Annotated in this window: 55 protein-coding genes and 3 pseudogenes (2 of these 58 only partly in view); 39 read left to right on the top strand and 19 right to left on the bottom strand. The window is 72.1% G+C overall.

The features are described from left to right. Both D581_RS0102680 and D581_RS0102675 read right to left on the bottom strand, forming a co-directional pair. Positions 1 to 820: the 5' portion of a SpoIIE family protein phosphatase gene (locus D581_RS0102680; RefSeq protein WP_018955686.1), read on the bottom strand. It extends 1,244 nt beyond the left edge of the window; the window shows 820 of its 2,064 coding nt (coding positions 1-820); it begins with the start codon at positions 818 to 820; the stop codon falls past the left edge of the window. Between the two features lie 125 nt (positions 821 to 945). Next, positions 946 to 2,073 carry a DUF6777 domain-containing protein gene (locus D581_RS0102675; protein WP_018955685.1) on the bottom strand — a complete coding sequence of 376 codons (1,128 nt, stop codon included), beginning with the start codon at positions 2,071 to 2,073 and terminating at the stop codon, positions 946 to 948. Between the two features lie 222 nt (positions 2,074 to 2,295). Between D581_RS0102675 and D581_RS0102670 the strand changes: the two genes are divergently transcribed. The 3 genes from D581_RS0102670 to D581_RS0102660 are packed head-to-tail and all read left to right on the top strand — an operon-like array spanning position 2,296 to position 5,159. Next, positions 2,296 to 3,138 (top strand): YndJ family protein, encoded by an 843-nt coding sequence (locus D581_RS0102670; protein ID WP_018955684.1) that lies wholly within the window; start codon positions 2,296 to 2,298, stop codon positions 3,136 to 3,138. Then, on the top strand, positions 3,135 to 3,647 hold the full coding sequence (locus D581_RS0102665; RefSeq protein ID WP_018955683.1) for a DUF1990 domain-containing protein: 513 nt from the start codon (positions 3,135 to 3,137) through the stop codon (positions 3,645 to 3,647). The genes D581_RS0102670 and D581_RS0102665 overlap by 4 nt, the downstream gene beginning before the upstream one ends. 57 nt (positions 3,648 to 3,704) lie before the next feature. Then, complete coding sequence (locus tag D581_RS0102660; protein WP_018955682.1) at positions 3,705 to 5,159, top strand: lipase maturation factor family protein; 1,455 nt, start codon at positions 3,705 to 3,707, stop codon at positions 5,157 to 5,159. A 4-nt stretch (positions 5,160 to 5,163) separates the two neighbouring features. On the opposite strand, the gene D581_RS1000000141190 is transcribed toward D581_RS0102660, so the two are convergent. Next, a complete protein-coding gene (locus D581_RS1000000141190; protein WP_018955681.1) occupies positions 5,164 to 5,340 on the bottom strand; it encodes a hypothetical protein in 177 nt (58 codons plus the stop codon). Between the two features lie 357 nt (positions 5,341 to 5,697). Next, a complete protein-coding gene (locus tag D581_RS0102650; RefSeq protein WP_018955680.1) occupies positions 5,698 to 7,182 on the bottom strand; it encodes an SDR family NAD(P)-dependent oxidoreductase in 1,485 nt (494 codons plus the stop codon). Positions 7,183 to 7,449: 267 nt separating this feature from the next. Here D581_RS0102650 and D581_RS0102645 point away from each other — a divergent pair, with 267 nt between their 5' ends. The 5 genes from D581_RS0102645 (at position 7,450) to D581_RS0102625 (ending at position 12,317) form a co-directional block, all read left to right on the top strand. Then, positions 7,450 to 8,352 (top strand): RNA polymerase sigma factor SigF, encoded by a 903-nt coding sequence (locus tag D581_RS0102645; RefSeq protein WP_018955679.1) that lies wholly within the window; start codon positions 7,450 to 7,452, stop codon positions 8,350 to 8,352. A 116-nt stretch (positions 8,353 to 8,468) separates the two neighbouring features. Continuing rightward, positions 8,469 to 9,704 carry a PP2C family protein-serine/threonine phosphatase gene (locus D581_RS0102640; protein ID WP_018955678.1) on the top strand — a complete coding sequence of 412 codons (1,236 nt, stop codon included), beginning with the start codon at positions 8,469 to 8,471 and terminating at the stop codon, positions 9,702 to 9,704. After that, positions 9,694 to 11,325, top strand: a complete 1,632-nt coding sequence (locus D581_RS0102635) for a sensor histidine kinase (protein ID WP_018955677.1) — start codon at positions 9,694 to 9,696, stop codon at positions 11,323 to 11,325. Before D581_RS0102640 ends, D581_RS0102635 begins: the two co-directional genes overlap by 11 nt. After that, positions 11,322 to 11,765 (top strand): response regulator, encoded by a 444-nt coding sequence (locus D581_RS0102630; protein WP_018955676.1) that lies wholly within the window; start codon positions 11,322 to 11,324, stop codon positions 11,763 to 11,765. The genes D581_RS0102635 and D581_RS0102630 overlap by 4 nt, the downstream gene beginning before the upstream one ends. 96 nt (positions 11,766 to 11,861) lie before the next feature. Then, on the top strand, positions 11,862 to 12,317 hold the full coding sequence (locus tag D581_RS0102625; protein WP_026290123.1) for an ATP-binding protein: 456 nt from the start codon (positions 11,862 to 11,864) through the stop codon (positions 12,315 to 12,317). Between the two features lie 245 nt (positions 12,318 to 12,562). Here D581_RS0102625 and D581_RS0102615 read toward each other — a convergent pair whose 3' ends face one another. Further along, on the bottom strand, positions 12,563 to 13,744 hold the full coding sequence (locus D581_RS0102615; RefSeq protein WP_018955673.1) for a PP2C family protein-serine/threonine phosphatase: 1,182 nt from the start codon (positions 13,742 to 13,744) through the stop codon (positions 12,563 to 12,565). 86 nt (positions 13,745 to 13,830) lie between these two features. Here D581_RS0102615 and D581_RS0102610 point away from each other — a divergent pair, with 86 nt between their 5' ends. Then, entirely contained in the window at positions 13,831 to 14,346 is a 516-nt protein-coding gene (locus tag D581_RS0102610) for a MarR family winged helix-turn-helix transcriptional regulator (RefSeq protein ID WP_018955672.1), read from the top strand. A 221-nt stretch (positions 14,347 to 14,567) separates the two neighbouring features. Then, positions 14,568 to 14,930 carry an STAS domain-containing protein gene (locus tag D581_RS0102605; RefSeq protein ID WP_026290122.1) on the top strand — a complete coding sequence of 121 codons (363 nt, stop codon included), beginning with the start codon at positions 14,568 to 14,570 and terminating at the stop codon, positions 14,928 to 14,930. 28 nt (positions 14,931 to 14,958) lie between these two features. On the opposite strand, the gene D581_RS0102600 is transcribed toward D581_RS0102605, so the two are convergent. Continuing rightward, positions 14,959 to 15,663: a (2Fe-2S)-binding protein gene (locus D581_RS0102600; RefSeq protein WP_018955670.1), complete on the bottom strand. Its 705-nt coding sequence runs from the start codon at positions 15,661 to 15,663 to the stop codon at positions 14,959 to 14,961. A gap of 233 nt (positions 15,664 to 15,896) precedes the next feature. On the opposite strand from D581_RS0102600, the gene D581_RS0102595 reads away from it, so the two are divergent. Beyond that, positions 15,897 to 16,979 carry a DMT family transporter gene (locus D581_RS0102595; protein WP_032752509.1) on the top strand — a complete coding sequence of 361 codons (1,083 nt, stop codon included), beginning with the start codon at positions 15,897 to 15,899 and terminating at the stop codon, positions 16,977 to 16,979. Here the strand turns inward: D581_RS0102595 and D581_RS0102590 are convergent. Next, positions 16,949 to 18,331, bottom strand: coding sequence for a transglycosylase family protein (locus D581_RS0102590; RefSeq protein ID WP_018955668.1), 1,383 nt, complete (start codon positions 18,329 to 18,331; stop codon positions 16,949 to 16,951). The two genes, D581_RS0102595 and D581_RS0102590, sit on opposite strands and share 31 nt — an antisense overlap. Positions 18,332 to 18,706: 375 nt before the next feature. Between D581_RS0102590 and D581_RS0102585 the strand changes: the two genes are divergently transcribed. Further along, entirely contained in the window at positions 18,707 to 19,861 is a 1,155-nt protein-coding gene (locus D581_RS0102585; protein ID WP_018955667.1) for a LacI family DNA-binding transcriptional regulator, read from the top strand. Positions 19,862 to 19,922: 61 nt separating this feature from the next. Further along, positions 19,923 to 20,423, top strand: coding sequence for an NUDIX domain-containing protein (locus D581_RS0102580; RefSeq protein ID WP_018955666.1), 501 nt, complete (start codon positions 19,923 to 19,925; stop codon positions 20,421 to 20,423). 83 nt (positions 20,424 to 20,506) lie between these two features. Here the strand turns inward: D581_RS0102580 and D581_RS0102575 are convergent, their stop codons facing one another. Further along, positions 20,507 to 21,841, bottom strand: coding sequence for an ROK family transcriptional regulator (locus D581_RS0102575; protein WP_026290121.1), 1,335 nt, complete (start codon positions 21,839 to 21,841; stop codon positions 20,507 to 20,509). Between the two features lie 142 nt (positions 21,842 to 21,983). Here D581_RS0102575 and D581_RS0102570 point away from each other — a divergent pair, with 142 nt between their 5' ends. The 4 genes from D581_RS0102570 to D581_RS0102555 are packed head-to-tail and all read left to right on the top strand — an operon-like array spanning position 21,984 to position 26,611. Continuing rightward, positions 21,984 to 23,294 carry an ABC transporter substrate-binding protein gene (locus D581_RS0102570; RefSeq protein ID WP_018955664.1) on the top strand — a complete coding sequence of 437 codons (1,311 nt, stop codon included), beginning with the start codon at positions 21,984 to 21,986 and terminating at the stop codon, positions 23,292 to 23,294. Between the two features lie 11 nt (positions 23,295 to 23,305). Then, positions 23,306 to 24,319 carry a carbohydrate ABC transporter permease gene (locus D581_RS0102565; protein ID WP_018955663.1) on the top strand — a complete coding sequence of 338 codons (1,014 nt, stop codon included), beginning with the start codon at positions 23,306 to 23,308 and terminating at the stop codon, positions 24,317 to 24,319. Continuing rightward, on the top strand, positions 24,312 to 25,205 hold the full coding sequence (locus D581_RS0102560) for a carbohydrate ABC transporter permease (RefSeq protein ID WP_018955662.1): 894 nt from the start codon (positions 24,312 to 24,314) through the stop codon (positions 25,203 to 25,205). The genes D581_RS0102565 and D581_RS0102560 overlap by 8 nt, the downstream gene beginning before the upstream one ends. Positions 25,206 to 25,252: 47 nt before the next feature. Beyond that, entirely contained in the window at positions 25,253 to 26,611 is a 1,359-nt protein-coding gene (locus D581_RS0102555) for a GH1 family beta-glucosidase (protein WP_026290120.1), read from the top strand. Between the two features lie 221 nt (positions 26,612 to 26,832). Here the strand turns inward: D581_RS0102555 and D581_RS0102550 are convergent, their stop codons facing one another. Further along, positions 26,833 to 27,447 carry a DUF6461 domain-containing protein gene (locus D581_RS0102550; protein WP_018955660.1) on the bottom strand — a complete coding sequence of 205 codons (615 nt, stop codon included), beginning with the start codon at positions 27,445 to 27,447 and terminating at the stop codon, positions 26,833 to 26,835. 155 nt (positions 27,448 to 27,602) lie between these two features. On the opposite strand from D581_RS0102550, the gene D581_RS0102545 reads away from it, so the two are divergent. Further along, entirely contained in the window at positions 27,603 to 28,136 is a 534-nt protein-coding gene (locus tag D581_RS0102545) for a hypothetical protein (protein WP_026290119.1), read from the top strand. A 224-nt stretch (positions 28,137 to 28,360) separates the two neighbouring features. Here the strand turns inward: D581_RS0102545 and D581_RS0102540 are convergent, their stop codons facing one another. The 3 genes from D581_RS0102540 to D581_RS0102530 form a co-directional block, all read right to left on the bottom strand. Continuing rightward, entirely contained in the window at positions 28,361 to 29,125 is a 765-nt protein-coding gene (locus D581_RS0102540; RefSeq protein ID WP_026290118.1) for an isocitrate lyase/PEP mutase family protein, read from the bottom strand. Between the two features lie 470 nt (positions 29,126 to 29,595). Continuing rightward, a complete protein-coding gene (locus D581_RS0102535; RefSeq protein ID WP_026290117.1) occupies positions 29,596 to 30,711 on the bottom strand; it encodes a DUF1996 domain-containing protein in 1,116 nt (371 codons plus the stop codon). A gap of 372 nt (positions 30,712 to 31,083) precedes the next feature. Continuing rightward, on the bottom strand, positions 31,084 to 32,229 hold the full coding sequence (locus tag D581_RS0102530; protein ID WP_026290116.1) for an alpha-lytic protease prodomain-containing protein: 1,146 nt from the start codon (positions 32,227 to 32,229) through the stop codon (positions 31,084 to 31,086). Positions 32,230 to 32,515: 286 nt separating this feature from the next. Here D581_RS0102530 and D581_RS1000000141855 point away from each other — a divergent pair, with 286 nt between their 5' ends. From D581_RS1000000141855 to D581_RS0102520, 3 genes are all read left to right on the top strand, one after another. After that, on the top strand, positions 32,516 to 32,959 hold the full coding sequence (locus D581_RS1000000141855; RefSeq protein ID WP_486585783.1) for a hypothetical protein: 444 nt from the start codon (positions 32,516 to 32,518) through the stop codon (positions 32,957 to 32,959). Next, positions 32,947 to 33,555 carry an SCO7460 family lipoprotein gene (locus D581_RS1000000141850; RefSeq protein ID WP_486585782.1) on the top strand — a complete coding sequence of 203 codons (609 nt, stop codon included), beginning with the start codon at positions 32,947 to 32,949 and terminating at the stop codon, positions 33,553 to 33,555. Before D581_RS1000000141855 ends, D581_RS1000000141850 begins: the two co-directional genes overlap by 13 nt. Before the next feature lie 97 nt (positions 33,556 to 33,652). Next, positions 33,653 to 34,228, top strand: a complete 576-nt coding sequence (locus tag D581_RS0102520) for a GNAT family N-acetyltransferase (RefSeq protein ID WP_018955655.1) — start codon at positions 33,653 to 33,655, stop codon at positions 34,226 to 34,228. Between the two features lie 9 nt (positions 34,229 to 34,237). Here D581_RS0102520 and sigJ read toward each other — a convergent pair whose 3' ends face one another. After that, positions 34,238 to 35,137, bottom strand: a complete 900-nt coding sequence (gene sigJ, locus D581_RS0102515) for an RNA polymerase sigma factor SigJ (RefSeq protein ID WP_026290115.1) — start codon at positions 35,135 to 35,137, stop codon at positions 34,238 to 34,240. A gap of 96 nt (positions 35,138 to 35,233) precedes the next feature. Between sigJ and D581_RS0102510 the strand changes: the two genes are divergently transcribed. After that, complete coding sequence (locus D581_RS0102510; RefSeq protein ID WP_018955653.1) at positions 35,234 to 35,596, top strand: hypothetical protein; 363 nt, start codon at positions 35,234 to 35,236, stop codon at positions 35,594 to 35,596. Between the two features lie 38 nt (positions 35,597 to 35,634). After that, positions 35,635 to 35,840, top strand: a pseudogene (locus D581_RS1000000141845) (ABC transporter ATP-binding protein); the annotation flags it as partial. A 164-nt stretch (positions 35,841 to 36,004) separates the two neighbouring features. Here the strand turns inward: D581_RS1000000141845 and D581_RS1000000138475 are convergent. The 3 genes and pseudogenes from D581_RS1000000138475 to D581_RS1000000141185 form a co-directional block, all read right to left on the bottom strand. Further along, positions 36,005 to 37,166 (bottom strand): annotated as a pseudogene (locus tag D581_RS1000000138475) (carboxylesterase family protein). A 231-nt stretch (positions 37,167 to 37,397) separates the two neighbouring features. Further along, entirely contained in the window at positions 37,398 to 38,873 is a 1,476-nt protein-coding gene (locus D581_RS0102500) for a UDP-N-acetylmuramoyl-L-alanyl-D-glutamate--2,6-diaminopimelate ligase (RefSeq protein WP_018955651.1), read from the bottom strand. A gap of 276 nt (positions 38,874 to 39,149) precedes the next feature. Continuing rightward, positions 39,150 to 39,293 (bottom strand): hypothetical protein, encoded by a 144-nt coding sequence (locus tag D581_RS1000000141185; protein ID WP_158688573.1) that lies wholly within the window; start codon positions 39,291 to 39,293, stop codon positions 39,150 to 39,152. 260 nt (positions 39,294 to 39,553) lie between these two features. On the opposite strand from D581_RS1000000141185, the gene D581_RS0102495 reads away from it, so the two are divergent. The 5 genes from D581_RS0102495 (at position 39,554) to D581_RS0102475 (ending at position 44,352) form a co-directional block, all read left to right on the top strand. Continuing rightward, entirely contained in the window at positions 39,554 to 40,087 is a 534-nt protein-coding gene (locus tag D581_RS0102495) for a DUF5709 domain-containing protein (protein ID WP_018955650.1), read from the top strand. A gap of 213 nt (positions 40,088 to 40,300) precedes the next feature. After that, positions 40,301 to 40,780 (top strand): Dyp-type peroxidase domain-containing protein, encoded by a 480-nt coding sequence (locus D581_RS0102490; protein WP_018955649.1) that lies wholly within the window; start codon positions 40,301 to 40,303, stop codon positions 40,778 to 40,780. After that, on the top strand, positions 40,780 to 41,577 hold the full coding sequence (locus D581_RS0102485; protein WP_018955648.1) for a family 1 encapsulin nanocompartment shell protein: 798 nt from the start codon (positions 40,780 to 40,782) through the stop codon (positions 41,575 to 41,577). Before D581_RS0102490 ends, D581_RS0102485 begins: the two co-directional genes overlap by 1 nt. Before the next feature lie 91 nt (positions 41,578 to 41,668). Beyond that, complete coding sequence (locus tag D581_RS0102480) at positions 41,669 to 43,051, top strand: diaminopimelate decarboxylase (protein WP_018955647.1); 1,383 nt, start codon at positions 41,669 to 41,671, stop codon at positions 43,049 to 43,051. Between the two features lie 530 nt (positions 43,052 to 43,581). Further along, on the top strand, positions 43,582 to 44,352 hold the full coding sequence (locus D581_RS0102475; RefSeq protein WP_018955646.1) for a PIG-L deacetylase family protein: 771 nt from the start codon (positions 43,582 to 43,584) through the stop codon (positions 44,350 to 44,352). Between the two features lie 76 nt (positions 44,353 to 44,428). On the opposite strand, the gene D581_RS0102470 is transcribed toward D581_RS0102475, so the two are convergent. Continuing rightward, complete coding sequence (locus tag D581_RS0102470) at positions 44,429 to 44,782, bottom strand: GNAT family N-acetyltransferase (RefSeq protein ID WP_018955645.1); 354 nt, start codon at positions 44,780 to 44,782, stop codon at positions 44,429 to 44,431. Between the two features lie 62 nt (positions 44,783 to 44,844). Continuing rightward, positions 44,845 to 45,270: an aspartate 1-decarboxylase gene (gene panD / locus D581_RS0102465; RefSeq protein WP_018955644.1), complete on the bottom strand. Its 426-nt coding sequence runs from the start codon at positions 45,268 to 45,270 to the stop codon at positions 44,845 to 44,847. Positions 45,271 to 45,386: 116 nt separating this feature from the next. On the opposite strand from panD, the gene D581_RS1000000141840 reads away from it, so the two are divergent. Then, positions 45,387 to 45,662 carry a hypothetical protein gene (locus D581_RS1000000141840; RefSeq protein ID WP_018955643.1) on the top strand — a complete coding sequence of 92 codons (276 nt, stop codon included), beginning with the start codon at positions 45,387 to 45,389 and terminating at the stop codon, positions 45,660 to 45,662. Beyond that, a pseudogene (locus D581_RS1000000141835) lies at positions 45,554 to 45,953 on the top strand (transposase); the annotation flags it as partial. The gene D581_RS1000000141840 and the pseudogene D581_RS1000000141835, both read left to right, overlap by 109 nt. Here D581_RS1000000141835 and D581_RS01000000136740 read toward each other — a convergent pair. After that, a complete protein-coding gene (locus D581_RS01000000136740; RefSeq protein ID WP_018955642.1) occupies positions 45,929 to 46,876 on the bottom strand; it encodes a LysR substrate-binding domain-containing protein in 948 nt (315 codons plus the stop codon). The pseudogene D581_RS1000000141835 and the gene D581_RS01000000136740 sit on opposite strands and share 25 nt — an antisense overlap. 171 nt (positions 46,877 to 47,047) lie before the next feature. On the opposite strand from D581_RS01000000136740, the gene D581_RS0102450 reads away from it, so the two are divergent. The 9 genes in view from D581_RS0102450 to kynU are tightly spaced (each overlapping or abutting the next) and all read left to right on the top strand, a layout consistent with a single transcriptional unit that may run on beyond the window. After that, on the top strand, positions 47,048 to 48,475 hold the full coding sequence (locus D581_RS0102450) for a 2-hydroxymuconic semialdehyde dehydrogenase (protein ID WP_106434334.1): 1,428 nt from the start codon (positions 47,048 to 47,050) through the stop codon (positions 48,473 to 48,475). Further along, positions 48,472 to 49,317: a fumarylacetoacetate hydrolase family protein gene (locus D581_RS0102445; RefSeq protein ID WP_018955640.1), complete on the top strand. Its 846-nt coding sequence runs from the start codon at positions 48,472 to 48,474 to the stop codon at positions 49,315 to 49,317. The genes D581_RS0102450 and D581_RS0102445 overlap by 4 nt, the downstream gene beginning before the upstream one ends. Further along, on the top strand, positions 49,314 to 50,087 hold the full coding sequence (locus D581_RS0102440; protein WP_018955639.1) for a fumarylacetoacetate hydrolase family protein: 774 nt from the start codon (positions 49,314 to 49,316) through the stop codon (positions 50,085 to 50,087). Before D581_RS0102445 ends, D581_RS0102440 begins: the two co-directional genes overlap by 4 nt. Then, on the top strand, positions 50,084 to 50,521 hold the full coding sequence (locus D581_RS0102435) for a RidA family protein (protein ID WP_018955638.1): 438 nt from the start codon (positions 50,084 to 50,086) through the stop codon (positions 50,519 to 50,521). Before D581_RS0102440 ends, D581_RS0102435 begins: the two co-directional genes overlap by 4 nt. Further along, the gene (locus D581_RS0102430) at positions 50,518 to 51,090 is read left to right on the top strand and encodes a 3-hydroxyanthranilate 3,4-dioxygenase (protein ID WP_018955637.1); all 573 of its coding nucleotides are present in this window, start codon (positions 50,518 to 50,520) and stop codon (positions 51,088 to 51,090) included. Before D581_RS0102435 ends, D581_RS0102430 begins: the two co-directional genes overlap by 4 nt. Next, complete coding sequence (locus D581_RS0102425) at positions 51,087 to 52,109, top strand: amidohydrolase family protein (RefSeq protein ID WP_018955636.1); 1,023 nt, start codon at positions 51,087 to 51,089, stop codon at positions 52,107 to 52,109. The genes D581_RS0102430 and D581_RS0102425 overlap by 4 nt, the downstream gene beginning before the upstream one ends. After that, positions 52,106 to 53,020 (top strand): acetaldehyde dehydrogenase (acetylating), encoded by a 915-nt coding sequence (locus D581_RS0102420; RefSeq protein ID WP_018955635.1) that lies wholly within the window; start codon positions 52,106 to 52,108, stop codon positions 53,018 to 53,020. The genes D581_RS0102425 and D581_RS0102420 overlap by 4 nt, the downstream gene beginning before the upstream one ends. Further along, positions 53,017 to 54,081 carry a 4-hydroxy-2-oxovalerate aldolase gene (gene dmpG, locus D581_RS0102415; protein ID WP_018955634.1) on the top strand — a complete coding sequence of 355 codons (1,065 nt, stop codon included), beginning with the start codon at positions 53,017 to 53,019 and terminating at the stop codon, positions 54,079 to 54,081. Before D581_RS0102420 ends, dmpG begins: the two co-directional genes overlap by 4 nt. Next, positions 54,075 to 54,779: the 5' portion of a kynureninase gene (gene kynU / locus D581_RS0102410; RefSeq protein ID WP_018955633.1), read on the top strand. Its footprint extends 531 nt past the window's final position; 705 of the gene's 1,236 nt are visible here — the first part of the coding sequence; its start codon is at positions 54,075 to 54,077; its stop codon lies off the right edge, out of view. Before dmpG ends, kynU begins: the two co-directional genes overlap by 7 nt.

The following is a 54,779-nucleotide window of genomic DNA, read 5'->3' as shown; positions in this document are numbered from 1 at the left end:
TCGGGCGGGCCTGCGCGATCAGCGGCATGTAGGCGGCGGAGGTGATCCCGAGGTGGCTGATGTTCCGCCACAGGATCGGGTAGGAGGCGGCGAAGTCGTCGGCGGACTCGATGAAGCGGGGGGCCAGGGTCCGCACCACTTCGCTCATCGGGTACTGCTCGTCCACCCGGGTGTACCGGGTGCCGGGGACGTACGCGCCCTCGGGGCCGTCGGCCACGAGGTGGATGCGGCCGGACTCCAGCAGGCCCATGACGAGGCTGGTGGCCCCGAGGTGGGCGAGCCCCTGGGAGTTCTTGAGGACGGCGATGACGTCCTTGACCGTACGGGCGTGGGCCAGCGCGGCGGTGGTGCCCTCGACCAGGCTGGTGCGCCGGCGGCGATCCTCGTCCAGCTCGCGCCGGGCGGTGGAGTCGGCCAGTTCCTGGGTGGCGTCGCGGACGATCCCGATGATGCGGTGCGGGCGGCCGGTGCCGTCCCGGCGGACGAAACCCTGGGTGTGGGTCCAGCGCAGCGTGCCGTCGCGGCGCTGGATGCGGAAGTAGGCGCCGTACTCGGTGCGCCCGCTCTTCAGGGCGTGCGAGACCAGCCCGTCCAGACGCTGGGCCTCGTCCGTCGGCACGCGCGGCGCCAGCGAGGCCGGCCGGCCGTCGTACTCGTCCGCGGTCAGGTCGAACACGTCGAGGGCGGCCCGGTCCATGTGCATGAGGCCGGTGTCGAGATCCCAGTCGAAGCTGCCCATACGGTTCAGGGCGAGGCTGAGGTCCGGGTGGGCGGGCCAGTCGTCGGGGAGTGACAGGGCACCCGCTACCCGATCATCCATGTGGGCCACTCTGCCACCATTTATCCGATTCTTCTCGTCCGATTAGTCGACGGTTCCGTACGGGGCCGGGGCGGCGCCTTACGGGCTCCGCCGACAGGCCACTCAGCCCCTGGCGCCCGGTCCCGTCAGCCGGCGAACACGTCGTCGAGGCCCGCTTCCATGGGCACGTCCGGCTCGGCGGGCGCTTCCGGCTCAAGGGGACCGTCAGGCCCCGCGGGCTCGTCCGGCTCGGCGGGGAAGACCTGGGTCGGCTCCGGCGCGACGTCCGGGTCGCCCTCCTCCTCGTACTCCCACGGCTCCCCGGGCGGTGTGTCACCGAAGTCGTCGGACGGCACCGGGGGTCCGGGGTCCGTGGGCTCCGCCGGCTCGGAGGGGGCCGGCTCGGACGGGGCGGTGTCCGGGGGCGCGGATTCGGAGGGGCGGCCCGGCGACGGGAAGAGCAGGTCGGCGTCGGGCTCGTAGGGGGGCGGGTCGGCCGGGGTGCGGTCGCGGCCGCCACTGTCACCCATGGCCCGCTCGATCCAGGTGTTGTCGTCGGCGTTCACGATGATCAGGCTCGTGGCCGCCTTGACGCCGGGCTCGACGGCCACGATGCGCGCGGGATCGTAGCCGGGCCAGCGCTCCCCCCGGTGGGCGACCTTCCCGTCGGCGACCACGGGCGGGGCCAGCGGGTTGCCGCAGGCGCAACGGACGCGGGGCATCCCCCGGCTGTCGACCAGGACGGCGGTGCCCGCCTGGAGCACGGCCTGGAAGGCGGTGGCCGAGCCTGCGCTGTAGCCGTGGTTGGTGACCTGGGCGTCGGCACGCAGGACGACCGGGGTGAGGGACTTCAGGTAGCCCGGGATCTGCACGGCCTCGATGCCGGACGCGTCGGCGAAGGCGCGCGCCTTGTCCTCGTCGTCGGCCAGGAGGGAGGTCTGCTGCTCCACGTCGCAGGCGGCGACCGACCGGGTGCCGCCGTAGAGCCCCGGTACGGCTCCGGAGACCGGATGGACCGTCCGGGTGGCGGAGGGCGGTTCGTCGTCCGGCGCGCCGGTGGGGGACGGGGAGGCCGTCGCCCGCGCCGTGGAGGCGGTGAACGGGCCGGGGCCGGGGGAGGCGAGCGGCTGGAGGAGGACGTCCTTGGCGTCCGCGGTGCCCGTGGTGCCCTTCGCCGTACGGTCGTCGTCGCCTCCGCAGCCGGCGACGGCGAAGAGCACTCCGGCGGACAGCGCGGCGAGCGCGGTACGCCGGTTACGTCTGGGTGAGCGCACAGAGCTCTCCTGCCTGTCCCTGGGGCACGGATGGGTGTCACCATCTGTGCCGCACCGAGCGCGGTCCCGCAAGCGGACAGCCGGCCACACCCCCTTCTTGAACATGTTCAATAAACCCTCTACTCTCACTCCCGGAACTTGAACACGTTCAAAGCAGGGCGTTCACAGCAGGGCGTTCGAAGCAAGACCTTCAAAGCAAGGCCTTCAAAGCAGGAGGAAGCCATGTCCGCACTGGTCAACGCCATCGTGATGCTGGGCATGCTCGTCGTCGTGCCGACGGGGCTGCGGCTGACCGAACAGCGGGAGCTGGACCGGATCCGGCGGCTCTGGCCACTGTTCGCCGTGCCGGGCGCCGTCGCCCTCTGGCTGCCGCGCTCCACCGCGGCCACGGCGCTCGCCTGCTGCTACGCACTGGGAGCCGCCCTGCTCGCCCTGCACGCCCCGCGCCGGGCGGTCCGTGGCCGGGACCTCGACCCGGCGGGGATCGCGCTGCTCACCGCGCTGGTCACCCCGGCCGTCGCCGCGGTCGCCCTGGTCGCCGAACGGTCGGGGCACGAGCTGTTCGGGTTCGACCTCGGCATCCTGGCGCTGACCGTGCCGCACTTCCACTTCGCCGGATTCGCCGCCGCCCTGATCGCCGGGCTGGTCTGCCGGGTCTCCGACGGCCCTGCGGGCCGCTTCGCCGCGCTGAGCGTGCCGCTGGGCACCCTGCTCGTCCTCGTCGGGTACTTCATCGGCGACTGGGCCGAGCTCGCCGGGGCCCTCGTCCTCACGGCCGGCATGTGGACGGTCGGCCTGCTGACCTGGCGCATGGGGCGCGCCGGCGGCCGGGACCGGACGACCCGGCTCCTGCTGCTCGCCTCCGCCGCCGTCCTGGTGGCGACGATGCTGCTCGCGCTCAGCTGGGCGCTCGGCCAGGCGACCGGACTGCCCCACCCCACCCTGACCTGGATGGCTGCCACCCATGGCCTGGGCAACGCGCTGGGCTTCGCGCTCTGCTCGCTGCTGGCCTGGCGGCGCATCCGCACCGAAGGACCCGACCGCACCGGAGGCAGGACCGCATGAGCACCCTCACCTACCCGGAGGTCGGCGCGACCCGCCTCGGCCCGCTCCCCCGGGGCTACCACCACCTCCACCACCGCACCCGGATCGGCCGGGGCGCGGCGGACTTCGCGGCCGCCGGGGCGGCGGTGACCGAGTGGCGGATGCACCGCGCCTCGGGCGCGCGGGTGGAGGCCCCGGCGCGGCGCGCGGAGCCGGGCGGCAGCGTCCGGGTCTCCCTGGGCCTCGGGCCGCTGCGCTTCACGGCGCCCTGCGAGGTGATCTGGACGGCGTACGAGGAGGACGGCCGCACCGGCTTCGGCTACGGCACCCTCGCCGGGCATCCGGAGCGCGGCGAGGAGTGCTTCGTGGTGGACCTCGCGGACGACGGCACCGTGTGGTTCACGGTGCTGGCGTTCTCGCGCCCCGCGTCCTGGTACGCCCGGCTCGCCGGACCGCTGGTGCCCCTGGTTCAGCACTGGTACGCGCGCAGGCTCGGCCGTACTCTGCGCCGGATCGTCGCCGCGAGCTGACCCGCCCGGCCCCGACCGGCAGGACCCCGGGCCGCGCCCTGGCCGATACTGGCAGGGATGGATTGGTTCACCGCGGACGGCTCCTGGCTGAGCCGGCTGATCTTCCAGCGGGCTCTGGCCGGGGTCTATCTGGTCGCCTTCCTCTCCGCCGCGCTCCAGTTCCGGGCGCTGATCGGCGAGCGCGGCATGCTGCCCGTCCCCGAGCTGCTGCGGCGCACGCCCTGGCGGGCCGCTCCGGGGCTCTTCCGGCTGCACTACTCGGACCGCTTCTTCGCCGTCGTCGCCTGGAGCGGCTGCGCCGTCTCGGTGGCCCTGATCGCCGGTCTCGACGGGCTGCTGCCGCTGTGGGGCGGCATGCTGCTCTGGGCGCTGCCGTGGGCGCTGTATCTGTCGATCGTCCAGGTGGGGCAGGTCTGGTACGGATTCGGCTGGGAGTCGCTGCTAATGGAGACAGGGTTCCTGGCGGTCTTCCTCGGCACCGGGGACACGGCCGCGCCGGTGCTCGTGCTGTGGCTGCTGCGGTGGGTGCTCTTCCGGGTGGAGTTCGGCGCGGGGCTGATCAAGATGCGCGGGGACGCGTGCTGGCGGGAGCTGACCTGCCTGGACCACCACCACGAGACGCAGCCGATGCCGGGGCCGCTGAGCTGGTTCTTCCACCATCTGCCGAAGCCGGTGCACCGGGTGGAGGTCGCCGCCAACCACGTGACCCAGCTGCTGGTGCCCTTCCTGCTGTTCACCCCGCAGCCGGTGGCGAGCGCGGCGGCCGGCCTGATGATCCTCACCCAGCTCTGGCTCGTCCTGTCGGGGAACTTCGCCTGGCTGAACTGGCTCACCATCGCGCTGGCGCTCTCCGCGATCGACTGGACCCCTCTCGCCGGGCCGCCGCCCGCCCAGGTCTCGCCGCCCCTCTGGTACGAGGTGGTGGTCATCGCGGTGACCGCCCTGGTCCTCGTGCTCAGCTACCGCCCGGTGCGCAACCTGCTCTCGCGGCGGCAGGCGATGAACCGGTCCTACGATCCCCTGCACCTGGTCAACACCTACGGGGCGTTCGGCTCCATCAGCCGGATGCGGCTGGAGGTCGTGGTGGAGGGCAGCGCCGATCCGGTGGGGCGCGAAGGGGCCGAGTGGCGGGAGTACGGCTTCCGCGGCAAGCCGGGCGATCCACGGAGGCTGCCGCGTCTGTTCGCCCCGTACCATCTGCGGCTCGACTGGATGATGTGGTTCGCGGCACTCTCCCCCGCGTACGCCCGCCCCTGGTTCGGGCCCTTCGCCGAGCGGCTGCTCGACGGCGACCGGGACACGCTCCGGCTGCTCGGGCACAACCCGTTCCCCGACGGACCGCCCCGGCAGGTGCGCGCCCGGGTGTTCCGCTACCGGTTCACCGGGCTGCGGGAGCTGCGGGCCACCGGTTGCTGGTGGCACCGCACCTATGTCCGGGAATTCCTGCGGCCCGTCTCCCGACCGCTGCCGCCGGAGCGGGAGGGCGGGGAGACGGGCCGCGGGACTCGCTGAGCGGTCAGTCGATGCCGGGCAGGATGTGCGGCTCGGCGAGGTCGTCCTCGTATCCGGCCAGCCGGATCGGGGCGGACCTGGCCCAGACCTCGATGTTCCGCAGCTTCTCGGGGCGGCCCGGCCGCCCCGCGTTCCGTTCGGTGGGGCGCATGTCGCGCTCGGTCAGTTCCGGTGTCGTCACCGCGCACTCCTTCGTGTCGCGTCGCCCGGGGCGCCGCCGTCGCCCCGGCGGCGATGCCGGGGCGCGACCGCCCCGCGCGGGGCAGGGATGGGATATGTCGGTCGCGGTGGCGCCGGTTCGGGGCGGAACAGCGGCCGGGTTACCGACCATGTCCCAGGACGGTCGAGGAACCTTCGTGGGCCCTTCGATGACGTCCGTTCGCCTCAGCCTAACCAAATGAGCACCACCGCGCTCGATAGAACGTGTGCGGTAGGTCACTTTCGGCCACCGGGTACAGCGAGAACCCGGCCCGGGAAACATCCTGGGCCGGGTTCTCGGCCGTCGCACGGGGCCGACGGGCCGGTTGCGCCGTTCGGGTTACCAGTTGGCGGGGGCGTAGTCCTTGAGGAAGCAGCCGTAGAGGGCCTCGCCGCCCTCACCGCGCACGATCGGGTCATAGACCCGGGCCGCGCCGTCGACCAGGTCGAGGGGGGCGTGGAAGCCCTCCTCGGCGAGGCGCATCTTGTCCGGGTGCGGGCGCTCGTCGGTGATCCAGCCGGTGTCCACGGCGGTCATCAGGATGCCGTCCTTCTCGAACATCTCCTGGGCGCTGGTGCGCGTCAGCATGTTGAGCGCGGCCTTGGCCATGTTGGTGTGCGGGTGGCCGGCGCCCTTGTAGCCGCGGCTGAAGACGCCCTCCATCGCCGAGACGTTGACCACATACGCGTGGGTCGCGGCGGTCGCCGCCATCGCCGGGCGCAACCTGCTGATCAGGATGAACGGCGCGGTGGAGTTGCAGAGCTGGACTTCGAGGAGCTCGATCGGCTCGACGTCCTCGACCGTCTGGACCCAGCTGTTGGTGTCGTGCAGGTCGGGGACGAGGCCGCCCGCGTCGATCGCGGTGCCCGCGGCGATCCGGGCCGGCGAGGCGGAGCCGGTGACCAGGGCGAGGTCCGTGACCTCCTGGGCGCTGAGCCCCTCCTTGCGGGCGGCGGGCAGAGCAGCGACCCGGTCGACCGTGCCGCTGCCGAAGGTGCCGATGACCTCGGCGGCGGGCAGTTCGCCCGCGGGCAGCGGGGCCGACTCGGCGTTGACCAGCTCGCTGTAGGCGCCCGGGGAGCGGCGCACGGTCTGGGCCGCGTTGTTGATCAGGATGTCCAGCGGGCCCTCGGCGGCGACCGAGTCGGCCAGCGCGACGACCTGGGCCGGGTCGCGGAGGTCGATGCCGACGATCTTCAGCCGGTGGATCCACTCGTCGCTGTCCTCCATCGCCTTGAAGCGGCGGATCGCGTCGTTGGGGAAGCGGGTGGTGATGGTGGTGTGCGCGCCGTCGCGCAGCAGCCGCAGCGCGATGTACATGCCGATCTTCGCCCGGCCGCCGGTGAGCAGCGCCCGGCGTCCGGTCAGGTCGGTGCGGGCATCGCGGCGGGAGCGGTTCTCCTTGGCGCACGACTGGCAGAGCTGGTGGTAGAAGGCGTCGACCTCGACGTACCGCGTCTTGCAGATGTAGCAGGACCGGGGCCGCTGGAGGACGCCCGCGATCTCGGCCCGGGCGGAGGAGGAGGGCAGCACGCCCTGCGTCTCGTCGTCGATGCGCTCGGCCGAGCCGGTCGCCGTGGCCTCGGTGACGGCCCGGTCGTGGGCGGTCTTCGCGGCCCGGCGCTCCTGGCGGCGGCGCTGCTTCACGGTGCGGTAGATCCCGGCGGTGGCGCGGCGGACCGCGATGGCGTCCGGGTGGTCCACCTCGATCCGGTCGAGCTCGTCGAGCACGCTCAGGCAGACGGCCAGCCGCTCCGGGTCGATGCCGGGACCGAACTCCTCGATTCCGGGAGCGAGCTCCGGGCTGTCCTCTGTCACCGTCATTGCCGTTCCTCTGTCATCTTCTCGCCGCGGATCGTGGATCACCGCAGGCCGAAACACCCCGCCCAAGTTTGCCATGCGCGGGCCACTGCTCTGTTCGAGTGGAGTACGGGCGGCGTACGAGCGGCCCCTGCGGAGAGGCGTGGGGGAGGACTCCGGCGGAGGGCCGCGGGAGAGCCCTGCGAGAAAAAGCGGAATCAGGGACGCATGACTTCGCGAGGACCGGGCAGACGACCGTCCGAAACATTGGGCAGCAGGGAGGGCGACACCATGACGGCGATGTCAGCGCGAGCCACCGGAACGACGACGCTGAGCGACAGCGACAGCCGGACCGGCGCGCGGACGGCGGACGTCACCAGCGGAGAGCTGCCGTGGGTCGAGGACGCCGGCAAGATCGCCCCGCAGGACGCGCGGGCCCTGTCGAAGATCTTCTTCGACCGGCTCCAGGTCCTGGAGGAGGGCACCCATGAGCACCAGTACGCGCGCAACACCCTGATCGAGATGAACCTCTCCCTGGTGCGCTTCGCCGCCTCCCGGTTCCGCAACCGCGGCGGCGACGACACCGAGGACATCATCCAGGTCGGCACGATCGGCCTGATCAAGGCGATCGACCGGTTCGACCTGTCGCGCGAGGTCGAGTTCGCGACCTTCGCCGTGCCCTACATCGTCGGGGAGATCAAGCGTTTCTTCCGCGACACCACCTGGTCCGTACATGTGCCGCGGCGGCTCCAGGAGCTGCGGGTGGCCCTCGCCCAGGCGAAGGAGCAGCTCTCCGCGGAGCTCGACCGCGACCCCACCGTCAGGGAGCTGGCCGCCCACCTCGACCTCTCCGAGGAGGAGATCATCGAGGGGCTCGTGGCCGCCAACGGCTACTCCGCCGGTTCCCTCGACACCCCCTCCGCGGACAGCGACTCGGGCCAGGAGCAGCGGGCGTACGCCGATGTCCTCGGCGAGGCGGATCCGGGCATGGAGACCGTCGAGAACCTGCACACCCTGGCTCCGCTGCTCGACCGGCTCGACGACCGGGAGCGCCGGATCGTGCAGATGCGCTTCGGTGCGGAGATGACGCAGTCGCAGATCGGCGCGGAGCTCGGCGTGTCCCAGATGCATGTGTCGCGGCTGCTCAGCAGGATCGTCCAGCAGCTGCGCAAGGGGATGAGCGTCGAGGCGTGAGGCTGCCGGGTCCCTCGCTCGCTTATGCTTCCTGACGAGCAGGCCGGACGAACCGCGCCGTCGGACGAGGGGGTGGAGGGTTGACCGAGTCGCCCGTGGGCACAGCGCCGATTCCTGTGGGCATCTCCGGAATTCCCTCCCAGCAGGTCGGGGCCTCGGAGCACATCGAGGCTCCGCTGTGGAGTCTGAACGCGTCGATCCTGCTCGTGGAGGACGACGCGGGTGACGCGCTGCTCGTCGAGGAGATGCTCACCGACAGCGAGCTGGATTCCGCCCTCACCTGGTGCAAGACCCTGGCCGAGGCGCGCGCCTTCCTGAGCGCGGCCACCACCCCGGTGTGCGTGCTCCTGGACCTGCACCTCCCGGACGTCCACGGCCTGGACGCCGTGCGCCAGATCCTGGAGTCCGACAGCGACGCCGCGATCGTCGTCCTCACCGGCCTGGAGGAGTCCGGCACCGGGCTCCGCGCGGTCGCCGGTGGCGCCCAGGACTACCTGGTCAAGGGCCGCCTGGGCCCGGAGGTGCTCTCGCGCGCGGTCCGCTACGCCCTGCAGCGCAAGGAAGTGGAACGGGCCGCCGCCGCGCTGCGCGCCAACCGGTTGATCGCCCAGGAGAACGCCCGGCTGGAGCGCGGGCTGCTGCCCGTCCCCCTGCTGCGGGACGACCGCTTCCGGGCGCGCGCCCGCTACGAGCCGGGGCGGGTCCACGGGCTGTTGAGCGGTGACTTCTACGACGTCGTGCAGACCGCGGACGGCACGGTGCACGCGGTGATCGGCGATGTCTCCGGGCACGGGGCCGCCGAGGCCGCGCTCGGTGTGTGTCTGCGGGTGGCCTGGCGCACCGCCGTGCTGTGCGGTACGTCCCACCCCGAGCAGATAGCCCTGCTGGAGGAGATCCTGGTCGCCGAGCGCTCGGACTCGCACGTGTTCGCCACCGTCACCTCGCTGGCGTTCCCACCCGGGCAGCGGCACGCGCAGGTCCTGCGGGCCGGTCACCCCGGCCTGCTGCTGCGTGAGGGCACGGACGTGACCTGGGTCGAGCCCGAGGGCGGCATGGCGCTCGGGCTGCTGCCCGGGGCCGGCCGGTGGCCGACGGTCGACATCCCGCTGACGCCCGGTGCGGGTCTCGTACTCTTCACGGACGGGCTCTTCGAGGGGCGCGACGGCCCCGACAGCCGCCTCGGCGAGGAAGGGCTGCTCGCGATGGCGCGGGCCAACGGGCACCTGCCGGCCCGCTCGTTCATCGACGCCCTCGTCGCGGGGGCCACGGAGGGGGCCGCCCCGTACGGCGGCCTCGCGGACGATGTGGCCGTACTGCATCTGGGCTGGGGAGCGGAATCCGATGAGCGGTGACCTGACGAAGAAGCCCGCGCCGGGCGGCCTGGCCGCGCGGCTGTCGGTGCAGAACTGGGTCCATCTCATACTCGGCGGATTCATCGTGGTCGTCTGCGCCTGTCTGGTGATCGGCGGGCTGGTGATGGCCCGGATCTCCGACCGCACGACCGAGCTGGTGGACCGCATCCAGCCCGCCAGATCCGCGTCCTTCCAGCTCCAGAACTCCCTGCTCGACCAGGAGACCGGGATCAGGGGGTTCGTGCTGACCGGCGACGACTCCTTCCTCGAACCCTACGAGGCCGGGAAGGCCGCCGAGCAGGAGCGCCTCGCACAGGTGCGGCGGCTGGTGGGCCCCGGCAGCCGGTACGCCGACGACCTCGACGCCATCGGCTCCGCCGCCGAGAAGTGGCGGCGCAGCAAGGCCGAACCGCTGATCGCGACGGTCCGGGAACAGGGGCCTAGCGAGGCCGCCACCTCCGCTCAGTTGCAGCGCAGCAAGGCGGACTTCGACCAGCTGCGGCAGGCGTACGGCGCCCAGCAGGGGCATCTCGCCGAGGCCCGCGACCAGGCGCGCGCCGACCTCGGGGCGGCGCGCACCACCCGCGATCGGGTGGGGGTCGCGCTGGTCACCGTCTTCGTGGCTACCGTCGCGGCGCTGAGCCTGCTGCTCCACCGGGTGGTGGGCGTCCCGCTGAACCGGCTGCGCGCCGCGTCCGACCGTGTCAGGGCGGGGGCCTTCGGAACGCGGATCGAGATCAAGGGGCCGTCCGACGTCCAGGCCGTGGCCTGGGCCGTGGAGGACATGCGCCGGCGGCTGGCTGACGAGCTGGCCGAGGCGCAGAGCCGCGAGGCCCTGCTCGCGGAGCAGACGGAGGAGTTGCGGCGTTCCAATTCGGAGCTGGAGCAGTTCGCGTACGTCGCCTCGCACGACCTCCAGGAGCCGCTGCGCAAGGTCGCGTCCTTCTGCCAGCTCCTGGAGAAGCGGTACGGCGAGGAGCTCGACGAGCGCGGCAAGCAGTACATCGCCTTCGCGGTGGACGGCGCCAAGCGGATGCAGGTCCTCATCAACGATCTGCTGACGTTCTCGCGGGTGGGCCGGGTGCAGGAGAGCTGGAAACCGGTCGATCTGGGCCGGGCCCTGGACCGCGCCCTGGGCAATCTGACCCTCGCGGTCGAGGAGTCGGGGGCGGTGGTCGAGCGGCCGGATTCCCTGCCCGAACTGCTCGGGGACGCGACCGCGCTCACCATGGTCTGGCAGAACCTCGTCGGCAACGCGGTGAAGTTCCGCCGGGAGGGCGTCCCCTGCCGGATCTCGGTCGCCTGCGTACGCGAGGACGAGGACTGGCACCTGACGGTGTCGGACAACGGGATCGGGATCGCGCCCGAGTTCGCGGACAAGGTGTTCGTCATCTTCCAGCGGCTGCACGCCCGTGACGAGTACGAGGGCACGGGCATCGGCCTCGCGCTCTGCCGGAAGATCATCGAGTTCCACGGTGGCCGGATCTGGCTGGAGACCGAACCGGGCGAGGGCACCCGTATCCACTTCACCCTGCCCGTGGCGCCCGAGGCGCCCACACACACCACGGCGGAGCTGCTCGCTCCCGCCCAGCTCACCAGCCAGCCGGGAGATCCTGCGTGAACACCCCTGTCCAGCCCATCGAGGTCCTGCTCGTCGAGGACGACCCCGGCGACGAGCTGATGACCCGTGAGGCCTTTGAGGACAACAAGATCCGCAACACCCTGCACGTCGTGCGCGACGGACAGGAGGCGCTGGACTTCCTCTACCGGCGCGGCGAGTACACCGAGGCCCCCCGCCCGGACCTGGTGCTGCTGGATCTGAACCTGCCCAAGTACGACGGCCGACAGGTTCTGGAACAGATCAAGGGCGACCCCGAACTCGCCCTCATCCCCGTGGTCGTGCTCACCACGTCCTCGGCCGAGGAGGACATCCTGCGCAGCTACAAACTGCACGCCAACGCGTACGTGACGAAGCCGGTGGACCTCGACCAGTTCATCGCCGCGGTGCGCCAGATCGACGAGTTCTTCGTGACCGTGGTGCGGCTGCCCGGACGTGCGTAGGATCGGTCCGGATCTCCTGGAGTGGGATCGTTCGCCAGGGGTAGACGATTGGCGGAAAAGGTCTCCGACCTCACTGCGGCGCCCTGGCTGGAGCACATGAACGAACAGGTCACCTCCCCACCGGAAGACCCGGGTCAGGGGCCGGCTTCCGCCGAGGTACTGCTCAGCGCCGAGGTCTTCGACGGCGAGCCGGGCTGCATCGCGCTGGCGCGTGCGCTCGCCGACCGCTTCCTGACGCGACTCTCCGTGGAGTGCCTCGCCCCGATCGGCGAGCACACGCGCAGCGACCTGATGCTGGCCGTGAGCGAGCTGGTCACCAACGCCGACCGCTACAGCCACGGTCCCTATCTCCTGGAGTTGGAGGGCAACGCGCGGCTCATCAGCGTCACGGTGTACGACAGCAGCACCGCGATGCCCGTGCTGTACGCCCCGGACCCGTCCCGCCTCGGCGGTCACGGCATGGAGATCGTGGTGGCCCTGTGCGACCGGCTCACGGCCGAGCGGGTGCCGGTGGGGAAGCGGATCCGGGCGGAGTTCCAGCTCAGCACCTGAGCAGCGCCTGAGCCCGGCCGGCGGCCCTCAGGCGTCGAGCACGGCGGTGGCCTCGACCTCCACCAGGTGTTCGTTGGAGGTCCAGGGCCGCGACGCCCACCAAGGTGCCGGGCACGTGACGAAGCTGACCGTGTACGTCGGACGGGGGAGCCTGATGGTGACCCAGCAGTTCAGCGGCTCGCCGTAAGGACAACGGATCTACGGCGCGCGGACTCGCCGGCGCGGGAGACCTTCTCCGAGGCGGCTCAGGCCACGCCCCGGCCCTCCGGCCGGCCGAACCAGTCCAGGCACAGCACCAGTGCGTCGTCGAGCGTCTCCGTGCCCCGGTACTCCGCCAGTTCGCCGAGCATCGCGCGCGGAACGGTGGCGGCCGGAAGCAGCCGGGTCGACTGGATGGCGCGGGCCAGCGCGCGTTCCCCGTACGCCTCGCCGAGCGGCGACACGGCCTCGTAGACGCCGTCACTGAGCAGCAGCAGCCGGTCGCCGGGCTCCACGTGGAACTCCTGGACCGTGTACTGCGACTCCTCGAACATCCCGAGCGGCAGCTGTGCTTCCAGTTCGATCCGGCGGACCTCCCGGCCGCGCTGCATCCACAGCTGCGGCGATCCCGCGTCGACGACGCCGACCCTCCCCGTCGCCAGCTCGAAGCGGAGCAGCAGGGTGGAGACATAGGACGCGCCGCGGTGCTGGTCGTAGAGCGCCTGGTCGGCGAGGGCCGCCTGGTCCGCGATGCCGATGCCGGCCCGGCGGGCGTTGCGCAGGGCGTTGACGGCGAGATTGGTGAGGAGGGAGGCCTGTATGCCCTCGCCCATGCCGTTGGTCACCGCGAGGGTGAGCTCGTCGGCGTCGGCGGCCCAGTCGAAGTTGTCGCCGTGGATGGCGTACGCGGGCTCCAGCTGGGCCCCGATCGCGAACTCGGCTGCGGTGCAGGCGCGGGCGGGCAGCAGCTGCCACTGCATCTCGGCGGCAAGGGTGAGGCGGGTGGTGCGCCGGGCGCGCTGGTACAGGTCGGTGTCCCGTTCGGCGACGAGGATCTCGTGGCCCAGCAGGTCCGCCATGTGGGTCAGCTCGCCGACCAGCTCCGGGGTGGAAAGGGCCTGGGGCAGCCGGACGGTGAGGATGCCGAGCCGTTCGCCCCGTACGGTCACGGGCAGGTGGTGGTCGACGGCGTCGTCGTGCCGGACCTGCTGTTCGCGGGGCTCCTGGCTGCCGAACGCCCGGCCCTCGGGGCTGTTGTGGAGGGACAGCGGCTCGCTGTCGTCATCGGGCCGGTCCAGGGATTTGAGGACTCGCAGACTGTAGTCGGCGAGGTGGAGCTCGACCGCGAGGGCCCCGTAGGCGCTGCTGAGCTTGGTGCGCAGGGTGGCCAGCAGGGCGTGCGGCGCGGCGGCTCGTACGGCGGCCTCGATGTCCGTTCTTCTGTTCACGGTCTCTCGCGCAATCTTCGTCCTGCGACGTGGTAGGGAGCGGGGCCGGGCTGACAAGCAGGCCTGACGGGTGACACAGTGGCTGAATGCCCCACCGAGGATTCCGCCCGAGCAGTCGCGAACAGGCGTCCGCCGACGCCGTCGCGGCCTCGGAGCTGCTGGAGGTGCTGTGGGGCAGGGGCCAGGAATCCGCCGCTTCGGGAACCGTATCGCCCTCCCAGCTTCGGGCCCTGCTCGTGATCGAGAAGCAGGAGGGCACCAATATGCGGGCGCTGGGTGAAGCCCTGGGCTCGCGTGCCCCGTCCGTCAGCAGGCTCTGCGACCGGATGGAGGCGATGGGGCTGGTCCAGCGGGCACCCAGCCCGACCAGCCGCCGCGAAGTGGAACTGCGGCTGAGTATGCGTGGTCGCACCCTTCTGGAAGAGTACCGGGCCCTGCGCGCCGGCGAACTGAACGCCGTGCTGGAGCGTATGGATCCCGCCGCCCTCGCCGCCCTCGCCGAGGGCCTCGCGGCCTTCCACGCGGCCGCTTCGGAGCGCCTTTCCCCGCGAAGGGATACGGCCGTCTCCCCACTCCGCGATGATGTCGCGGACAGCGCCTAGCTCCATCCAGCTCCTGCTTCCGCGTCCATCGGTTCTCCGCCCTTCGGCAGGCCGGCCGAGCTACCGTCGGGGATCAGATTGTTACCCGATGGAGAATGTTGTCAAATGGCAACTGTTACTTCTATCGTTACCCCGTACCCCGCCCCGACCAGGGACGGAACCATGTCGGCCCGTCCGGCGACACGGCTCTCCGCCCTTCCGATCCGCCCGAGGTGCCTTCCGTGCTTTCATCGCCCAACGAAGACAGAGCCGTCAGAATCACCACTCGGCAGGAGCGGGACGCTCTGGTCCTCACCGTGTCGGGTGACCTCGATATCGACAGCGTCGCACCGTTGGGCCTCGCCCTGACCTCGGCAGTCGGCGACGGCTCCGGCCCGGTCGTCGTGGACCTCTCCGGCGTCGGTTTCGCGGACTCGACGACGGTGAACGTGCTTCTCCAGGGACACACCGCGCTGGGCGACCGGCTGCGGCTGGCCGCCCCGTCCCCGTTCATGCGCCGCCTGATCGACATGATCGGCCTCGACAGCGCCCTGCCCGTCCTGCCATCGGTGGACGCCGCCATCGACGCCGCACTGCCCTCCTGACGGTCCCGGTCCAGGAGCTGAGGGACGGCTACCGCCCCGCGGCCCGCTGCCCGGGCGCCCGGTCGAACACGCAGTCCCCGCACAGCCCGCCGCCCGGGCAGCGCCAGTACAGGCAGCAGCTGCGCCGCCGGAACGCCGGACCGTGCGGGGCCCCGGTGTGGCGCAGCGCCTCGTCGTCGAAGAGCTCCACCGCCAGCGCGCGGGCCCGTGCGGCCACGTCCGGCCGGTCGTGGGCCCGCGCGAAGGCGACGAGTTCGCGCACGGCTCCGGCGAGCGCGGACCCCGCGTTGCCCCGCAGCAGCTGCGGCGAGATGGCGCCGTCGCGGCGGAACGCCTCGGCCAGCGGGTCCAGATGCCCGTACTGGACCTCCTCGCGGATCCGGGCCGCCGTACCGGGCAGCTCGGCCGTCCCCGCGAGCCACAGGTCGTCCGGCGAGGTGGCCGACGGGTCCCAGTGGAGGGTGTCGGGCGACAGGGCGGGGATCCGCCCGAAGAGCGCGGCCGGGCCCAGCGCGAGAGACCAGAGCCGGGCGGCGAGACCGAGATGGGCGATGGAGGCGGCGACCCTGCGCTCGGGGGCCGCGAGGCGTGCCGCGACCCTGTCGACACGCGCGGCGAGAGGGCCGCCGTCCCCCGCGTAAGACTCCGCCAGCGGACGGTGGCCGCCGCCCGGCACCGGAGTGGTCCGCAGCGCGAAGAATCCCCCGACCGACGCCAGTAGCACCAGGTCCATGCCCTGTTCCCCCTCGGTTCCCGGCCCGCTCCCGTGACCTGCCGTACGGCCAACGGCGGTGCCGCCCTCGCCGCTCACCGTATCCGCCGGGCGGGAACTTCTGACGTCCGGGGACGAGAGGACTACCGTCGGGAGGAGGAGGTCGGTCCGTCGGGCGTACTACTGGGGCAGTAGGCCGAAATGCAGTCTCAAGGACGACGACGCGGGGCCCCGGACGGGACATCGTGGTGTACATGAGCTCCCTTGCGTTGTCCGTGCTGCTGTCACTGGTCTCCGCGGTCGCCTACGCGGCCGGGGCGATCGTCCAGGAGCGCGTCGCCGCGACCGGTGACAACGCGTGGCAGGCCCTGCTGCGCAACGGCGTGTGGTGGGCCGCCGTCCTCCTCAACGGGACCGGTGCGGTCCTGCATGTGGTGGCGCTCGCGTACGGTCCGCTCAGCCTGGTCCAGCCGCTCGGCGCACTGACGATCGTCTTCGCCCTGCCGATGGCGGCCCTGTTCGTCGGGCGGAGGGCGGGGGCGACGGCCTGGCGCGGCGCCCTGATGGCGACGGCCGGGCTGGGCGGACTGCTGGCGCTCACAGGGAACGCCGAGCCGCACACCCTGAACGGTCCCGAGCAGGCGCTGCTGGCCTCGGTGACGTTCGGGGCCGTCGGCGCGCTCGTCGTGCTCGCCCGTACGCTGCGCCGGCCGGTCCTGCGCAGCATCGTCCTGGCCACCGGCGCGGGTGCGGCGTTCGGCATGGCCTCGGTGTTCACCAAGACCGTGGCCGTGGAGTGGACGTCCGGTTCGCTGCGCTCGGGTGCGCTGCCGCTGCTGGTGATCGCCGGGCTCGCGGCGGCGGGCCTGTTCCTTTCCCAGGCCGCCTACCGCGGCGCGGGCCTCACCGCTCCGCTCGCGACGGTGACGGTGGTCAACCCGGTGATGGCCGCCGCGATCGGTATCACGCTGTTCGGCGAGCACTTCCGCCTCGGCGCCCCGGGGACCGTCCTGGCCCTCTCCTGCGGGGCGCTGGCCGCCGGCGGCCTGATCATGCTGACGCGGGAGCGGCTGCGCACGGAGCACGCCCAGGAGCCGTGTACGGACGCCAGGGCGGAGGCTGCTCCCTCGCCGGCCCCGATCGTGCCGGAGCCGGCGTCGGGGCGGCTCCCCGTGACGCGGCTGCCGTCGCCCCTCCCGCCGGGGCAGGCGGTGCCGCAGCTGGAGTTCGGCACCCCAGGCCCCCTCACGAAGCAGGGGCGACGCGGCGGAGCCACCCTGCGCCGCTCCCGCTCCGACCGGACTGTTCAGACCCTGACGCCGCCTGCCCGGAGGTAGGCGAGCGGGTCGACGTCCGAGCCGTAGCCGGGGCCCGTGCGGATCTCGAAGTGCAGGTGCGGGCCTGTGCTGTTGCCCGTGGAACCGGAGCGGGCGATGCGCTGCCCACCGGAGACCGACTGCCCCGCGCGCACGTGGAGCGCGGAGAGATGGGCGTACTGGCTGTACTTGCCGTCGCTGTGCCGGATGACGACCTCGTAGCCGTACGCTCCGGCCCAGCCGGCCGAGACGACGCGGCCCGGAGCCACCGACTTCACCGAGGTCCCGGTGGGCACGGGGAAGTCCACGCCGGTGTGATAGCCGCTGGACCAGCCGCCGGCCTGCCGGTAGGGAGTGCCGGTGCCGGCGGAGACCGGGGCGCTGAAACCGGTGTGCTTCACGGCCCGCTCCGGAGCGGACTGCTCCTTCTTGGGCGCTTCCTTCTTGGGCGCTTCCTTCTTGGGTGCTTCCTTCTTGGGCGCCTGCTGCTTCGGGGCCGCCTTCTCAGGAGCCCGCTGCTTCGGGGCTTCCTTCTTGGGCGCGGCCTGCGCGGGTGCTTCGTTCTTGGCTTCGGCCTTGCGCTGATCCGCCTTCTTCGCCTCCGGCGTCGCCGCCGGGGGCTTCGGGGCGGTCGTCCGCGCGGGCTGTCCGGAGCTCTTCCCCTCCCCCGACTTCCCCGCCCGGCTCTGGTCGAGGCTCAGCCGCTGCCCGGGGAAGATCAGGTCCGGGTCGCCCCCGACGACGGTGCGGTTGGCCGCGTAGAGGCCCTGCCAGCCGCCGCGCACCCGCTGGGCGGACGCGATCCCGGAGAGGGAGTCGCCGCTGGAGACGGTGTACGAGTCGCGCTTGCCCGGCACATGGGTGGGCGTCGCCTCGGCGGGACGGGTCCGCGGCTGGCGGGGCGGCGCGCTCTGCGGCGCCGCGGCCCGGACCGTCCGGCTGCCCGCGCTCTGGGTGTCGGTCCCCGACTCCGGGGCGGCCCCGGGCGCGTTCCCGCCCCGGGTGAGCCCCGCCGGCACGGAACACGTGGGCCAGGCGCCGGGGCCCTGGCCGTCCAGCACCTTCTCCGCGACGGCGATCTGCTGGTCCCGGGTGGCGAGGTCGGCGCGCGGCGCGTACTGCGTGCCGCCGAAGGCCGACCAGGTGGAGCCGCTGAACTGCAGGCCGCCGTAGTAGCCGTTACCCGTGTTGACGTCCCAATCGCCGCTGGACTCGCAGGCGGCGACCTTCTCCCAGACCTCGACCGGCGCGGCCCCCGCCGACGCCGCGGTGATGAGAGGAAGCGCGATGCCCGCGCCGCTCGCCGTCACCGTGAGCGAGGCACGGTTGATCCGGCTCGGCTGGTATCTGCGGTGCCGTCCGTTCGCGGCCATACGTGGCTCCCCCACTGGCTTCGGGTCATGTCGCAAGGGGCAACGTAGGTCCGCACAGTGACTGATCACAAGCAAAACGTGATAGTCGGCCGCCCTCCGCCGGTCCGTGGCCGGATTCCGATCCCCGACCGTCCGGCCGACCTCAACCCCCATTCCCCTCGAACGCGTCCCGCCCGACGCGCTTCGCCCGAACGCGTTCCTCCCCTCCGCCGCTCCGCCGCTCCCCCGTTCGCCCCGTTCGTCCCGGCCGCCCCGTCCGTCGCTCCCGTCCGTTCCCCGCTGCCCCTCCTGCTGCTCCCCGGCCGGACTCCTCGCCTCGCCCCGCCTGGACCAGATCGATGGAGAGCGCTCTCCGTCAGTGCTATAAAAGCGCTCATGACGGATGATCCGCGCTCGGCCGGAGCGCCCACCCTGGAGGACGTGGCGCGGGCGGCCGGCGTCTCGCGCGCCACCGTCTCCCGGGTCGTCAACGGGGTGCGCAATGTGGACCCGGCGATCCAGGAGGCCGTGCGTCAGGCGGTCTCCGTGACGGGCTACACCCCCAACCGGGCGGCCAGGTCCCTGGTGACCCGACGGGCGGACGCCATCGCCCTGGTGGTGTCGGGCGCGGGCGTCGAGCCGGAGGCTGCCCGGCGGGACGCCGGCACCGGGGCGCCCGGGGGCGGGGGCGGGCCCGGTTTCCGGTCCGGAACCCGGGCCTCCGGGAAGGACGAGGACAGCCACGGGAGTTCGGGCTCGTTCACCGCGCAGGTGTTCGCCGACCCGTTCTTCGGCCGGGTGGTGACCGGGGTGGTCGACTACCTGCGTCCGCGCGGGATGCACCCGGTGCTGATGTTCGCGGAGACCTCACGGGCCCGCGAGGAGGTGGTGGCGTACCTGCGACAGGGCAGTGCGGACGGGGCCCTGGTCGTCTCGACGCACGCCGAGGACCCGCTGCCGGGGCTGATCGCGGACGCCGGCCTGGCGGCCGTCCTGTACGCGCGCCCGGCGCGGCCGGTCCCGGTGAGCTATGTCGACCTGGCGCACCAGGACGGCGCGCGGCTGGCGGCCGAGCATCTCCTGGGCCGGGGCTGCCGCCGGATCGCGACGATCAGCGGCCCGCTGGACGTGCCGGCGGGCCACGCCCGCCTGACGGGTTTCCGGGACACCCTGGCACGCCACGGGCACCCGTACATCCCCGTCGTCGAGGGCCGGTTCACCCAGGAGAGCGGCGAGACGGCCATGGTGCGGCTGCTCACGGACCATCCGGACCTGGATGGAGTCTTCGCCGCCAACGATCTGATGGCCCTGGGGGCCTGCCACGTCCTGCGGGAGCACGGCCGCTCGGTTCCGGGGAACGTGGCGGTGGTGGGCTTCGACGACAGCAGCGCGGCCCTGGCCTGCCGCCCGCCGCTGACCACGGTCCGTCAGCCGGTGGAGGGGATGGCCGCCGAGATGACGCGCCTCCTGCTGGACCGACTGGCCCGGCCGGACGCTCCGGTGACCTCCGTGATCTTCGAACCGGAGCTGGTGGTACGGGGCTCGGCCTGATCCGGGCGGAGCCCCGGGGCCCGGCGGGCGGAGGTGCGCGGACATGGGCGAGGATGCCCGTATGACCTCACCCCCGACCGGGCCCCGTCTCCGGGTCGCCGCCTATGTGATCCGGCGTCACCCCTGCCCGGCCCTGCTGGTGTTCGATCATGCGGACTGTCCCGAGGCCGGCACCCAGGTGCCCGCGGGCGGCGTCGCGCCGGGAGAGGATCCGGAGCGGGCCGTCCTGCGTGAGGTCGCCGAGGAGACCGGGCTGACCGGGGCCCGCGTCGTCCGGCGGATCACGGTGGACGAGCGACCCCACCCGGAGACCGGGCAGCCCCGGCGGACCACCTTCCTCCTGCTCGACGCCCCTTCGGACGGGCCGCCGGCGTGGGAGCACCGGGTCCGCGGCGACGGGTCCGACGCGGGGATGCGGTTCGCCTGCCGGTTCGCTCCGCTTCCCCTGAAGCACCCGCTGGCCGACGCCCAGGACGCCTGGCTGGGCCTGGTGGACCCGCGCTGGATGGCCTCGGGCCGTGCGGCCGGAAGCCCCGGCCCCGCGCGGGACCCGGCCCGCTGAGGCGCGGCAGCGACGCCGCCCGCGGGCCGGGCGACACGTTGGCCGACCCGCGCGGGGGGACGCGCCGCGCGGACATCCCGCGCTCAGCCCATCGGGGTGCGGTGGCGTTCCCGGACCGCCTGGACGGGCGTACGGGGCGGCGCCCCGGAGTCGCCCGGCCCGGGGCGGCTGCCGCCCCGGGTGAGGAAGTCGGCGAGCGGGAGCGTCGCGGCGCCCACGGTGACCGCGTCCGGGCCGAGGCGGCCCATCTCGATGGTGGTGCGGGCCGCCGCGTGGCGCAGGGCGTACTCGTTCGCGTACCGGCGGATGTCGGGCAGCAGACGGGGGCCGACGAGCAGGCCCGCCCAGCCGCCGATGAGGATCCGCTCGGGCAGGAAGAGGTTGATCAGGTCGGCGAGGGCCGCGCCGAGGCATTCGGCCGTCTCGTCGAGCAGCGAGAGCGCCACCGGGTCCGGGGCGGGGCCGCCGCCTCCCGGGTAGGCGGCGGCGAGCAGGGCGGCCAGCGCCGTCTCGTCGTCGGCGTCCTCGGGCAGCGGGCCGCCCGCCTCGCGCCAGCGCTCGCGCAGGGCTTCCGCGCCCGCGTACGCCTCCAGGCAGCCGATGGAGCCGCAGCGGCACCGGCGGCCGCGCAGCTGGACGGTGGTGTGGCCCCATTCGAGGGCGAGGCTCGTGCGGTCCTCGTCGAGGATGTCGCCGTGGTCGACGCAGGCGCCCACGCCCGAGCCGATGAGGGCGATGGCGGCGGCGCCCGCGCCCCGGCCGCCGCCGAACCACATCTCGGCCTGGCCGAGCGTCTTGGCGCCGTTGTCGATGAACAGCGGCACCTCGGGCGGCACGTCGACCGCTTCGCGCAGCAACTGCTCGAAGGGGACCGCGCGCCAGCCGATGGTCTGGCCGTGGACCACCGCGCTCCGGGAGCCGTCGGGCCCCTCGGGTCCGTCGCGCTCGATGATGCCGGGGACCCCGATGCCGATGCCGAGCAGCCGGCGCGGGTCGGCGCCCGCGTCGCGCAGCACGTCCGCCACGCCGGTGCGGACGTGGGCGACGATGCGGTCGACGTCGTAGCCGTGCTGGGCCAACAGCCTTTCGGTTCGGGCCAGTTCGGTCAGGGAGAGGTCGAACAGCTCGACGCGGACGCGGGTCTCGCCGATGTCGATGCCGACGAGCAGTCCGCCGTCCGGGGCGACGCGCAGCAGCGTACGGGGGCGACCGCCGTCCGAGTCGACGACGCCGGCCTCCTCCAGGAGTCCCTCGGCGGAGAGTTCCGCAACGACGTTACTGATGGAACCTGAACTCAGCCCCGTGACCGGTCCGAGCTCCTGGCGGCTCAGCGGGCCGTCGAAATACAACCGTTGCAATACCCTCGCTCGATTGCCCCTTCGCAGGTCACGCACGGTCCGTCTGTTGCGCTCGGCCATGTTGCTCCTTCCCGTCCAGGAACATACCCCGGTCCCAGGCCTTGACGCGACCTTCTCTCACCTCTTAAATCACGGCATAAATTAAGTCATGGAGGCCGTTCGGTTCCCGAACGCAGCCATCCCCGGAAAGGGGCCACCTCACATGCGTCATGTCAGAGCCGCAAGCGCCGCCACCCTCGCCCTCGCCATCGCCGTAGCCGCCACCGGCTGTGGCGGCGGGACCACCTCGGGCGGCAGCAACGAGTCGCCGAAGACCCTCACCTACTGGGCGTCCAACCAGGGCCCCAGCATCGAGGCCGACAAGGAGATCCTCACTCCCGAGCTGAAGAAGTTCGAGAAGGAGACCGGGATCAAGGTGAAGCTGGAGGTCGTGCCGTGGGCCGACCTGCTGAACCGGATCCTCGCCGCCACCAGCTCCGGCCAGGGCCCGGACGTGCTGAACATCGGCAACACCTGGTCGGCCTCGCTCCAGGCGACCGGCGCGCTCCTGCCGTGGGACGAGAAGAACTTCGAGGCGATCGGCGGCCGGGACCGCTTCGTCGACTCGGCGGTCGCCTCGGCAGGCAAGGAGGGCGAGCCGCCCGCCGCGGTGCCGCTGTACTCGCTGGCGTACGCCCTCTACTACAACAAGAAGATGTTCGCCGAGGCGGGCGTCGAGAAGCCCCCGGCCACCTGGGACGAGCTGGTCGCGGCGGGCAAGAAGATATCCAAGGACGGCAAGTGGGGGCTGGGCGCCGAGGGCGGCAACCTCTCCAACAACATCCACCAGACCTTCGTCCTGGGCAAGCAGCACGGCGCCGACTTCTTCGACGAGGACGGCAAGGCGACCTTCACCTCCGACGGTGCGGTCGCGGCGGTCAAGCAGTACATCGACCTCATGGCCAAGGACAAGATCATCGCTCCGGGCAACGCGGAGTACGCCCAGAACCAGTCGCTCACCGACTTCGCCCAGGGCAAGACGGCGATGGTGCTGTGGCAGGCCGCCGCCTCCACCTTCGCCGCCCAGGGCATGAAGCCCGAGGACTGGGGCGCGGCCCCGGTGCCGGTCCCCTCGGGCGCGCCGGGCGCGGGCAAGCAGACCAACTCCATGGTCGCGGGCATCAACATGGCCGTCTTCAAGAACACCAAGAACATCGACGGCGCGAAGAAGTTCGTGAAGTTCATGACGAGCGACGCCGAGCAGAAGCTGCTCAACAAGACCTACGGCTCGATCCCGCCGGTCAAGGCCGCCCAGGCCGACGAGGCCTTCGGCGCTCCCGACCTCAAGGTCCTGCGCGACACCCTCGCCACCAGCGCCGCCCCGCTCCCCCAGGTCCCGAACGAGTCGCAGTTCGAGACGGCCGTGGGCACCGCGGTCAAGGAGCTGTGGGCGGACGCCGCCGCCGGGCGCCCGGTGACCACCGATTCCGTCAAGGCGCGCCTGGAAAAGGCCCAGCAGACGATGCAGCAGTGAGGCCCTGATCCATGACCGCCACCGTCACCACGGACCCCGAGGTCGACAAGTCGACCGGCAAGGGTACGAGCCGGGGCACCGGGGGTGCGCGCAGGAGACTGCCGCGCATCCCCGACCGGATCCGCCAAGGCGGACTGCCCTATCTCCTGCTCCTGCCCGCCGTCCTGCTCGAACTCCTCATCCACATCATCCCGATGGTCATCGGGATCGTGATGAGCTTCCGGCAGCTCACACAGTTCTTCATCAGCAACTGGGGCGCGGCGCCCTGGATCGGCCTCGACAACTACAGCATCGCCGTCGACTTCGACGCGCCGATCGGTGAGGCCCTGCTCCACTCGTTCTTCGTGACCTGCGTCTTCACGTTCTTCTCGGTCGGGTTCGCCTGGCTGTTCGGCACCGCGGCGGCGATCCTCCTCCAGGAGAGCTTCCGGGGCCGGGGCATTCTGCGGGCGATCTTCCTCGTCCCGTACGCCCTGCCGGTCTACGCGGCCGTCATCACCTGGGCGTTCATGTTCCAGCGGGACAACGGGCTGGTCAACCACGTCCTGCACGACCAGCTCGGCATCACCGACGAGCCGTCGTTCTGGCTGATCGGTGACAACAGCATCTACGCCCTGATCATCGTCTCGGTGTGGAAGGGCTGGCCGTTCGCCTTCCTCATGCTGATGGCCGGGCTCCAGAACATCCCGCGCGAGCTGTACGAGGCCGCCTCGATCGACGGCGCCGGCATCTGGCAGCAGATCCGCCGGATCACGCTGCCCTCGCTGCGCCCGGTCAACCAGGTCCTGGTCCTCGTGCTCTTCCTGTGGACGTTCAACGACTTCAACACCCCGTACGTCCTGTTCGGGAAATCGGCCCCGGAGAGCGCGGACCTGATCTCGATCCACATCTACCAGTCGTCGTTCGTCACCTGGAACTTCGGCACCGGATCCGCGATGTCGGTCCTGCTGCTGCTCTTCCTGCTGGTCGTGACGGCCGTCTACCTGTTCCTCACCTCGCGTGGAAGGAAGGGCGCCGATGTCTAGCCTCACGCGGCCGACCCGCACCACCCGGTCGCGGGCCCGCTCGCCGATGGCCGCGCCGCAGTCCTTCCTCTGGACCCGCCGCATCGTCCTGACCCTGCTCGCCGGCTTCGTCCTGCTGCCCGTCTACGTGATGGTCAGCAGCTCGCTGAAGCCGCTCCAGGACGTGTCGGGGAAGTTCCAGTGGATCCCGTCCACGCTGACGATCCAGCCGTACTTCGACATCTGGGAGACCGTTCCGCTCGCCAAGTACTTCGTCAACTCGCTGATCGTGGCGGGCTCGGCGACGGTGCTGTCGGTGACGATCGCGGTGTTCTCCGCCTACGCGGTGAGCCGCTACCGGTTCCGGGGCAAGCGGGTCTTCACCGTCACGGTGCTGTCCACGCAGATGTTCCCGGGGATTCTCTTCCTGCTCCCGCTGTTCCTCATCTTCGTCAACATCGGCAACAGCACCGGCGTCGCGCTGTACGGCTCGCGCGGCGGGCTCATCCTCACCTACCTGACGTTCTCGCTGCCGTTCTCCATCTGGATGCTGATCGGGTACTTCGACTCCATCCCCCGGGACCTCGACGAAGCGGCCCTGGTCGACGGCTGCGGGCCCGTCCGCGCCCTCTTCCAGGTCGTCGTGCCGGCCGCCGTCCCGGGCATCGTGGCGGTGTCGGTGTACTCCTTCATGACGGCCTGGGGCGAGGTCCTCTTCGCCTCCGTCATGACGAACGACGCCACCCGGACCCTCTCCGTCGGCCTCCAGGGCTACGCCACGCAGAACGACGTGTACTGGAACCAGGTCATGGCCGCGTCCCTCGTCGTCAGCGTCCCGATCGTCGCCGGGTTCCTGCTCCTCCAGCGCTATCTGGTCGCCGGTCTCACCGCGGGAGCCGTGAAGTGACCCCCACCGGCGAGAGCCGTCCGTCGCCCCCGACCGAAAGGCAGCACGTGTCCGACCTCAACGCCCTCCCGGCGGACTTCACCTGGGGCGTCGCCACCGCCGCGTACCAGATCGAGGGAGCCGTGACCGAGGACGGCCGCTCCCCCTCGATCTGGGACACGTTCTCGCACACCCCCGGCACGATCGACAACGGCGACACGGGCGACGTGGCCTGCGACCACTACCACCGGGTCCCCGAGGACATCGGCCTGATCAAGCGGCTCGGCGCGGACGCCTACCGCTTCTCGATCGCCTGGCCGCGCGTCGTGCCCGGCGGCGACGGGCCGGTCAACAAGGCGGGCCTGGACTTCTACGACCGGCTCGTGGACGGCCTTCTGGAGGCCGGCGTCACCCCGTTCGCCACCCTCTACCACTGGGACCTTCCGCAGGCGCTCCAGGACCGGGGCGGCTGGACCGTACGGGAGACCTCGGAGCACTTCGCGGCGTACGCCTCCCACGTGGTGGAGCGCCTCGGCGACCGGGTCAAGGACTGGGCGACGCTCAACGAACCGCTGTGCTCGGCCTGGATCGGCCACCTGGAGGGCCGGATGGCGCCGGGTCTCACCGACCTGACCGCCGCCGTGCGGGCCTCCTACCACCTGCACCTGGGCCACGGTCTCGCCGTGCGGGCGATCCGGGCGGCCTCCTCGGACGCCCGGGTCGGCATCGTCAACAACCTCAGCCCGATCGAGCCCGCGAGCACGAGCGGGCCCGACCTCGCCGCGGCCCGCCGCGCCGACGGCCACATCAACCGCTGGTGGCTGGACCCGGTCCTCGGGCGCGGCTACCCGCAGGACATGGTGGAGCTGTACGGGGTCGAACTCCCGGTCCGGCCGGGCGACCTGGACACGATCGCCGCACCCCTCGACTGGCTGGGGCTCAACTACTACTTCCGGCAGATCGTCACCGCCGACCCCGACGGGCCGGCACCGCACGCCAAGCAGGTCTCCGTCCCCGGCGCCCGGCTCACCCACATGGACTGGGAGGTCCACGCGGAGGGCCTGGAGCGGCTGCTGCTGCGCCTGACCGAGGAGTACGGCGTCCAGCGGATCTACGTCACCGAGAACGGTTCGGCGTACGAGGACGCCGTCGCGGCGGACGGCTCGATCCACGACCCGGAGCGCGTCCGGTACTTGGAGGAGCATCTCGCCGCCTGCGCCCGCGCGGTCGGCAAGGGAGCCCCGCTGGCCGGGTACTTCGCCTGGTCGCTGATGGACAACTTCGAGTGGGCGTACGGCTACGACAAGCGGTTCGGGCTGGTCCACGTGGACTACGCGACCCAGCGCCGTACGGTCAAGACCAGCGGACGCCGGTACGCGGAACTGGTCCGGAAGCACGCGGAGCGGCGCGGCCGGGCGACCGTCTGACCCTCCTCCACCGGCTCCTGCCGGCCCCCTCCGGCCGTGGCGAATCCCTCGCCTCGGCCGGAGGGGTTTCGCGTCTCAGGACGGCATCAGGAGGGAGGGCATCAAGAGGGAGAGCATCAGGACAAGGGGGCGGACGCGTTCACCCTTCTTCTTCCAGGGTCTGACTCCGGTGGCCAGGGCGCGCCTTCGGCCCAGGTTCGGACCCCTGCACCCCGGGCGGCCTACACGAAGGCGGCGGTGGGAAGCGGAGCCTGGAAATCCTCCCAGGAGAGATGGATTCCGTGCTCGCTTTCGAGGAAGCGGAGAAAGGCAGCGTCGAGAAGCTCCTCGCCGGAGTATGCGAACCCCGGCACCCCTTGCGCGTCGGCGCCTGCCGAATGGCGCGCGCCGTGCTCGTAGTAGGCCAGGACCCGGCCGTCGACGGCATAGCCGATCTCGTGTTCGCCGTTCACACCGCGGAAGACGGTGTACGCGCGAGTGCCTTGCGACAGCGCCGGCAGGTGGGCAGGGGCACGGCTGGTGATGCTCTCCACCGCATAGGCCCAGCCGGGAACCGCGCCGGCGCGAACGAGCACCCCGGGATGCGAGAGGAACCCAGCCTCCGTCAGACGCGACACCAGGCCCTCGTCCTCCCAGTCGAGAAAGTCCAAGTCGCTCAGATGACCGTCCTCCGGCCGCATCTGGAGCTCGGCCACCACGTCATGGGACAACTCGTGGAGGTGATGCGGCTCCGCGCCCATCCGCACCAGCAGATCTCGCGGCCCGATGCCTTCGCACAGGGTGAAGGTGTAACCCAGGTCGTATGCGGTCGATATCCACCGCAACCCGTTCGCCACGTCCGCCCGTCCCTCCTCGCACCCGCCAACTCCGTCCGCGGAGTACTGCCGCGCACGGGCAAAGTTTGACCGTACGTGCTTCTCCCCCGTACGGGGGAGGTGGACGGCCCCGTAGGTTGAGGTGCGGCGAGGCCCCCGTGATGAGAATCGATCACATGCCGAGAGGGAAAGCACTACCCAATGTGCCGCGCTGGGCCGTCCTCGCCGCCTACGCTGTACCACTGGTCACTCTGCCGTCGGCGTTGTGGCGGATCGCCCTGGTGGCCGGGCTCCCGGTGGCCTCGGATGCCGTCCGTACCGGCTGGGGCGTGCTGTACGTCCTGACGCTGACGGCGGTCTCCGAGGCACTCGCCCTGCTGACGCTCGGTCTGGTGCAACCGTGGGGTGAGGTCGTGCCGCGCTGGATCCCTCTGATCGGCGGCCGTCCCGTGCGCCCGCTCGCGACGGTGATATCGGCACTGCTGGGTGCGGGCGTGCTCTTCCTCCTGAGCATCGTGGTCGGCATCACCCAGTCCCACAGCCTGGCTTCCGGCAGCCTCACGAACTCTGCGGCCCAGGAAGTTCTCCTCGTCGCCTGCTATGTACCGTCGCTGGCTTGGGCCCCGTTGCTGACGGTGTCGACGGTCGCGTACTACCGGCGCCGGACGGCCGCGTCTCCCCTGCCGGAGCGCGTGATCGAGCACCACTGAGGCGAAGCTTGCCAGGCAAACTTCCCGGGCCTGAGCGCGCACGCAGAAAGTGTCTTCCGTTGGACCGACAGAACCTTTCGACAAGGTTCATCTCCCCAGCTCGAAGGCACTTTTGCGCTAACGGCCAACATGGGGGCCCGCCCTGACTGAAACGTGGGGCCAGGGAGCATCCGCAAAGTATCGTCGTTCCGCCCGCGGGCCAGACGAGACTTTACGGACACGGCCTACCTAAGGGCCCACGGCCCCAGCATGTTCTTCATCGCGTCCGTCATCGCGAACTGCAGCAGCGGGCCGTAGGTGATCCGGCCGACACCGAGGCGGCGGAAGCGGTCGAGATCGTGCTTGACCGGATGCGCCGTGGAGTTCACCGGCACGGAGACGGCGGCCGTCACCGCCGCGAGCAGTTCGTCGTTGTCCTGGATGCGCACCGGGTAGACGCTGTCGGCGCCCGCCTGCTCCAGGGCCCGCAGTCGCTCGATCGCCTCGTCGAGAACGGCGGAGGCGTCCTCCGCGTGCAGGAACAGGTCGGTGCGCCCGTTGATCCAGACCTGGACTCCCGCCTCGTCGGCCGCCGCGCGCAGGCCGGCGATGTAGGCCGCGTGCTCCCGCGTGCTCCGTACGCGTCCTCCCTCCGAGTGAACGGTGTCCTCGATGTTGAGGCCGACGCCGCCGACCTCGATGAGACCGGCGACGAGATCCGCGGGCTGCTGCCCGTAGCCGGCCTCCAGGTCCACGGAGACGGGGACGTCGACCGCGGCGATGATCGGCCCGACGGCGGAGAGCACCTCCTCGAAGGTCTGCCCCTCCTGGTCCGCGGCCCCCCGGGAATCGGCGAGCGGATGGCTGCCGACCGTCAGCGCGGGGAACCCGGCGTCGGCCGCTGTCCGCGCCGACCAGACGTCCCAGACGGTCGGCAGGACGAGGGGCCTGTGCTCGGCGTGCAGTTGCTTGAGGCGTTGAGCGCGCTCAACGGTGGTATGAAGATCCATGCCGAGCACGCTACCTTCCGCGACGTGCCGACAGGGCGCGAACGCGAGCCCGTGGCGGTCACGGATGTCCGCGACCGCCACGGGCCCCCTCCAGGTCAGCCCCTTCACGGTGTACGGGGCGCCGTTCACGGTCAGCTGCCAGGCGCCCTGGGAGCCGGTCACCTTCACCACGCTGCCGGCGGCCTGCGCGGCGGGGACCTGAAGCGCGGCCGCCACGGCGGCCAGGAGCGCGGCGACGGCGAGGCGTGCGGTGGTACGGCCCCGGGCGCGGGCCGGTCGTCGGAACCGGGACATGATCATGGGGGATCATGGGGGGGAGGGGCCCCTCACGGGAGTGCGAGTGGGGGACGCAGGAAGAGTGAGGCCGGGGAGGCCGGACACGTCGGACGGAGCGTGGGTGGACACGCCGACTGGAGAGCGCTCTCCCTCATGAGCGCGGTACGCCCAGGAGGGAGGCGCGACGGGCAGGGTCAAGGCAGTTCGTAGTTCTCGTCCAGGACCGCGCCCCGACCCGGGTTGTTCTCGTCGTAGCCACGGGCGTTGCACTGGAGAGCACCGACGATGCAGTGGTCGACCAGGGCGTCGAGCGTGGCGTCGTCCCAGGCGTTGAAGAAGTCGTAGTGGAAGGAGTGGCCGGTGCCGCTGGCGAGTCTCACCTGCGACATGTCACCGTTGACCGGCCACGCCATCTTGAACTCGATCATCGGCAGGGCGACCGGGTGGCTCGTCGGGCAGACGTCCTGGTTGGCCCCCATCACGACCGGATAGGCCATGTGGGCCTGGTGGTCGGGGGTGTCCAGGTGCTTGCCGTCCCAGCAACTGGGCGCCTGCATGCGCAGGTTGAGCTGGGTGTCCCGGCTGGTCGGGCAGGCGGCCGGGAAGTCGTAGTTGTGGTAGCTCTCCCCGCACTCGTACCCCTCGACCATCCCGGGGTGGTCGCGGAACTCCTGGGCGGTCTGTGTCGGGCTGCCGACGACGAACCGCAGCCCCTTGGGGAAGGGCCGTACGGTGCGGTAGTCGGTGACTCCGGCCTTGTAGTAGATGGTCTGGGGCCCGACCGGGCGGATCTCCTCGTTCCCGTTGTAGAGGGTCGGCATCCAGTAGGCGGACAGGTCGCCGGGCGCGAGGCAGGCGGTCCCGCCCGCGCTCAGGGACGCGGTGGTGCTGTTCGCGTTCGTGGTGTCGTTGCCCATGAACGTGTGGTCGTGCGAGGCGCCGGCCCGGCCCGGGTAGACGATCGGGTCGTCCGGGGCGGTGTGGGTGACCGAGCAGTTGGCCTGGAACTCATGGAAGTAGCGGTGCGGCGGGATCTCGTCGGACGGCTCCACTCCTGTGACCGGCGGGTCGGCCGGTATGTAGCCGTCGCCGTCGGGGTCGTCCCCGAAGGCGACGGGCTTCGCCGGCGCCATCTTGTGGCCCTGCATGACGTGCGAGGCCGCCGCCGGCTTGCCGGTCGGGGGCGGAGCCGCCTCGGCGGCGGTCGCCCCGGCGTTCGTGATCGCGGCGAGCCCGAGCGCGACCAGCGCCAGGGCGGTCGCCACGATCAGGGCGGACACCAGGGTCGTTCTGCTGAGTCTTGTCACCATGGGGATACCTCCATGCCGCTCTTCATCCCTGCACATCGGGTGCACGGTGGGGGGAAAGGGTGAGCTGGACGGTGCAGCCGGGAAGAGCAGACTCTGGGAGAGCGCTCTCCAAGGCGGTGTCAGTGTTGCGCCGGTGTCGAGAGGGTGTCAATAGCTGGTGAACGATGCGCTGAGCAAGGACTGTTGGGCTTCGGGAAAACGCTCTCCCGGCAGACCAGCACACGGAAGCGGCCCCGCACACCGGCGGGGCCGCTCACAGTGCCTTCGCTGAGCCGACGGGATCCGGCGACCCCGGACCGCTCGCGGCCCGGCACCCTCACCCGTCGGCAGGAGCCGCTCCACCGGGGAGGACGGCGGGACGGCTCCCCCGGATCACGCGGTGTGCAGGGTCAGCCCGTACCGGTTGAGGATCTCGTTGACCGGCTGGTGCCAGGTCTCCCCGCCGCCGGAGCAGTTGCCCCAGCCGCCGGAGGTGACGCCCTGGGCCTGGTCGCCGCTGATGAACGAGCCGCCGGAGTCGCCTCCTTCGGCGCAGACGCTCGTCTTGGTCATCTGGTGCACGGCGCCCTGGCTGTAGTTGACGGTCTCGTTCTTGGCGAGGACCCTGCCGCAGTGCCAGCGCGTGGTGGAGCCGGAGCGGCAGATGGACGCGCCGATCGGCGCCTCGTTCGAGCCCCGGACCAGCTGGTCGGAGACGGTGCCCCAGCCGAGGACGACCGGCACGGTCCACCAGCCGTTGGCCACGTTCACCCAGGCGTAGTCGTTGCCGGGGAAGGACGAGCCCTGGAAGTTGCCGATGGCCGAGCCGTCCCAGCCGCGCACGGACTGGCCGGCGCCGCCACAGTGCCCGGCGGTGACGAAGCCGCCGTGGACGGAGAAGCCGATCGAGCAGCGGACGTTGCCCGTGTAGTACGGATCCCCTCCGACCGTTCCCGCGGCGAAGGTCCGCGGTGCTTCGGCGGTCGTCTCCACGGTCACCGGTCCGGCCTCGCGGGCCTTGGCGACGAAGGACCGGACATCGTTGTCACGCTGCTCGGACGCGACGACGTTCACGACGACGCTGCTGGTCGCCGGGTCGACGTGCCAGCTGCTCACGCCGGACGGGGCGGGCAGGGCGTCGATGCGGGCCTTCGCCGCGTCGAGCCGCTTCGCCGAGTGCTCGACGAGCCGGGCGTCGGCGCCGACGGCCCGTACGGCCTCGGCCTTCTCGGCGTTCGTGACGGCGACGACCAGCTTGCCGGTCCTCGCGTCGAACCAGGAGCCGCCGAAGGCGGAGCCCGCGGCGCGCTGCGCCGTCGGCTCCAGGGCGGTGGCCTCCTTCTCGTCGGCGAGCCTCGCGACGGCCTCGCCCTCGGCGAGGCCGAAGTCGCGCTGCATCGCGGTGAGCAGGGCCGCGGAAGCGGGGGCCTCCGCGGAGTCGGTGGGGGCGGCGGAGGCGGACGACGGGCCGGCGGCGGCCCAGGCACCGAGGAGCAGGAGTGCGGACAGACCGGTCCGCAGCACGGTTGCGTGTCTCAAGGGAGTGACCCTTCCTGTTGTTCCAGCGACGTGGGGTGGAACGGGAGGCGTCCGGGAGCGCATGGCGGTCGTGCGCTTGAGAGCGCTCTCAGATGCACCGTCCCGGACTGTAGCGGAGTTCGATAGTCAGGTCCATGCCAATGAAGGCGATGAGTCGGAAGAGGTGTGCGCGGACGCTGGGCACCGGGCACCGGGCACCGGGTTGAGTAGGCGTACTCATCCGGCCCGCAGGCACTCGTCCTACTGTCACAGGAACAGGGGACGGGGCCAGATGGAGGAGCTGATCATGACCGGATCACGCCGCAGACGCTGGAGAGCCGCGCTGACCGGCACGCTCGCGGGTTCGCTGGCCGTGCTGGTGGGCGCGTGCGGAGTGGTCGACACCGATGACGACCGGCGGGCGGCGGAGGAACTGGCTGAGAAGCACTTCCCGGGACAGCTCAAGGCGATCGGAGCACGCACGCTCTTCCCGGGGTCCGGCGGCTCGGAGGTCACGTTCGCGGTGACCGACGACCGCGACGCCGTGGTCCGGCTCCGCATCGACACGGACAGGGCGGACGACGGCACGTGCGACCGCAAGGACTGCGCGGGCGCCCTGGCCGAAGCCGTGAAGCGCGGGCGGCAGCAGGCCGAGGACTTCCGCACGCTCAGGGGCGCCTTCGACGCCTGCGGTTACGAGGTCGTCGCCCTGGGCCCGACCGGCCCCCGCCCTACGTCGTGGCCGAGCTGACGAACGCCACCGTCGCGAAGGTGCTCGGCGAGATCGGGGAGTGCGTCCAACGCTGGGTCACGGCGAGCGGGGCCGACAGCGCGTTGGCGAGGGCTCAGGGGTCGTACGTGAACGTGGTCTCCCCGTCCGTCGCCGACCGGCGTCCCCGGGGCGAGGAGTCGTGGCCCACCGTGATGCGGCTGACCCGGCAGGATCTCCTGGCCTCGCTCACCAAGCAGGCCTATTTCTCCGCGAGTTACGAGATCGTGGCCGGCCGGGTGGACACGACGGGCAGCGCCCGGGTCGTCCGCCCGTTCCGGGAACGCCAGAAGTTCGGCGACACCGTGCAGAACGCGGTGAAGGAGCAACTGCGCGCCACCTACCCCCGGGTGGTCATGAGCACCTACCAGTGGATCTGGCGGCTGGAGCCGGGCCGCGTCGACCGGCAGACCGGCTACGTGCTGTTCTGCCCCGAGCCGGACGCGCGCGGGCAGTGCGTCAACAGCGACGACGCGGCCCTGGTGACCACGGACGAGCACGGCGCTCCGGTGGGGAAGGTCCGGCTCGTGCACGACGTACGCGAGGGCACCGGAATGCTGAGACTGCCGCCGTACTGAGGACGGGGCGCGCCGGGAACCCCGGCCGTTCGCCCCCGGCGCGGGCGAGGGCGGTTCCCCGCGGGCGTCGCGGGGTGTGTCGTGGCATCGTGGCGCCATGACCATCGCAGTTCGCCCGGCCTCGGCGTTCGAAGATGTTCGCACCCTGGTCGGCCCGAAGTCTCCCGAGGCCAACGTCTGTTGGTGCCTGAGCTACCGGATTCCGTCCAAGCTCAACACCGAGCTCCGCGGTCCGGCGCGGGGTGAGTACGCCGCCGGGCTGTGCCGTGCCGAGCCTCCGCCGGGGGTGCTCGCCTACGACGGCGACGAGCCGGTGGGCTGGGCTGCCGTGGCGCCGCGCTCGGATACCTCCTTCGCCCGCAGCCGGAAGATCCCGCACGTCGACGACCTGCCGGTCTGGTCCCTGTGGTGCATCCGGGTTCGCCCCGGTCACCGCGGCAAGGGGATCTCGCACGAGCTGATCGCCGGTGCGGTCGGGTTCGCCCGTGCCCACGGCGCGCCGGCGGTCGAGGCGTATCCGCTCGACAGCGGTGACGCCAAGGTAGATCTGACGATGGCGTACCCCGGGATCCGGAAGAACTTCGAGCGCGCCGGGTTCACCCACGCCGCCGACACCACCTCGGTGCTGGCCGGCCATCCTCGCGTCCTGATGCGGCTCGACCTGCGCGGGTAGCGGCGATCGTCACCCCCGCGGCACCCACGGCCGAAGCTTCTCCGGGTTGCGGACCACCCAGATCCGGGCGACGCGGCCGTCGGTCACGTCGAACGAGGCCACGGTCAGGACGACGCCGCCCCGCAGGGCCACCAGGCCAGGCGCACCGTTCACCGACCGCTCCAGGAGTTCCAGCCCCGGGGCCCGGTCGGCGATGGCGACCATGTACGAGGCGATACGCGCGTCCCCTTCGATCGGGCGCAGGGCGGCACCGACCAGACCGCCGCCGTCGGCGGTCATCACGGCGGACGGGTCGAGGAGGTCGACGAGGGCCGCGATGTCCTTGTTCTCCCAGGCCTCCTTGACCCGCCGCACCACATCGGTCCGCGCGTCCGCCGCCACCGGAGTCCGGGCGTCGGACACCCTCCGCCGGGCGGAGGACGCGAGCTGCTTGCAGGCGGCGGGGGTCCGGCCGAGTACGTCGGCGATCTCCGCGAAGGGGTAGCGGAAGACGTCGTGCAGGACGAAGGAGACGCGCTCGGCGGGGGTCATCGTCTCCAGGACCACGAGGAAGGCCATGGTCACCGACTCGTCCAGGACCATCCGGTCCGCGAGGTCGGAGCCCCGGCCGCCGCCGCGCTCGACGGGGCCGGGCAGGGGATCGGGCAGCCACGCGCCGACGTAGCGTTCGCGCCGGACCCGCGCCGAGCCGAGCACGTCCAGGCAGATGCGACCGGTCACCGTGGTCAGCCAGGCGTCGGGGGACACGATCTCGTCCCGCCGGCTCGGCGGCAGCGCGTACCAGCGCGCGAAGGCCTCCTGCACGGCGTCCTCGGACTCGGCGAGCGATCCGAGCAACCGGTAGGCCACATTGATCAGTCGGCCGCGCTCACCGGCCGGCCTCTCCACCTCAGCCCTCGCCGCCCCCATGCTCCGGTCCCCTCGCCTTACCTTTCGCCGGCCCGTGTCGTCGGGTTGGTGAGACCTTATCGATCGACTGCCCACGGGCGGAAAAAGGGGCGTGGCATGGCCACTTGGATTCCGGCACGGCGCGCGTTCTCGTTCCTGCGGATCGCGATCGCCCTGCAGACTCTGACGATCTTCCTTCAAGCGGTCTCCTCCGGGCTGCTGATGACCTCGTCCTACGGGGAGACGCTGCACAGCGTCGGTGCGCGGGTGATGTACGGGGCGTCGATGCTGTACGTACTCGCGGCGGTTCTGGCCTGGAGGCCGGGTGGCGGCCCGCCTCGGCCGATCCTGTACGCGTCCGGCTTCCTGGTCCTGGCCTCGGTCCAGGTCGCGGTCGGTATCGCGCACCTCCCGTCGGTCCATCTCCCCCTGGGAGTGCTGATGTTCGGGCTGAGCCTGCTCGCCCTGGCCCGGCGCTGAGGTCCACCGCGACGGGGCACGAGTAGGGGTGGCAAGGACCGGAGTCGTCGACGGTGACGGTCACGCACCACCGGCAGGAGCTGTCGCCGGCGATCGGTCGCGCCCTGCTCCTGCGTGAGGGAGGCGCGTCCTCGCGGCGGGGGCGGTCGAGGACGTCCTCACGCAGGAGCGCATGACCGCCTGCTTCGGCCGCACCATCGAGGTGTCCCGGCACGCGGGCCGCTGGCCGGCCCACTCGGGCGGCTTGGGGTGGACGGGGTCCGTCCCGACCCCGTGCACGGGCGAGTCCGGCCCGGATCCGCGTCGGCCGGACCCGCCACTGCCCGGACGGCAGTCGCACGCGGGCCCGGGCGTCAGGCTGCCCAGCCGGTCGAGGGCGGAGGGGCCGTTCGCCGGCGGCAGGGAGCCTCAGGGCTCCAGCAACGGCAGTCCGGCCGTACGCCACAGGTCGCGGAACCCGTGCTCCACCCCGGGTCCTTCCGCCGTCGTACGCCAGACCCGAACCGTCGCCCCGCTCCCGGCGGGCCCGTCGAGGGGCGCCCAGCCCGGGTCTCCATGGGCGGCGAACCCGGCCCAGGCGCGGGTCATGCGCCGGGAGAGCTCCTCGTCGGCCGGGCCGCCGACGAGGAAGTGGACGCTCTCCTCGTGGAGGTTCCCGAAGGCGAACGGAATGTCCGCGCAGTGCCAGGCGCGCACCCGCCGCCCCGCGCGGTCCCGGCGGCGGTCGTAGCGGGCGAGGAAGGCCCGGCCGCCCGCCAGGGCGTGGGCCTCGGCCAGGCGGGTGCTGTACTCGGCGAACAGGAGGGCGGAGCAGAGGGTCAGGTAGACATCGAGAACCGGCGCGTCCGGCAGGAGCTTTCGGTGACCCTCGACGAGCGACGCCGGAAGCCCGAAGTCTGCTGCGAAGACGGCCAGTCGCTCCTTAGATGTGACCTTCGCGCTGCTGCCGACCGCGTCCAGGAGCCAGTACTCCTCCGTGGTGTGGCAGACCAGCAGCTCCACCGCGCCGCCCGCTCCGGCCGCCAGTGCCTCCAGCGGGTCGGCGGTCAGGAGGACGCCGTCGGCGACCGGGCCGAAGATCGCCGGGTCGTAGTGGCGCCGCCCCGAGCCGGGGTCCTGTGCGTACCGTTCGCAGACCCGGTCCGTCGCGGCCACGAGGGCCTCGGGCGGGGCGGAGAGCAGCCCGGCGCGCGTGGCGGGCACCCCGGCCGCCGCGGCGACCTCGGCGGTGGTGCGGGCCGCCTGCTCCACCGTGGCGCAGGCGTTGACGGCGCTGTGCAGGACGGCGCGGCGGAAGAGGCCGCGCGCCCGGTCGGCCACCGTGAGACAGGCCACGGAGGTGGCGCCCGACGACTGCCCGGCCAGGGTGACCCGGTCGGGCGAGCCGCCGAACCCCGAAGGCGGCGCACTCCCTCACGCCGTCCCAGGGTTCCGCCGGCTGCGGCTCCCGGAACCGGCGGGCACCGAAGGGCGGTGCCGCGTAAGGGAGTCCGCGCACGGCGACGATGGTGTGGTCCCGGGCGGCGCGTCGCCCCCGTACCCTCCCGGACTTCGTCGTGAAGACGTCCACGGCTCCCGCTCCCCCGTCGCTGCCTCGTCCGGCGCTCGGCGCGGCCGGGCCAGCATGCCGGACCCCCGGCACCACCACCACCGGATTGCTCCTGGCCCGGTCGCCCGGTCTCCCAGCCGCCTGTGTACGCCTCTGCCCGTGTACGCCACGGCCCGCGTACGCCGCTGCCCGCGTAGGCATCGGCCCGACCGCGGCGGCTCCGCCCGCGTGTGCGCCTGTCCGCCTGTCCGCCTATCCGGCGATCAGTTCGCGCACGGTGGCCATGTCGCTGAACGGCAGCAGTTCGCCCCGGACGCTCTGGTGCGGTTCGCTGCCCTTGCCCGCGATGAGCACGACGTCGGCCGGCCCTGCCTCCGCGAGCGCCGCGGCGATGGCCAGGCGGCGGTCGGTGATGCGCTCGTACGGCGTTCCGGTCGACGCGATGCCGGGGGCGATCTCGTCGAGGATGGCCTCGGGGTCCTCGTAGCGGGGATTGTCGGAGGTGAGGAAGCACAGGTCGGAGTGGTCGCCCGCGATGGCGCCCATCTCGGCGCGCTTGGTGGTGTCGCGGTCGCCGCCGCAGCCGAAGACGGTGATGACCCGGCCCCGGGCGAAGCCCCGGATCGTGGTGAGGACCTTGCTGAGGGAGTCCGGCGAGTGAGCGTAGTCCACGATCACCGAGGTGCCACTGGAGGTGTGGAGGCGTTCGAAGCGGCCGGGGATCTGCGGCATCCGCTCCAGCGCGTCGACCAGCCCGGCCAGACCGTGGCCGAGAAGGTGGCAGGCCGCCACGGTGGCCAGCGCGTTGGAGACCGAGAAGCGGCCGGGCGAGGGAATCGCCGCCGGGTACTTGCGGCCGTCGTGGTGCAGCGTGAACCGGGTGCCCGAGGCGTCCACGGCGAGATCGCTCGCGCGGTAGTCCGCGTCGCCGTCCAGCGCGTACGTGGTCACGGCGTCGGGCATCAGCTCCCGGATCCCGGCGCCCACCGGGTCGTCGGCATTGACCACGGCGCGCCGGCACAGCCCCTGGAAGAGGCGGAGCTTGGCGTCCCGGTAGTTCTCCATGGTGCCGTGGTCGTCGAGGTGGTCCTGGGTCAGGTTCGTGAAGACGCCGACGTCGATGAACGTACGGTCCAGCCGGTGCGTCAGCAGCCCCATCGAGGTGGCCTCCAGGACGACGCTGCCGGTGGCGCGGTCACGCATGTGCCCCAGCAGATACTGCAGATCGGGCGATTCCGGGGTGGTGAGCACGGAGGGGGGCATCGGGATGGGCTCGTCCCCGATGCGGCTGCCCGCGGTGCCGATCACCCCGACCCGGGTCCCCTCGGCGATCCGCAGCACCGATTCGGTCATGTACGAGACGGAGGTCTTGCCGTTGGTGCCGGTGATGGCGATCAGGTCCATCGCCCGGCCCGGTTCGCCGAAGTAGCGGGAGGCGAGGACCGCCGCGGCCCTGCGCACATCGGGGACGCGTACGGCGCACACGTCGCCCAGTGCCGCGGGCAGCGGCGGCGCCTGTTCGTCGACGAGTACGGCGACAGCTCCGCGGGCGACGGCCGGGGCGACTGCCTCCGGGCCGCCGGCGGTGTGGCCGGGCACCGCGGCGTAGACGGAGCCGGGGGTGACCCGGTCCGCGTCGAACGTCGCTCCGGCGGTGACGTCCGTGCGGGCAGGGGTTCCCCGCAGCACGTGGTGGTCCTGCCCGGCCATGAGGTCGCTCAGCTTCACGATGATCCCTTCGAGTGCGGCGCCGTCCGGCTGGTGCGGCCGTCGCCGGGAAGCGGCACGGGCGGGTGCGCCGTGGGCCGCGTGGTGCTGTGGAGCCGCTCGTGACTCTCGCGTCCGGCGAGCGCCGGAGGCGACGGTGAGCTCCGGCGCTCAGCGGGCCGGAGTGGTGGTGTGCTGGTGCGGTGGTGTGCTGGTGTGGGTGAGAAGGCGGGCCGGGGCGGTTACGCCGGGGCCGGGGGCGCCGGACGCTGCTGTCGGGAACCGCCGCGTGGACCGCTAGCCGTGGCCGTGCAGTGCGGTACGGCCCGTTCCGGGCGCCGCGTCCGCGGGCACCGGGGGCACAGCCGCGCGGGTGGCGGCCGGGGGCAGCGCGGAGGCGGCCCGGTGCGGGCGGGTCCTCGGTTCGGCGCTGCGTCCCATGGGCCGAGTGTACGTGCGGTGGGAAGTGCCCCGGCCCGCCGCCGAACGCTCCGTCGGCCGGGAACGGCGTGGGTCGGGCCCCGAGTGCGGCCCGACCCCCGGATGCGCGGCGAACGGGCACGACCTGCGTACGGGCCGGTCCGCGAGGCCCGCCCCCGGCCCCGGAATCCGATCTTCCCTTTGCGGCCGGAGCGGGACCGGAGTGGAATTGCGTACAGGGGACAGTGGTATTCGGTACTCCCCCGAGGAAAGGACGCGCCATGAGCGACACCGACTGGGGGGACGACGTCTACCAGCCCCAGGAACCCGAGGCCTCCGACCCCGACGAACAGCTCGACGCCGGGGACACGCTCATGGATCCGTCCGGCACCGGCGACCCGCTGGACGAGGGCTACGCTCCGCCGGACCGCCCCTGGGTCGTCGACGGCCTCGGCACCACGGCCAACGAGCGGCACACCGGCGAGTCCCTCGAAGCGCGGCTGACCAGGGAAGTGCCCGAGCCGGACGGTTCCGCCGGCGACGGCGTGGGCGATCTGGTGGACGGCGACGGCGAGCCGTGGGACGACGAGGTCGGCGTCGCCCGCGCGGGACGGCTGACCCAGCAGGCGGACGGAAGCGTCCCGGCCGCCCTCACCGCCAGCGACGTGGGCATCGACGGGGCGGCGGCGTCGGCCGAGGAGGCCGCGATGCACGTGATCCCCGAGCCGGGGGACGACGACGCGCTCCTGGAGGCCGGTCCGGCGCCCGGAACCGGCCCCTCCGCCGGTGGCGGGGCCGCCTCGCCCTCGCCGTGAGCGGGCCGTCGGCGAGAGCCCGCCCCGAACGCGGCTGCCCCAGGCCCGTGCTCCCCTGCCCCGAGCACACCACGCACTGGAGCACGGAGCGGAACACGGACTGGACACCTCGCGGATCGCGGTCACCGGCGATTCGGTCGGCGGCTGCGACCGCCGACCGTCCACCACCGGCGATCCACCGCCGCCCGTACACCGTCGTAGTGGAGTGCGCGCATGCCCGACGCCGTCCCCGGTCCCGTCTCCGTCCAGCCCGTCGTGGCGCCGTTGACCAGCGCGGCGCTGCTCCTGGTCGGCACGATCGAGCCGGGCGGCGAGAGCGCGGTGCTGGACGTGCTGCCGGATCTCGCGGCCGCCGCCCGGTCGCTCGGCTTCCGCTACCCGGACGCCGGTCTCGCCTGTGTCGCGGGCTTCGGCTCCAGCGCCTGGGACCGGCTGTTCGCCGGGCCGCGCCCGGCTCACCCGGCTCACCTCCACCCGTTCCCCGAGCTGCGAGGCCCTCTCCACGGCGGTCACCGGCTCCCTCTTCTTCGCCCCCGCGCCGACTTCCTCGACGCTCCGCCGCCCCCGCCCGTCCTGACCCGCGCCGGGGCCCGGCCGGAACCGGTGCCCGCACCCGTCCGGCAGGAGCCTGTCACGGCCGGGGCGGACCACGGTTCGCTGCGCATCGGCAGCCTGCAAGAAAGCGCCCAGTGATGAACAATCCGCATCGCGAACTAGCGCCGGTCACCCCGTCCGCCTGGGACGAGATCGAGGAGGAGGCCCGGCGCACCTTCCGCCGCCATGTCGCCGGCCGCCGCGTCGTCGACGTGTCCGATCCGGCAGGTCCGACACTGGCCGCCGTCGGCGACGGCCATCTGAACGACATCGATCCGCCCGCCCCGGACGTGGCGGCCCGGGCCCGGACATCGATGCCGGTCATCGAGTGGCGGGTGCCGTTCACGGTGACCCGCCAGGCCGTGGACGACGTGGAGCGCGGCTCCGCCGACAGCGATTGGCAGCCCGTCAAGGACGCGGCACGCACCTGCGCGTTCGCCGAGGACATGGCGATCATCGACGGGTACGGGGCGGCCGGGATCACCGGCCTGCGGGACGGCTCCTCCCATGATCCCCTCCCGCTGCCCGCCGACGCGCGGGACTATCCGGTGGCGGTCAGCCAGGCCGTGACGCGGCTGCGGCTGGCCGGTGTGGACGGACCGTACCGGCTGCTGCTCGGTGCGGACGCGTTCACCGAGGCCGCCGAGACCTCCGACCACGGGTATCCGGTCAAGACGCACCTGAGCCGCCTGGTGGACGGCGAGATCCTGTGGGCGCCCGCGGTCAAGGGCGGGGTGCTCCTGTCCACCCGGGGCGGAGACTTCGAGCTCTGCCTCGGCCAGGACCTGTCGATCGGCTACGCGGACCACGACGCCACGAGCATCCACCTCTACTTCCAGCAGGCCTTCACCTTCCGGATGCTGACACCGGAGGCCGTGGTCGGTCTGATCGCCTGATTCCCGGGGGCGCTCACCGGCGCGTGTCCGGGCGACCGAGCGCCCCCGTTCCGCCGAAGACCTGGGGGCAGCCATCAGGGACTCTGGCCGTATGACGCAGACGACTCCCGCGCACCACGAGGGCGGCACGGCACCGCCGGCCGCCCGCTTCGACACCGTAGTCCGGGCGGCCGTCGGGCAGGGGCTGCTCGGCGAGGGCGGCCCGGTCGCCGGATTCATCGACACGGAGGGCGTGCGCGCCTCCGTCGGCGACCTGCACGACGCCTTCGCCGCCACGCCCGAGGTGCTGCACACCTTCGCGGCCAAGGCCTGCTCCCTCGTGCCGGTGCTGCGGCTGCTCGCCGACTGCGGCATGGGGTGCGAGGTGGCGAGCCCCGGTGAACTGCGGCTGGCCGTGGAGGCCGGGTTCGCCGCGTCCCGTGTCGTCCTGGACTCCCCCGCCAAGACCCGCGAGGAGATCCGGCTGGCGCTCGCCCTCGGCGTCGCCGTCAACGCCGACAGCCTCGACGAACTGCGCCGCGTCGACGCGCTGCGCGACCCGGGCACCGCCTCGGTCCTCGGACTGCGGGTCAACCCTCAGGTGGGCGGTGGCTCCATCGGGCCGATGAGCACGGCGACCGACACCTCGAAGTTCGGGGTCGCGCTGCGCGACCCGGGGGCCCGCGAGGCCATCGTGGGGGCCTTCCGGGAGCGACCGTGGCTGACCCGGCTGCACGCCCACGTGGGCTCCCAGGGCTGCCCGTTGGAGCTGATCGCGGACGGGGTGGCACGGACGTACGAGCTGGCCGAGGAGATCAACGCGACGCTGGGCGTCCGACAGGTCACCAGCCTGGACATCGGCGGCGGCCTGCCGGTCAATTTCGCCGACGAGACCGTACGCCCCCGCTACGCGGACTACGTGGCGGCGCTGACGGCGGCAGCCCCCGGCCTCTTCTCCGGCCGCTACTCCCTGGTCACGGAGTTCGGCCGCTCGCTGCTGGCGAAGAACGGGTTCATCGGGGCCCGGGTGGAGTACACGAAGGACGCCGGGGGCCGCCGCATCGCGCTCACCCACGCGGGAGCGCAGACCGCCACCCGTACCGTCCTCATGCCCGACGCCTGGCCGTTGCGCATCGGGGCGTTCGGCCCGGACGGCACGCCCAAGAGCGGCCCGCCGCTGGCGCAGGACATCGCGGGGCCGTGCTGCTTCGCGGGGGACGTGGTGGCGTACGGCCGGGAGCTGCCGGTCCTGGCCGAGGACGATGTCGTCGTGCTGTACGACACGGGGGCGTACTACTTCTCCACCCCGTGGGCGTACAACAGCCTGCCCCGTCCCGCGGTGTACGGCTTCCGGGCGGGGGCGGGGCTGACGGACGGTTCGGGCCACGACGGACAGGTGACGTTCGTGACGGTGCGGGACGCGCAGTCGCTGGACGACATCGCGGCGGAGAGCGGTCTCGCGCACGCGGACGCGCTGATCGAACGGGGCGGTTGAACGGGCGGGGCGAGGGAACGGGCGGGGCCGGTACAGCCGAGGCCGGCCGGCCGGGACGGAACGGCCGACCGGCCAGCGGTCACGTCCCGCCGGTCACGTCCCGGCGGGCTGCGGCTCGGGCTCCGGATCCGGCACGGGATCCGGGCCAGGCGCGGGCGGCTGAGGGATCGGGTCCGGCGCGGGTCCGGGCGGCACCGGCCCGGGCCCCGGAGGCACGGGCGGCGGGCCGGGTACCGGAGTGGGCGGGCCCGGTACAGGCGGAGGGGTCGGCGAAGGCGGTACGGGGTCGGGGTACGGGTGGGTCATCGCGATCCTCCACAACGGCACGAAATGGACAGATGGAGCTTTTCTCCACCGTCTCCCGGAGCGGCTGCCCGCGCCTGGCGAGTCCACACCTGCGACCGGCGACAGCGGCGCGAGCCGGTGTGTGCCGGACCGTCCGGAGTGGGCAGGACTCCGGCAAGCTGCCCGGACCTGGCTGGATCCGTCCGGATCCGCGACCGGTGCCGTCGATGCGAAAGGTGTCCCTCATGCCTCTGCCGAGCGTTCTCGCCGTCCACGCCCATCCGGACGACGAGTCCCTGTTCTGTGGCGGCGTCCTCGCTCAGCACGCGGCCGACGGCGCCCGGACCGCGGTGGTCACAGCCACCTGGGCCGAGGGCACGCACCGGGCCGCCGAGCTCGCCGAGGCCCTCGACGCCCTGGGCGCGGGCGCCCCACGACTGCTCGGCTACGCGGACGCCCGCGTGCCGGAGTCGGCCCCTGGCCGGCCCCGGTTCCTCGACGTGCCGCTGGACGAGGCCGTGGAGGCCGTCGTCGGCCACATCCGTGACGTCCGGCCGGAGATCGTGATCACGGCGGACGCCTACGGAGGCATGACCGGCCATCCGGACCACGTACACGCCCACCGGGTCACCGCGCTGGCGGTCCGGGCCGCCGGCCTCCCCCGCTTCTGTCCGGGGTCCGGTGATCCCTGGCAGCCGAGCGCCCTCTACCTCGCCACGCACCCCCGCTCGGCCGCTGTTCCGGTGGGCGGGCGGCTGGCCCGGCCGGGAACCCCGGCCGACGCCCTGTACTGCTCGGAGGACGCGTGGATCACCACGACCGTCGACGTCGGCCCCTGGCTTCCGCGGAAACTGGCCGCGATCCTCGCGCACCGCAGCGAAGTGGACCGCGGAGCGGCACCCGGCCGGATCGCCTCTCTCCCCGCGGCTGTTCAGCGCGAGGTGCTGGGGACCGAGTGGTACATCCGCCGGGACCTCGCACCCAGGAACGGATCGGCCACGACGCTTACCGCGTGACGGGAAGCGTGCGGGGGGACGGCGGCCGGAGGACCGCTCCGAACGCCGCCCGCCACACCCGCACGGGTCTCAGGTCTCAGAACAGTTCGGGATGGTTCCTGAGCTGCCGCTCCGCCTCCTGGACGAGCTCGGCCGGGGCTTCGGGCGCCTCGTCGGGGTGACGCTGTGCCCACTTCGCCGCGTACGGGCAGAGCGGAACGACGGGAACGCCCTCGCGGGCGGCCATGACGTAGAACTCCCGGACCAGCGCCCCCGCGACGCCCTTGCCCTCGTGCTCGGGCCGGACGACGGTGTGTACCGCCACCAGCGCGCCGGGAGCCGGGTCCATGACGAAGTACGCGATGGTCCCGGCCGGCTTGCCGTCCTCGTACGCCACGAGACTGCCGTGCTCCCGGTCGTCCCTGATCTCCACAGCTGCCTTCTCGGCCATGACTCCTGCTTTCTCGTTCGTGACCCTGTACGTCGCTCGCCCCGGAAACCCGGACGGCGACCTCAGCCGCCCGCGACGACGGCCTGCGGGCTCCGCTCCGTACGGGTCCCGGGAACCGGCGCCGAAGCGTCGGCTCCGAGCGCCACGATCCGGTTCTCCGCGTCCACGTGCACGACCCGTGGCACGAGGGCACGGGCCTCGGCATCGTCGACCTGTGCGTAGCTGATCAGGATGACCAGGTCACCGGGGTGCACGAGGTGTGCGGCCGCGCCGTTGATCCCGATGACGCCGGAGCCGCGCTCGCCCTCGATGACGTAGGTCTCCAGGCGGGCGCCGTTGTCGATGTCAACGATATGGACCAGCTCACCGGGGAGCAGGTCGGCGGCCTCCATCAGGGCGGCGTCGATCGTCACGGAACCGACGTAGTGCAGATCGGCCTGGGTGACGGTGGCACGGTGGATCTTGGACTTGAACAGAGTGCGCAGCATTCGGGACTCCTCCGAGACGGCTCCCTGCCTGCTTTGTGCAGGTCAAGGGCGGTCTCGACTGTACACCGGGACACGCCGAACGATGTCTGTGAAGAACATCGCTCCGATCAGTCGAAATGGCTTCCCACCTGGGCTTCCCCTTCGCTCAGACGTCTGTTGGGACAATCGCCCCGGAACGCGACGTCGAGGAGTACCGCGCCCTCGTCCACGCGAGCCGCCACGTCCGCCCCCGCCTCACCTTCGACAAGGGCTGGGGCGGCCCCGTCTCCGTGCACGCCGACGGATCGGTCCTCGCCCTGCCTCTCCTGCCGGGACAGGACGAGGAACCGAGCACCGTCGCTGTTCGAGTGACCTCTCCGATGCCCGACGGGAGCTGGTCGAGCCAGTTCTGACCGCATGCCGAGGCCGCGGGCCGGACATCGGCAGGCCGCCGAATCATGACTTGCGAAGCCTGCTGGACGCGGTCCTCCACGTGAACCGGACAGGGATCCCGTGGCGCTATCTGCCGCACGACTACCCGCACTGGAACACCGTCTACGCCTACTTCGCCCGCCGGCAGGAAGAAGGGCGTACTCGACCGGCTCAACAGCCTCCTCCGGCGACGGGTCCGCAGGAAGGAAGGCCGGGACGACGATCCAACCGCCTGCGTCAACGCTCTTCAACGAACCACCGGCGTCCCGTCGAGTGTCTCGCGCAGCAGGACCGCTTCCTGGTCGAGGTGATGGAGCAGCGCTTGGAGAGCGGGGGTGCGTGTCCGGCGGGCTGCTTCGGTGGTGCCCACCGTACGCCCCACCGAAGGGAGTTCGACCGGGAGCGCGGCGAGGTGCTCGTCCTCGCGCAGGACCAGTTCGGGCAGGAGCGCCACCATGTCCGTCTGGAGCAGCAGCGCCCGCATGGTGAGGATGGACGTGCACTCGACGCGGTCCGCGGGCGGTGTGAGGCCCCGGTCGACGAAGACGGCGCCGAGTTCCTGGCGCAGGGCGGTCTGCTCGACGGGCAGGATCCAGGGGTATCCGAGAGTGTCCGCGAGTGTGACGTCCACGGTGTCGAGGAGCGGGTGGCCCGAGCGGACGGCGAGCCGGATCGGCTCCCGGTAGAGCTTCCGTTGGCGCAGCCCATCCCCTTCCGTGGGGGTCGATCCCACCCGTCCCACGATGACGTCCAGTTCGCCTGCCAGCAGTGCCGGGTGGAGGACGTCCGGGGTCCCCTCCCGGACGACGACGGTGAGCCGGGGCCGTTCCCGTTTGAGCGCTGCGACCGCCCGGGGCAGGAGCACATTGGCTCCGGCCAGCAGGGTGCCCACGGTCACGGTGCCGTCCAGTCCCTGGCGGAGTCCTGTGAGGTGGTCCCCGGCCCGGCGAATCTCGGCGACCACGGCGCGGGCGTGCGCCGTCAGGGCTTCGCCGTAGACGGTGGGCCGCATCCCGCGCGGTACACGGACGAAGAGCGGCAGGTCCGCGATGGCCTCCAGTTCGTGGAGCGTGCGGGTCGCGGCCGGCTGGGTGAGGTGCAGCGATTCCGCGGCCCGTACGACGCTCCCGTGCTCGTACACCGCGATGAGCAGGATCAGGTGCCGGAACTTCAACCGGCCGTCCAGGAGGTCCATCGCAGCCGGCTCCTTCCGGGTATGGAGGGCTGCTCCACCTTGCCATACCAGGATTGTTATGTCTGACGCGCCGATTGGCATTGGATCGGCATAGCTGGGTGGGTGCACTATACCGGCACACCCGGGGGCGACTTTCGGACATGCCCCGGCTGGATGACGGAGGTCCACAGCGTGAGTTCACCCGTACGGCACTACGTAGGAGGCGGGTTCGACGCGTCCGGCGTTACGCTCCCCCTCGTCGATCCGGTCACCGGGCGTGTTGCCGGCGAGGTACCGCAGGCGTCCCGGGAGGTGATCGACCGGGCGGTTCGTGCGGCCCGAGAGGCACTGCGCGGGCCGTGGGCTGTATGGAGCCCGACCGAGCGGTCGAGGTTGCTGCACCGGATCGCCGATGGGATCGAGCGGCGCTTCGAGGAGTTCGTCGCGGCCGAGTGCGCCGACACCGGCAAGCCGCGCACGTTGGCGTCGACGGTCGACATCCCCCGGGCCGTGGCCAACTTTCGCTCCTACGCGGGGCTCCTGACCGGGCGCGGCGAACGGTCCTGGCACACCGCCACCCCGGACGGCCGGGGCGCGCTGAACTACACCGTCCACAAGCCGCTCGGCGTCGTCGCGGTGATCTCGCCGTGGAACCTGCCGCTGCTCCTGCTCAGCTGGAAGGTCGCGCCCGCCCTCGCGACCGGCAACACGGTGGTGGCCAAACCGTCCGAACTCACCCCCGGCACGGCCTGTCTGCTGGCCGAGGTGCTGGCCGAGGCGGAGGTTCCGCCCGGAGTCTTCAACCTCGTGCACGGCCCGGGCGCGGACGCGGCCGGCCAGTGGCTCACCGAGCACCCCGGGGTGGACGCCGTCGCCTTCACGGGCGAGTCGCGCACCGGATCGATGATCATGCGGGCGGCTGCGGAGCGGTTGGCGCCGGTCTCCTTCGAACTGGGCGGCAAGAACGCCGGACTCGTCTTCGCCGACGCGGATCTTGAGCAGGCGGTCGCCGGCACTCTCCGTTCCGCCTTCACCCACAGCGGGCAGGTCTGTCTGTGCACCGAGCGGTTGTACGTGCAACGGCCCGTCTTCGACGCGTTCGCCGCCGCGCTCGCCACAGGGGCGAAGGAACTTTCCGGCTACGGCCCGATGGTCTCCGCCGCCCACCGGGACAAGGTGCTGGGCCTCCTGGAGAGGGCCGCCGCCGACGGGGAGGTCCTGGCGGGCGGCGGGGTACCGCGCTTCGGGGACGAGCGGGACGGCGGCTTCTGGGTGGAACCCACCGTGCTGGCCGGACTACCGGAGGACCACCCGGCGGTACGGGACGAGATCTTCGGCCCGGTCGTACACCTCGCGCCGTTCGACACCGAGGACGAGGCGTTGACCCTCGCCAACGCCGGCCCGTACGGACTGGCCGCCACGGTGTGGACCGGTGACGTGAGCCGCGCCCACCGCGTCGCCCCCGCCCTGGAGGTCGGCACCGCCTGGGTCAACACCTGGAACCTGCGTGACCTCCGTGCACCCTTCGGCGGTGTGAAGGCGTCCGGGATCGGCCGTGAGGGCGGCGACCACTCCCTCGACTTCTTCTCCGAACCGATGAATGTGTGCGTGAAACTGTGAGTACGACGGACTCCACCGCGACCAGGACGGGCGCCCCACGCGACCCGGTGACGGGGGCCGTCGAGCGGCTCGACGAGGCGCATCGCACAGGCGTTCCGTGTGCACCGGTCCGCGACCTGCTGCCGCCCGGTGACCTGGAGGCCGCCTACGCCGTCCAGTCCCTCCTGACCGAACGACGCCTCGCCGGCGGCCGGCGCATCACGGGTTGGAAGATCGGTCTCACCTCGACCGCGGTACAGCGGCAACTCGGCGTTGACACACCGGACTTCGGCACCCTCCTCGACGACACCGCCGTACCGGACGGCGCCGAGATCCCCTGGGGCTCGGTGCTCCAGCCCAGGGCAGAGGCCGAGGTCGCTCTGGTCCTCGAAGGTGACCTCGTACACGATCGGCACACGGTGGCCGACGTGATCCGCGCGACCGCATTCGTGCTGCCCGCCATCGAGGTGGTCGGCAGCCGGATCCGTGACTGGGACATCTCCGCCGTGGACACCATCGCCGACAACGCCTCCAGCGGCGCGTACGTACTGGGCACGCGACCCGTGCTCCTGCGGGAACTCGATCTGCGTTCCGCCGGCATGGTGTTGGAGCGCCGCGGCGAGCCCGTCTCCACCGGTGCGGGTGCCGCCTGCCTCGGCAACCCACTGCACGCGGCCGTCTGGCTGGCGGACACACTCGTCCGGCTCGGCAGTCCGCTGCGGGCCGGGGACACGGTGCTCACCGGCGCGCTCGGTCCCATGGCCGCCGTCGAGCCGGGTGATGTGTTCGAGGCCCGGATCGACGGGCTCGGGTCGGTGCGCGCGGCCTTCGGGCGCGTCGACACGGAAGGGGCGGTCCGATGAACATCACGGCTCTGGCCGAGTCCCTCGACCGTGCGGCACTGGACGCGCGTCCGCTGCCGGGCGGTGCCACCGGACTGGCGGACACCGCCGAGGCGTACGCCGTCCAGGACGCCCTGATCGTGCGGCGGCTGGACCGCGGCGAGCGGCTCACCGGCTTCAAGCTCGGCTTCACCAGCCTCGCCAAGATGCGGCAGATGGGCGTTGCGGATCTGATCCACGGACGGCTGACGGATCGGATGGAGATCCCCGACGGGGGGCGGTACGACATCTCGGGGCTGATCCATCCGCGGGTCGAGCCGGAAGTGGCGTTCCTCCTGGGGAGCACCCTGCGTCCGGGCGCCGATCCGTTGGCGGCCGTCGCGGCCGTGGCGCCCGCGCTGGAGGTCATCGACTCCCGGTACGACGGGTTCCGGTTCTCCCTGCCCGAGGTAATCGCCGACAACACCTCGGCCGCGGCCTACGCCGTGGGGCTCTGGGGAGAACCGGGTGCCGCGAGCGGACTGGGCAACCTGGGTGTCCTGCTGGAACTCGACGGCCGCCCGGTCGAGACCGGTTCCACCGCGGCGATCCTCGGACATCCGCTGCGCGCCCTCGCGGCGGCGGCCCGGCTCGCCGGTTCGCTGGAAGCGGGCACCGTGATCCTCGCCGGTGCGGCGACCGCCGCCGTACCGCTGCCCCCCGGTGCACACGTACGAGCGTCGGTCACGGGACTCGGTGCCGTCCAGTTCACCGCCACCACCGCTCCGACCATCACCGAGGAGGACGCGTGATCGTCCCCGGCGCCGCGCCGCCCCGCGGCCGTTTCCCGCACCTGAGGCGCGCGGGCGACTTCGTCTTCGTCTCCGGCACCAGCTCCCGGCGCCCCGACGGCACCTTCGTCGGGGCGAACGTCGACCCGATGGGCGTGAGTGACCTCGATGTCCGGGCGCAGACCCGGGCCGTGCTCGACAACATCGCGGCGTTGCTCGCCGCGGCCGGCGGCGGCCTCGACGACCTGGTGTCGGTCACCACGTACCTCGTCAGCATGAACGACTTCGGAGGCTACAACGACGTCTACGCCGAGTACTTCGACGAGCACGGGCCGACCCGCACCACCGTCGCCGTCCACCAGTTGCCCCATCCCCACCTCCTGATCGAGATCAGCGGCGTGGCCCACCTCCCCCGGGGCGGCCACCTCCACCAGAGCGAGGAACAGCACCGATGACCATGAGACCGTTCAACCTCCAGTCCTGGATCGAGGAGAACCGGCACCTGCTCAAGCCGCCGGTGGGCAATGTCCAGATCTGGCAGGACGCCGATCTGATGGTGACGGTCGTGGGCGGACCCAACCGGCGCACCGACTTCCACGACGACCCCATCGAGGAGTTCTTCTACCAGCTCAAGGGCGACATGGTGCTCCGCGTCATGGAGGGGGACGGACAGCCTCCGCGCGACATCCACATCCGCGAGGGGGACGTGTTCCTCGCACCGGCGCACCTGCGGCACTCCCCGCAGCGGCCGGAGGAGGACAGCATCGGCCTCGTCGTCGAGTTCGCCCGACCGCAAGGGCACCTCGACGCGTTCGAGTGGTACTGCATGGAGTGCCACCACTTGGTGCACCGCAGCGAGGTCCAGCTCGCCTCGATCGTCGACGACCTGCCTCCGGTGTTCGGCGCCTTCTACGCCGACACGGCCGCGCGCACCTGCCCCCACTGCGCCGCCGTGCACCCGGGCCGGGACTGGCCCGAACGGCTGCGTCCACGCACCCGCCGCGACGAGGAGGCAGGAGCGTGACCGTCGTCGACGTGCACGCCCACGTCTTCCCGGAGATCGGGCGCGCCGAATCCCGACTGCTCACCGGCTCCGACGACGGCCCCTGGCTGCGCACCACGGACGGACCGGGCACCGGAATGATGATGGCCGGTTCGGCCGAGTACCGGCCGGTGAACCGCACCCTGTGGGACCCGGCGGAACGCGTCGCCGACCTGGACCGGCTCGGCGTGGACGTCCAGGTGCTGTCCAGTACCCCCATATTGTTCGGCTACGACCTCGAACCCGAGCGCGCCGTCGAGTGGTGCCGGACGGTCAACGCGCATCTGCTGCGGTACGCCGCGCACGCCCCGGACCGGCTGGCCCCCCTCTGCCAGGTGCCCCTCCAGGACACCGAAGCCGCCTGTGCGATGGTCAGCGACGCCATGGGACAGGGCTTCCGCGGCGTCCACATCGGCAACCACCTCGGCGATCGAGACCTCGACCACGGCGCGCTGGTCGAGTTTCTCGCCCACTGCGCCGAAGAGGACGCGGCCGTCCTGGTCCACCCCTGGGACCTGCCGTCCGGGCCGAGGTTCTCCCGGTACATGCTGGCCTGGCTCGCGGGCATGGCCGGTGAGACCCATCTGACCATCCTCTCGCTGATCCTGTCCGGTGCCTTCGAACGCCTCCCGGCCTCGCTCCGGCTGATGTTCGCCCACGGCGGCGGCAGCTTCCCGTACCTCCTGGGACGGGCCGACAACGCCTGGCGCCGCCGGGACCTCGTACGTGCCGACAGTCCGCATCCGCCCTCGTACTACACCGACCGCTTCTCCGTGGACTCGGCCGTCTTCGACCTCGGCGCGCTACGGCTCCTCGTGGACGTGATGGGAGTGGAGCAGGTGCTGCTCGGCTCCGACCACCCCTTCCCGCTCGGTGAGGAGGAGATCGGCCGGCTCGTGCGGGAGAGCGAACTCTCCCCGGCAGAGCGGACCGCCGTCCTCGGCGGCAACGCCGTCCGCTTCTTCGGTCTGGCCCCGCTGGCGAAGGAGGCCGTCCGATGAAGGCAGCCGTGATCGGATCGGGCAACATCGGCACCGATCTCCTCATCAAGATCATCAGGGGATCGGGGAACGTCACCGCTGCCGCGATGATCGGCATCGACCCGGAGTCGGAAGGGCTCGCACGGGCCCGCCGCCTCTCCGTGCCCACCAGTGCCGGCGGAGTGACCGGGCTCCTGGCCCTCGACGGATTCGACGAGATCGACCTGGTCTTCGACGCCACGTCCGCCGCCGCCCACCACCACAACGCCGCGGCCCTCGCGCCGTACGGCAAGACGATCGTCGACCTGACCCCCGCGGCCATCGGCCCGTACGTCGTACCGTCCGTCAATCTCGACGAGCACCTCGACGCACCCAACGTCAACATGGTCACCTGCGGCGGCCAGGCCACCGTTCCCATCGTCGCCGCCGTATCGGCGGTGGCACCGGTCCACTACGCGGAGATCGTCGCCTCGATCTCCTCCCGGTCGGCCGGCCCGGGCACCCGCGCCAACATCGACGAGTTCACCGAGACCACCTCCCGCGCCCTCGAACAGGTGGGCGGTGCGACTCGTGGCAAGGCGATCATCGTGCTCAACCCCGCCGAACCACCGCTGTTGATGCGCGACACCGTCCACTGCGTCGTCGACGACTGCGACCCCCAGCGGGTGACCGCCTCCATCCACGCGATGGTCGACTCCGTCGCCGCATACGTTCCCGGCTACCGGCTCAAGCAGGAGCCGCAGTTCCGCTCCCTGGCGTCCGACGATCCGCTGACGGCACTCGGGCTCGGCGGGCGGCTCCTCGTCTCCGTCTACCTGGAGGTCGAGGGCGCCGCCCACTACCTCCCGGCCTACGCCGGAAACCTCGACATCATGACCTCCGCCGCGCTGCGCACCGCCGAGCGCCTGGCCGAACGGAGCCGGGCCCGATGACCAAGGTCTACGTCCAGGACGTCACCCTGCGGGACGGCATGCACGCCGTGTCGCACCGCTACACCCTCGAACAGGTCCGGACGATCGCCGCCGCCCTCGAAGCGGCCGGTGTCGACGCCATCGAAGTCGCCCACGGCGACGGCCTGTCCGGCTCGTCCGTCACCTACGGCCCCGGCGCACACACCGACGAGGAGTGGCTGGAAGCCGCGGCCGACGTGCTCGACCGCGCCAGGCTCACCACCCTGCTGCTGCCCGGCATCGGCACCGCCGACGATCTGCGCCGCGCCCACTCCCTCGGCGTCACCTCCGTCCGCGTCGCCACCCACTGCACCGAGGCGGACATCTCCGCCCAGCACATCGGCCTGGCCCGCGAACTGGGCATGGACGTGTCGGGCTTCCTGATGATGTCCCACCTGGCCCCGCCCACCGAACTGGCCGCGCAGGCCCGCCTCATGGAGTCGTACGGCGCGCACTGCGTCTACGTCACCGACTCCGGCGGCCGGTTGACCATGGACGGCGTACGGGACCGGGTCCGCGCCTACCGCGACGCCCTCGATCCGGCCACCGAGATCGGCATCCACGCCCACCACAACCTCGGCCTGGGCGTGGCCAACAGCATCGTGGCCGTGGAAGCGGGGGCGTACCGCGTCGACGCCTCCCTCGCCGGGCAGGGCGCCGGCGCCGGCAACGCGCCCTTGGAGCCGACGGTGGCGGTGTTCGATCTCATGGGCTGGGAACACGGCTGTGCGCTGTTCCCGCTCATGGACGCCGCCGAAGAACTCGTACGGCCGACGCAGGACCGGCCCGTGCGCGTCGACCGGGAGACCCTCACCCTCGGGTACGCCGGGGTGTACTCCAGCTTCCTGCGGCACGCCGAGAACACGGCCCTGCGCCACCGGCTCGACACCCGTGACCTGCTGGTCGAGGCCGGACGGCGGCGGCTGGTCGGCGGGCAGGAGGACCTGCTCACGGACATCGCGCTCGATCTCGCCGGGGACCGCGAAGCCGCCCCTGCCCCCGGGCGCGCGCCCTCACACCACGACGGAGACAACCCATGCTGACCGAACGCGCCGCCACGCTCGACGCCGCCGACCCCCTGGCCCACGTCCGCGCCCGATTCCTCCTCCCCGAAGGCGTCGTCTACCTCGACGGCAACTCCCTGGGCGCACTTCCCGCCGCCGTCCCGGCGGTCGTCGAGGACGCCGTGCACCGTCAGTGGGGCACCGACCTGATCCGTTCCTGGAACGGCAACGGCTGGTGGGAGGCGCCGATCCGGACCGGCGACACACTCGGCCGACTGGTCGGTGCGGCCCCCGGGCAGACGGTTGTCGGGGACTCCACCAGCGTCCAGCTCTTCAACACCCTGCTGGCCGCCGCCCGGATGCGCCCCGGACGCCGACTGCTGCTGACCGATCCCGACCACTTCCCCACCGACCAGTACATCGCCGACTCGGTGGGCCGACTCCTCGGGCTCGACGTCCGCCGGGTGCCGGCCCACGAGGCTGCCGCGGTGCTGGCCGCCGAAGCCGGAAACGTCGCCGTGGCCGCCTACGCCCCGGTGGACTACCGCACCGGCGAGCTGTACGACATGGCCGCGCTCACCGCCGCCGCGCACGCCGCCGGTACCCTGATGCACTGGGACCTGTGCCACGCGGCGGGCGCCCTCGCCGTCGAACTCGACGCCATCGAGGCGGACTTCGCGGTCGGATGCGGCTACAAGTACCTCTCCGGCGGCCCCGGGGCGCCCGCGTTCGCCTAC

Source organism: Streptomyces sp. CNB091, from assembly GCF_000377965.1.
This window is presented reverse-complemented; position numbering and strand designations above follow the sequence as displayed.

What these genes read in the sequence shown, in the direction of transcription:
- D581_RS0102670 (WP_018955684.1), top strand. Translation starts at nt 2,296, where the DNA reads ATGTCCGCACTGGTCAACGCCATCGTGATGCTGGGCATGCTCGTCGTC.
- D581_RS0102665 (WP_018955683.1), top strand. Translation starts at nt 3,135, where the DNA reads ATGAGCACCCTCACCTACCCGGAGGTCGGCGCGACCCGCCTCGGCCCG.
- D581_RS0102660 (WP_018955682.1), top strand. Translation starts at nt 3,705, where the DNA reads ATGGATTGGTTCACCGCGGACGGCTCCTGGCTGAGCCGGCTGATCTTC.
- D581_RS0102650 (WP_018955680.1), bottom strand. Translation starts at nt 7,182, where the DNA reads ATGACGGTGACAGAGGACAGCCCGGAGCTCGCTCCCGGAATCGAGGAG.
- D581_RS0102645 (WP_018955679.1), top strand. Translation starts at nt 7,450, where the DNA reads ATGACGGCGATGTCAGCGCGAGCCACCGGAACGACGACGCTGAGCGAC.
- D581_RS0102635 (WP_018955677.1), top strand. Translation starts at nt 9,694, where the DNA reads ATGAGCGGTGACCTGACGAAGAAGCCCGCGCCGGGCGGCCTGGCCGCG.
- D581_RS0102625 (WP_026290123.1), top strand. Translation starts at nt 11,862, where the DNA reads ATGAACGAACAGGTCACCTCCCCACCGGAAGACCCGGGTCAGGGGCCG.
- D581_RS0102610 (WP_018955672.1), top strand. Translation starts at nt 13,831, where the DNA reads ATGCCCCACCGAGGATTCCGCCCGAGCAGTCGCGAACAGGCGTCCGCC.
- D581_RS0102600 (WP_018955670.1), bottom strand. Translation starts at nt 15,663, where the DNA reads ATGGACCTGGTGCTACTGGCGTCGGTCGGGGGATTCTTCGCGCTGCGG.
- D581_RS0102595 (WP_032752509.1), top strand. Translation starts at nt 15,897, where the DNA reads ATGAGCTCCCTTGCGTTGTCCGTGCTGCTGTCACTGGTCTCCGCGGTC.
- D581_RS0102590 (WP_018955668.1), bottom strand. Translation starts at nt 18,331, where the DNA reads ATGGCCGCGAACGGACGGCACCGCAGATACCAGCCGAGCCGGATCAAC.
- D581_RS0102585 (WP_018955667.1), top strand. Translation starts at nt 18,707, where the DNA reads ATGACGGATGATCCGCGCTCGGCCGGAGCGCCCACCCTGGAGGACGTG.
- D581_RS0102580 (WP_018955666.1), top strand. Translation starts at nt 19,923, where the DNA reads ATGACCTCACCCCCGACCGGGCCCCGTCTCCGGGTCGCCGCCTATGTG.
- D581_RS0102575 (WP_026290121.1), bottom strand. Translation starts at nt 21,841, where the DNA reads ATGGCCGAGCGCAACAGACGGACCGTGCGTGACCTGCGAAGGGGCAAT.
- D581_RS0102570 (WP_018955664.1), top strand. Translation starts at nt 21,984, where the DNA reads ATGCGTCATGTCAGAGCCGCAAGCGCCGCCACCCTCGCCCTCGCCATC.
- D581_RS0102565 (WP_018955663.1), top strand. Translation starts at nt 23,306, where the DNA reads ATGACCGCCACCGTCACCACGGACCCCGAGGTCGACAAGTCGACCGGC.
- D581_RS0102560 (WP_018955662.1), top strand. Translation starts at nt 24,312, where the DNA reads ATGTCTAGCCTCACGCGGCCGACCCGCACCACCCGGTCGCGGGCCCGC.
- D581_RS0102545 (WP_026290119.1), top strand. Translation starts at nt 27,603, where the DNA reads ATGCCGAGAGGGAAAGCACTACCCAATGTGCCGCGCTGGGCCGTCCTC.
- D581_RS0102540 (WP_026290118.1), bottom strand. Translation starts at nt 29,125, where the DNA reads ATGGATCTTCATACCACCGTTGAGCGCGCTCAACGCCTCAAGCAACTG.
- D581_RS0102535 (WP_026290117.1), bottom strand. Translation starts at nt 30,711, where the DNA reads ATGGTGACAAGACTCAGCAGAACGACCCTGGTGTCCGCCCTGATCGTG.
- D581_RS1000000141855 (WP_486585783.1), top strand. Translation starts at nt 32,516, where the DNA reads ATGACCGGATCACGCCGCAGACGCTGGAGAGCCGCGCTGACCGGCACG.
- D581_RS0102520 (WP_018955655.1), top strand. Translation starts at nt 33,653, where the DNA reads ATGACCATCGCAGTTCGCCCGGCCTCGGCGTTCGAAGATGTTCGCACC.
- sigJ (WP_026290115.1), bottom strand. Translation starts at nt 35,137, where the DNA reads ATGGGGGCGGCGAGGGCTGAGGTGGAGAGGCCGGCCGGTGAGCGCGGC.
- D581_RS0102510 (WP_018955653.1), top strand. Translation starts at nt 35,234, where the DNA reads ATGGCCACTTGGATTCCGGCACGGCGCGCGTTCTCGTTCCTGCGGATC.
- D581_RS1000000141185 (WP_158688573.1), bottom strand. Translation starts at nt 39,293, where the DNA reads ATGGGACGCAGCGCCGAACCGAGGACCCGCCCGCACCGGGCCGCCTCC.
- D581_RS0102495 (WP_018955650.1), top strand. Translation starts at nt 39,554, where the DNA reads ATGAGCGACACCGACTGGGGGGACGACGTCTACCAGCCCCAGGAACCC.
- D581_RS0102490 (WP_018955649.1), top strand. Translation starts at nt 40,301, where the DNA reads ATGCCCGACGCCGTCCCCGGTCCCGTCTCCGTCCAGCCCGTCGTGGCG.
- D581_RS0102485 (WP_018955648.1), top strand. Translation starts at nt 40,780, where the DNA reads ATGAACAATCCGCATCGCGAACTAGCGCCGGTCACCCCGTCCGCCTGG.
- D581_RS0102480 (WP_018955647.1), top strand. Translation starts at nt 41,669, where the DNA reads ATGACGCAGACGACTCCCGCGCACCACGAGGGCGGCACGGCACCGCCG.
- D581_RS0102475 (WP_018955646.1), top strand. Translation starts at nt 43,582, where the DNA reads ATGCCTCTGCCGAGCGTTCTCGCCGTCCACGCCCATCCGGACGACGAG.
- D581_RS0102470 (WP_018955645.1), bottom strand. Translation starts at nt 44,782, where the DNA reads ATGGCCGAGAAGGCAGCTGTGGAGATCAGGGACGACCGGGAGCACGGC.
- panD (WP_018955644.1), bottom strand. Translation starts at nt 45,270, where the DNA reads ATGCTGCGCACTCTGTTCAAGTCCAAGATCCACCGTGCCACCGTCACC.
- D581_RS1000000141840 (WP_018955643.1), top strand. Translation starts at nt 45,387, where the DNA reads ATGGCTTCCCACCTGGGCTTCCCCTTCGCTCAGACGTCTGTTGGGACA.
- D581_RS01000000136740 (WP_018955642.1), bottom strand. Translation starts at nt 46,876, where the DNA reads ATGGACCTCCTGGACGGCCGGTTGAAGTTCCGGCACCTGATCCTGCTC.
- D581_RS0102440 (WP_018955639.1), top strand. Translation starts at nt 49,314, where the DNA reads ATGAACATCACGGCTCTGGCCGAGTCCCTCGACCGTGCGGCACTGGAC.
- D581_RS0102430 (WP_018955637.1), top strand. Translation starts at nt 50,518, where the DNA reads ATGACCATGAGACCGTTCAACCTCCAGTCCTGGATCGAGGAGAACCGG.
- D581_RS0102420 (WP_018955635.1), top strand. Translation starts at nt 52,106, where the DNA reads ATGAAGGCAGCCGTGATCGGATCGGGCAACATCGGCACCGATCTCCTC.
- dmpG (WP_018955634.1), top strand. Translation starts at nt 53,017, where the DNA reads ATGACCAAGGTCTACGTCCAGGACGTCACCCTGCGGGACGGCATGCAC.